Here is a 40,712-nt window from a genome sequence, read left to right as displayed (position 1 = left end):
TAACCGAATAGGGGAGGCGTAGCGAAAGCGAGTCTTAATAGGGCGTCTAGTCGCTGGGAATAGACCCGAAACCGGGCGATCTATCCATGGGCAGGTTGAAGGTTGGGTAACACTAACTGGAGGACCGAACCGACTACCGTTGAAAAGTTAGCGGATGACCTGTGGATCGGAGTGAAAGGCTAATCAAGCTCGGAGATAGCTGGTTCTCCTCGAAAGCTATTTAGGTAGCGCCTCATGTATCACTGTAGGGGGTAGAGCACTGTTTCGGCTAGGGGGTCATCCCGACTTACCAAACCGATGCAAACTCCGAATACCTACAAGTGCCGAGCATGGGAGACACACGGCGGGTGCTAACGTCCGTCGTGAAAAGGGAAACAACCCAGACCGTCAGCTAAGGTCCCAAAGTTATGGTTAAGTGGGAAACGATGTGGGAAGGCTTAGACAGCTAGGAGGTTGGCTTAGAAGCAGCCACCCTTTAAAGAAAGCGTAATAGCTCACTAGTCGAGTCGGCCTGCGCGGAAGATGTAACGGGGCTCAAACCATACACCGAAGCTACGGGTATCATCTTCGGATGATGCGGTAGAGGAGCGTTCTGTAAGCCTGTGAAGGTGAGTTGAGAAGCTTGCTGGAGGTATCAGAAGTGCGAATGCTGACATGAGTAACGACAATGGGTGTGAAAAACACCCACGCCGAAAGACCAAGGTTTCCTGCGCAACGTTAATCGACGCAGGGTTAGTCGGTCCCTAAGGCGAGGCTGAAAAGCGTAGTCGATGGAAAACAGGTTAATATTCCTGTACTTCTGGTTATTGCGATGGAGGGACGGAGAAGGCTAGGCCAGCTTGGCGTTGGTTGTCCAAGTTTAAGGTGGTAGGCTGAGATCTTAGGTAAATCCGGGATCTTAAGGCCGAGAGCTGATGACGAGTGTTCTTTTAGAACACGAAGTGGTTGATGCCATGCTTCCAAGAAAAGCTTCTAAGCTTCAGGTAACCAGGAACCGTACCCCAAACCGACACAGGTGGTTGGGTAGAGAATACCAAGGCGCTTGAGAGAACTCGGGTGAAGGAACTAGGCAAAATGGCACCGTAACTTCGGGAGAAGGTGCGCCGGTGAGGGTGAAGGACTTGCTCCGTAAGCTCATGCCGGTCGAAGATACCAGGCCGCTGCGACTGTTTATTAAAAACACAGCACTCTGCAAACACGAAAGTGGACGTATAGGGTGTGACGCCTGCCCGGTGCCGGAAGGTTAATTGATGGGGTTAGCTAACGCGAAGCTCTTGATCGAAGCCCCGGTAAACGGCGGCCGTAACTATAACGGTCCTAAGGTAGCGAAATTCCTTGTCGGGTAAGTTCCGACCTGCACGAATGGCGTAACGATGGCGGCGCTGTCTCCACCCGAGACTCAGTGAAATTGAAATCGCTGTGAAGATGCAGTGTATCCGCGGCTAGACGGAAAGACCCCGTGAACCTTTACTATAGCTTTGCACTGGACTTTGAATTTGCTTGTGTAGGATAGGTGGGAGGCTTTGAAGCGTGGACGCCAGTTCGCGTGGAGCCATCCTTGAAATACCACCCTGGCAACTTTGAGGTTCTAACTCAGGTCCGTTATCCGGATCGAGGACAGTGTATGGTGGGTAGTTTGACTGGGGCGGTCTCCTCCTAAAGAGTAACGGAGGAGTACGAAGGTGCGCTCAGACCGGTCGGAAATCGGTCGTAGAGTATAAAGGCAAAAGCGCGCTTGACTGCGAGACAGACACGTCGAGCAGGTACGAAAGTAGGTCTTAGTGATCCGGTGGTTCTGTATGGAAGGGCCATCGCTCAACGGATAAAAGGTACTCCGGGGATAACAGGCTGATACCGCCCAAGAGTTCATATCGACGGCGGTGTTTGGCACCTCGATGTCGGCTCATCACATCCTGGGGCTGAAGCCGGTCCCAAGGGTATGGCTGTTCGCCATTTAAAGTGGTACGCGAGCTGGGTTTAGAACGTCGTGAGACAGTTCGGTCCCTATCTGCCGTGGACGTTTGAGATTTGAGAGGGGCTGCTCCTAGTACGAGAGGACCGGAGTGGACGAACCTCTGGTGTTCCGGTTGTCACGCCAGTGGCATTGCCGGGTAGCTATGTTCGGGAAAGATAACCGCTGAAAGCATCTAAGCGGGAAACTTGCCTCAAGATGAGATCTCACTGGAACCTTGAGTTCCCTGAAGGGCCGTCGAAGACTACGACGTTGATAGGTTGGGTGTGTAAGCGCTGTGAGGCGTTGAGCTAACCAATACTAATTGCCCGTGAGGCTTGACCATATAACACCCAAGCAATTTGCGAACTCGAGAGAGACCAGATTGCGGTGTGTGAAGACGAAACGAACCGAAAGTTCGATGTTCACAAAACACCAGCTGTCACATACCCAATTTGCTGAAGCGAGGCCACAAGGCCACGACTCAGTACCCGAATTTCTTGACGACCATAGAGCGTTGGAACCACCTGATCCCATCCCGAACTCAGCAGTGAAACGATGCATCGCCGATGGTAGTGTGGGGTTTCCCCATGTGAGAGTAGGTCATCGTCAAGATTAAATTCCGAAACCCCAATTGCGAAAGCAGTTGGGGTTTTGTTTTGTCCGCAGGAAAGTTCTTACAGCATTCACAGGCGCTGTCCGGCTTTCACAATCTGCCGAGAATGCTAAGGTTCTGCCCTGGCTTTTGTACTTTTCCAAGGAAACCTTTATGCCGGACGCTCAGTCCCTCAACGCTGCATTCATGGTGGTTCAGAGTAATAGCCTGGACGAACTGCGCAGCCTTGTGATCAGCATAATGCGACGTTACCCACTGGCTCCCCTGGAAAACGAAATAGCGCTGGTACAGAGCAATGGTATCGCCCAATGGCTCAAATTGGCCTTGGCTGAAGACCCTGAGGAAGATGATCTCGGCGGTTGCGGTATCGCGGCAGCGATTGATGTGCAACTGCCGGGCAGTTTCATGTGGCAGCTGTACCGCATGGTACTGGGCCGAGATGAAATTCCTCCCAAATCCCTGCTCGATAAAGCCCCGCTGACCTGGCGCCTCATGCGCCTGCTCCCCCAGGTTATTGATCGCCCACATTTCGAGCCGTTGCAACGCTTCCTCACCCATGACACCGACCTGCGCAAGCGTTATCAATTGTCCGAACGCTTGGCGGATCTGTTCGATCAGTATCAGGTTTATCGGGCCGACTGGCTGGAGGACTGGGCCGAAGGTCGGCATCAGTTGCGTAGCGTCAGGGGAGAAGTAAAAGCGCTGACTCCGACCAGTTGCTGGCAGGCAGAGTTGTGGCGTGCGCTGCTGGATGACGTGGGGGAACAGGGTATGGCACAGAGTCGTGCCGGCGTTCACCAACGGTTCATCGAACGCATCAACAATCTTGCCGAAGCTCCCGCGGGATTGCCTTCGCGGGTAATCGTTTTCGGTATTTCTTCGCTGCCAGCCCAGGTGCTTGAAGCACTGGCCGGGCTTGCGCGTTTCAGTCAGGTCCTGCTGTGTGTTCACAACCCGTGCCGACACCACTGGGCCGATATTGTCGCCGACAAGGATCTGCTGCGGCATCAATACAAGCGGCAATCGCGCAAGACTGGAATGCCCACAGTGCTGGACCCTGATGCACTGCATCAACACGCTCATCCGCTATTGGCCGCATGGGGTAAACAAGGCCGGGATTACATCAACCTGCTCGACAGTTATGACGACCCCAACAGCTATCGGGCGGCTTTTCGCGATGGCCGCATAGACCTGTTCAGCGACACTCAGCCGCACAACCTGCTCAATCAATTACAGGACGACATCCTGGAGTTGCGCCCACTCAATGAAACCCGCGAACACTGGCCCGCTGTTGATCTGGTACATGACGAGTCGATCCGTTTTCACATTGCCCACAGCGCTCAGCGTGAAGTCGAAATACTGCACGACCAACTCCTGTCGCGCTTCAGCGCCAATCCAGATCTGCGTCCTCGCGATGTGATCGTGATGGTGCCTGACATTGATAGCTACGCACCGCATATCCGCGCGGTGTTTGGTCAGCTTGATCGCCACGATGCCCGGTTCATTCCATTCACATTGGCGGATCAGGGACAGCGAGGTCGTGATCCACTGCTGATCGCAGTCGAACACCTGCTCAAGCTTCCCGACAGTCGCTTTCCGGTCAGTGAAATCCTCGACCTGCTCGACGTGCCTGCACTTCGCGCGCGCTTTGGTGTTGAGGAGCGCGACTTGCCAACACTGCACCGCTGGATAGAAGGCGCAGGTGTACGCTGGGGCATGAATGCCGAGCAACGCGCGGGCCTGGGTTTACCCGACGAGCTCGAGCAAAACAGCTGGCATTTCGGTCTGCGCCGCATGCTTCTGGGCTACGCCGTAGGCAGCGCCAATGCGTGTGAAGGGATTGAACCTTATGATGAAATTGGTGGACTCGACGCCGCACTGATCGGGCCGTTGGTGGCCCTGCTCGATGCCTTGGAACTTGCCCATCAGCAGCTCACCCAGCCCGCTCAGCCCAAGGAGTGGGGCTATCGATTGCAAGCGCTGATGCAACTGTTCTTCAAAGCCAGCAACGAGCATGACGACTACTTGTTGACCCAGCTGGAAGAGCTTCGCGAAACCTGGCTGGAAACATGTGAGGCTGTAGGTCTGACGGATGAGTTACCACTGACAGTCGTTCGCGAAGCCTGGCTCGCCGGCCTTGATCAGGGGCGTCTGTCTCAGCGCTTCCTGGCCGGTGCCGTGAACTTTTGTACGCTGATGCCCATGCGCGCCATTCCATTCAAACTGGTCTGCCTGCTGGGGATGAATGACGGCGACTATCCCCGTGCACAGCCGCCGCTGGATTTCGATCTCATGGGCAGCGATTACCGTCCGGGAGATCGCTCGCGGCGTGAAGACGACCGTTATCTTTTGCTCGAGGCGCTGTTGTCTGCACGTCATCAGCTCTATATCAGTTGGGTCGGCCGCAGCATCCGCGATAACAGTGAGCGACCGGCCTCCGTGTTGATCGGCCAGTTGCGCGATCACCTCGCCAGCGGTTGGCGATTGCTCGATGAAAACCGCGATCTGCTTAGTGCCATGACGCAAGAGCACCCGCTGCAGCCGTTCAGTGCGCGCTATTTTCATGAAGGCGATCAACTCTTCAGCTATGCCAGCGAATGGCAGGTTCTGCATCAACAGCACGAATCTCAAAACGAAGCACAGTTACTCAGCCCTTATGTGCAAGAGGAACCGTTGAGCCTCGCGTTGTTGCAGGACTTTTTGCGCAACCCGGTTCGGCATTTTTTCACCCAACGCCTCAAAGTGTATTTCGAGGCCGCCGAAGCACCGCTAGCCGATGAGGAACCCTTCGTACTGGACGCATTGCAGCGCTACACACTCAGCGACAGTCTGCTCGAAGCCGCACTCAGGCAGCCGGACAATGTCGATCAGGCGCTGACTGCCCAAGCCCGACGTCTGCAGAATAGCGGTCTGCTACCAATGGCCGGGTTCGGCGAGTGCCTGCAACGTGAGCTGATCGAACCTTTGCCGGATTTGCTACAGCGTTATCAACAACTGCTGACGCTTTGGCCCGTCCCTTTGAGCAGCGCGATGCCGGTCAACCTTGAATTGCAGGGTTTGCGTCTGGAAGGATGGCTTGCGGGTTTGCATCAGCGTGCCGATGGGGGGCTGTTGTCGGTCACCACTATTCCCAACAGCATTGGCTCGATCAAAAGCCGCAAATGGCATCGCCTGACCAAACCGTGGGTCAATCATCTGGTGGCCTGCGCCAGCGGGCTTTCCTTGAGCACTGCGTTGGTAGCCAGCGACGACACGTTGTTGCTTGAACCCATGGCGCGAGAACGAGCGATAGGTTTCCTTGGCGATTTGCTCCTCGCCTGGCAGGCAGGCATGCGACAGCCACTGCCGATCGCAGTAAAAACCGCTTTTTCGTGGCTTTCCCAGACTGACCCGCTGAAGGCCGAAGCGGCAGCGCGTAAAGCCTATGAAGGTGACGGGCAGACCAGCGAAGGTGAGCGCCGCGAGAGCCCTGCGTTGTCCCGGCAATATTCCGACTTCGATGCATTGCTTGAGGACGAAACCTTCTCCGGCTGGTGCAACGCGTTGTATCGCCCTCTGCTTGAAGCACCGTGGCGTTCACTGTCCACTGAAGGGGCTCGAACATGAGTACCAAGACACCCCTTGCCCTGGCCTTTCCGTTACAGGGCAGCCAGTTGATCGAAGCCAGTGCCGGTACCGGTAAAACCTTCACGATTTCTGCGCTCTACCTGCGGCTTATTTTGGGGCATGGTGACGAGGCTAGCGGATTCGGCCGCGAATTGTTGCCGCCGCAGATTCTCGTGGTGACCTTCACCGATGCCGCGACCAAGGAACTGCGTGAGCGCATACGCACGCGCCTGGCTGAAGCCGCTCGATTTTTTCGCGACGAAACGCCTGCACCCGATGGACTGATCGCCGAATTACGTGATCAGTTCGACGCTCAACAGTGGCCCGGTTGTGCCAACCGCCTCGATGTCGCTGCGCAATGGATGGACGAGGCCGCCGTTTCGACCATCCACAGTTGGTGTCAGCGCATGCTGCGTGAGCACGCGTTCGACAGCGGCAGCTTGTTCACTCAATCCCTGGAAACCGATCACAGCGACTTGCTCGGCGAAGTGTTGCGCGATTACTGGCGGCTGTTCTGTTACCCGATGCAGGACGATGCGTTGAATTGGGTTCGCAGCAACTGGGGCGGGCCGGCGGCCTTGTTGCCTCGCGTGCGCGGGCTGTTCGCCAGTGAGCGTGACAGCGACGAAGGAAAGGCTCCCGCAGAGCTGATCGATGAATGCCTGCAAGAACGCCGTGCAGCGCTGATCGAACTGAAAATGCCATGGCGTCAGTGGGCAGACGAATTGCTCGCCATCTGCCATCAAGGTGTTGCGAGCAAATCCGTCGACGGGCGCAAAATGCAGGCGCGTTACTTCGAGCCCTGGTTTGAAAAGCTCAAGGCATGGGCCGAAGACGAGTCCCTGGAGCAACTGGATATCGGCACCGGTTTCACCCGACTGACCCCCGACGGCATGGCCGAAGCGTGGAAAGGTCAGGCCCCGAGCCACCCGGGCCTGGACGCCATGCCGAAACTCAAATCGAGCCTCGATGCATTGCCGACCCCCGATGCCGCTGTACTGCAACATGCCGCCAAATGGGTAGGCGCACGCTTTGAAGAAGAGAAGCGGCGTCGCGCCGAGATGGGCTTCGACGACATGTTGTTGCGCCTTGATGCAGCTTTGCAATCCGACGGGGGCGAGCGTCTTGCGACGTTGATTCGCGAACAGTTCCCGGTCGCGCTGATCGACGAGTTTCAGGACACTGACCCGGTGCAGTACCGAATCTTTGAAAGCATCTATCGCATTGAGGAAAACAGTCCTGACACCGGGCTGTTTCTGATCGGTGATCCGAAGCAGGCGATCTACGCTTTTCGCGGTGCAGACATCTACACCTACCTGCGCGCACGTCAGGCCACTACTGGTCGGCTGCATACGCTGGGCACCAACTTCCGTTCCAGCCACGGCATGGTCAACGCGGTCAATCATGTATTCGCACGTGCCGAGTCCCGAGAGCAGGGACGCGGCGCGTTTTTGTTCCGCGAGAAAAACGGCGAGAACCCGGTGCCGTTCCTGCCCGTGGAATCTCAGGGCCGCAACGAACGGCTGCAGGTTGCCGGTCAGGAAGTCGCGGCGCTGAATGTCTGGCACTTGTCCAGCGATCAGCCACTGTCCGGCGTTGTCTATCGCCAGCAATTGGCAGCCGCGTGCGCCAGCGAAATCACCGCGCTGCTCAATGGCGGGCAAAGCGCTAACGCGGGGTTCGTGCAGGATGGCAAAGACTTCAGAGGTCTGAGGCCGTCCGACATTGCGATTCTCGTGCGCGACGGCAAAGAAGCCCAGGCCGTCCGCAGTGAACTCGCCGCCCGCGGCGTGCGCAGTGTTTATCTGTCGGACAAGGATTCGGTGTTCGCGGCGCAAGAGGCTCACGACCTGTTGTCCTGGCTCAAGGCCTGTGCCGAACCGGATGTCGAACGTTCCCTGAAAGCCGCGCTGGCCTGTATCACCCTGAACCTGCCACTGGCAGAGCTGGAACGTCTGAACCAGGACGAACTGGTATGGGAAACCCGGGTCATGCAGTTCCGTGGCTATCGCGAGCTATGGCGCAAACAAGGTGTACTGCCGATGTTGCGCCGCCTGCTGCATGACTTCCATCTGCCGCAAACCTTGATGACACGCACGGATGGCGAGCGGGTACTGACCAACCTTTTGCACCTGTCGGAATTGATGCAGCAAGCGGCTGCGGAGCTGGACGGTGAACAAGCGCTGATTCGTCATCTGGCTGAACTGCTGGCTGTGTCCGGTCAGGCTGGCGAAGAGCAGATTCTGCGCCTGGAAAGTGACGAGCAACTGGTCAAAGTCGTGACCATCCACAAGTCCAAAGGCCTGGAATATCCCTTGGTGTTCCTGCCGTTCATTTGCTCGGCGAAACCGGTAGATGGCAGTCGCTTGCCACTGCATTACCACGATGCCGAGGGCAAGGCCCAGGTGAGTCTGAAACCAACCGCTGAGCTGATTGCGCAAGCGGACGACGAACGCCTGGCCGAAGACCTGCGCTTGCTCTACGTTGCCCTCACCCGCGCGCAGCACGCCTGCTGGTTGGGCGTGACGGACCTCAAGCGAGGCAATAACAACAGTTCGGTGCTGCACCTTTCGGCACTGGGTTATCTGCTCGGCGGTGGCACATCGCTGGGCGAGTCCAGCGAACTGAAACGCTGGCTGCAAGACCTGCAACAAGACTGCCCGTCCATCCACATCGATGAAATGCCACAACCCACCGACGAGCATTACCAGCCGCCACGCAATGACGCCGTGCTGAGTGCCACGCTGTTGCCCAAGCGCAAGGCCAGTGAAAACTGGTGGATCGCTTCCTACAGCGCATTGCGCATCAGCGACGTATTGAGTGTCGGCAGCGATGAAGCGCCGGACAGCCCGCAAGCGCAAAAGCTGTTTGATGACGAACGCCTGGACCCCGACGCCCCGCGAGAAATCATTGCCGGCGGCGCCGATATCCACCGCTTTCCTCGTGGCCCAAATCCAGGAACGTTTCTTCACGGTTTGCTGGAGTGGGCCGGTGATGACGGCTTTGCGGTTACCCGCGAGGCGCTGGAAGATGCGATTGCCCGTCGCTGTAACTTGCGTGGCTGGGAAGGCTGGATCACCACCCTGAGTGACTGGCTGCAGCATCTGCTCAAGTCGCCACTGCCAGTTGCAGGTGGTCAGCCGCCTGTTGTTCTAGAACAACTGAAGCAATATCGGGTCGAGATGGAGTTCTGGTTCGCCAGCCATAAAGTCGATGTCCTCAAACTCGACGAACTGGTGCGTCAGCACACTCACAGGGGCGTGGCCCGCGTGGCGGCAGAACCGGTGCAACTCAACGGCATGTTCAAAGGCTTTATCGACCTGACCTTTGAACACAATGGCCGTTACTACGTGGCCGACTACAAATCCAACTGGCTCGGCGTGGATGATCTGGCCTACACCGAGCAGGCCATGGAACTGTCGATCCTCGACAACCGTTATGACCTGCAATACGTGTTGTACCTGCTGGCGTTGCACCGCCAACTCAAGGCCCGGCTGCCTGATTACGATTACGACCGGCATGTCGGCGGGGCGTTGTATCTGTTTCTGCGCGGTACTCGCGCCGACAGTCGCGGTGTCTATTTTGTACGTCCGCCCCGTGAGCTTATCGAGCGCCTCGACCGGATGTTCCAAGGCAAACCCGAACCCAAGACCGAACCCGCCTGGGAACAGGGAGTCCTGCTATGAGCCGCACCTTTGCCGATCTGCTCCCTACACCGCTGGCTGCTGACAGTCTGTCGAAGTTATCGCCCCTTACCAGTGCCGATGACCTGTTGATCTTGTTGACCCGGTGGGTCGAGCGCGGCTGGCTGCGTGCGCTGGACAAAGCATTCGTCGCGTTCCTTCACGAACTTGATCGCGATACGGATCCGCTGGTGCTGCTCGCTGCTGCTCTGACCAGTCATCAACTTGGCCACGGTCATGTCTGTCTTGATCTTTATGAAACCCTGAAAGCGCCCGACTTCGCGCTGTCGCTACCCCCCGAAGGAGACGTGCAAGGTGGTGTCTTGTTGCTGCCTTCGCAATTGCTCGAGGCGCTCGATGGTGCTCACTGGTGCAAGGTTCTAGCGGGCAGCTCTCTGGTCGCACTGGCCGCGGATAGCAGCGATTCAGCACAACAACGTCCGTTGGTAATCTCGGGAAAACGCCTGTATCTGCGACGCTACTGGGCTTACGAACGGCGCATCGATACCGCGTTGCGTCAGCGTCTGCAGCAAGTGGAGCCGACGCCGGACGATCTGCCGCAGCGCTTGAACGAGCTGTTCGGATCAGCGAAAACGGGTGAAGTGATCGACTGGCAGAAACTCGCCTGCGCCCTTGCTACTCGTGGTGCCTTCAGCATCGTCACCGGCGGTCCGGGCACCGGCAAAACCACCACCGTGGTGCGTTTGCTGGCCTTGCTTCAAGCGCCCGCAGTCGCCGCAGACCAACCGCTGCGGATTCGCCTGGCGGCACCGACGGGCAAGGCTGCGGCGCGGTTGACCGAGTCCATCAGTCAGCAAGTGCAGTCGCTGAAAGTCACCGAAGAGGTGCGGGCGAAGATTCCTTGCGACGTCACCACCGTGCACCGTCTGCTGGGCAGTCGTCCTGGCACCCGGCACTTCCGTCACCATGCCGGCAACCGCCTGCCCCTGGATGTGCTGGTGGTCGACGAGGCCTCGATGATCGACCTGGAAATGATGGCCAACCTGCTGGATGCCTTGCCCACGCATGCTCGACTGGTATTGCTCGGCGACAAGGATCAATTGGCCTCTGTGGAGGCCGGCGCGGTGCTGGGGGATTTGTGCCGAGACGCCGAGAGTGGCTGGTACAACCCGCAGACCCGACAGTGGCTGGAGTCGGTCAGCGGTGAGTCGCTGCAGGACAGTGGCTTGCATGAAGATGTCGATGGCACCCACCCGCTGGCCCAGCAAGTGGTGATGCTGCGCCACTCCCGGCGCTTCGGTGAGGGCAGTGGGATTGGTCAGCTCGCGCGTCGGGTCAACCAACAGTTGCCGGATGAAGCGCGCCAGTTGCTCACGGCCGGGCACTATGACGATGTGTATTCGCTGCCGCTCAAGGGCGAACACGATCACAAGCTCGAGCGCCTGTTGCTTGAGGGACATGGCGACGGCCCACAAGGCTATCGCCATTATCTGAGCGTGCTGCGTGATCAGCGTCCACCCTTGGGTCGGCCACTCGAACATCCGGACTGGGTCATTTGGGCCCGCGAAGTCTTGCAGGCGTTCGACACCTTCCAGTTGCTGTGTGCCGTGCGCAAAGGGCCGTGGGGCGTCGAAGGTCTGAATCAACGGATCACCGCCGCGCTGCTCAAAGCACGTCTGATCGAAAACGATCAGCAATGGTACGAAGGACGGCCAGTGCTGATGACTCGCAATGATTATGGTCTGGGCTTGATGAACGGCGACATCGGCATCGCCCTCAAACTGCCCGAGCGCGAAGGACCCGACGCCGGCAAACCGGTGTTGCGCGTGGCGTTCCCGCGTAACGATGGTCAGGGCGGCGTGCGCTTCGTATTGCCGAGCCGGCTCAATGACGTCGAAACCGTCTACGCGATGACGGTGCACAAATCCCAAGGCTCGGAGTTTGCCCATACGGCGCTGATTCTGCCCGATGCCTTGAATCCGGTGCTGACCAAAGAATTGATCTACACCGGTATCACCCGGGCCAAGCATTGGTTCACCTTGATCGAATCCCGAGCGGGCGTGTTTGAAGAAGCGGTGCAGCGCAAGGTCAAGCGCCTGAGCGGGTTGATGCTGGAACTGGAAGAGGGGACCGTGCCTGTGAGGTGAAAATCCCGACGATTGACGGCGTTTACTGACCGACCGGTCAGAGGTCGCTGTCTCGCTGACGTTTCAGCGCTGTGCTATCGTTGCGGCATCATTTCGCTACGATCCAAGAGAATCCCTGCATGAAGGTGTCTGTCTGGGCGACAGGGCGCGTAGTTGTCTGCAAGCACGCGTTGCTTGTTGCTCTGCTCTGGATGTTGACGGGCGCGGCTGTCGCGCAGCCGCAGGCGCCGACGGGCATGGCCGAGCAACGGGCCAAATCTGTCACGCAGGTTGTTCTTGGCATTCTCAGTTACGCGCGCTGGCCGGTGGAACCGGCGCAATTGCGCCTGTGCATCGTTGGTCCGACCGAATACACCGACGATCTGGTCAAAGGCACCACGCAAGCCACCGGCCGGCCTGTCACCGTACGTCGCCTGCTGGCCGACAACCCGGCGATCGTCAGCGAATGCGATGCGGTGTACATCGGCAAACTCACCGCGGATGAACGCACTCGCTTGTTCGCTTCGCTGATCGGTCACCCGGTGCTGAGCATCAGCGAAGGTGGCGATCAATGCACCGTCGGCAGCCTGTTCTGTCTGCGCGTTGGCGATGATCAGGTGTCCTTCGAGGTCAATCTCGACTCCGTTGCCCGCAGTGGCGTGCGCATTCACCCCAGCGTGCTGCAATTGTCGCGTCGTAAACCGGCGGCGCCATGAACCTGTTCAGATCGAATAGCCGCCCAACGCTGGGCTCGGTCATTGGCCGAGGGCATTTGACGGTCGCGCTGGTGGGCGTGGCGATGGCCAGCGTTTCGCTGACGTTGCTCGGCGTACTGGCTTTACGGGTGTACGCCGATCACAACCTGCACTTGATCGCCCGTTCGATCAGCTACACCGTGGAAGCCGCGGTGGTGTTCAACGACAAGACCGCCGCCAACGAATCGCTGGCGCTGATTGCTTCCACCGAAGAGGTCGCTGAAGCCCAGGTGCTGGACATTCAGGGACAACTGCTCGCGCATTGGCAACGTCCGGAAAACGGTTTGTTCTCTGAGCTGGAAATGCAGATCACCCGCGCCATCCTGGAAAAACCCATCAGCCTGCCGATTGAGCATCAGGACCGTGAAATCGGTCGTGTACTGCTCACCGGACATGGTGGCAGCCTGATGCGCTTTCTGCTCAGCGGTCTGGCGGGGATCATCCTCTGTACCGCGATCAGCGCCTGGGTTGCGCTTCATCTGGCGCGCCGCCAGTTACGCGCGATCACCGGTCCTCTGCGCAGTCTGGCCAATGTGGCTCACGCCGCACGCAGCGAACGAGCGCTGGACCGCCGCGTGCCGCCGGCACAGATCGCCGAACTCGACAATCTCGGCAATGACTTCAACGCCTTGCTCGATGAGCTGGAGTCCTGGCAAACCCATCTACAGAACGAAAACGAAACCCTCGCTCACCAGGCCAGCCACGACAGCCTTACCGGTCTGCCGAATCGTGCTTTTTTCGAAGGACGCTTGATCCGCGCGTTGCGTAATGCCGGCAAACACGATGAGCGCGTTGCCGTGTTGTTTCTCGACAGCGACCGCTTCAAAGGCATCAACGACAACTTCGGCCACGCTGCGGGTGATGCGGTGCTGGTGGCGGTGGCCAATCGCGTTCGTGCGCAGTTGCGTGAAGAGGATCTGGTGGCGCGGCTGGGCGGTGACGAGTTCGCCGTTCTGCTCACGCCGCTGCACAAGGTCGAAGATGCCGAGACCATTGCCGACAAGATCCTCGCCAGCATGGACATGCCCATCGCGCTGCCGGGCGACACCAGTGTGGTGACCTCGCTCAGTATTGGCATTGCGGTTTTCCCTGATCATGGTGCCACGCCCGGGGCCTTGCTCGACGCCGCCGATGCGGCGATGTATCAAGCCAAGCGTCTGTCGCGCGGCGCCCAATTCACGGCCGGGGCGGAACACCCGGTCGATTCCGTTCAAACCAGGAGCTGACTGTCGTGTTCACACTGTCCATTCGATCTTTTTACGCGGCGCTGTTGATGGCCGTACTGGCTCTGACCGGTTGCCAGACCGCACCGCAAAAAGGCCTGACCCCGGCGCAAGTCGCGGTACTCAAACAACAGGGTTTTGAACTGACCGACGAGGGTTGGGAGTTTGGCCTGTCTGGCAAAGTACTGTTCGGTAGCGACGTGGAAAGCCTGAACCCGCAAAGCACCGAGATCGTCGAACGCATCGGCAAGGCCCTGCTGGCTGTTGGCATCGAGCGCGTGCGGGTCGATGGTCATACCGACGCATCGGGCAAGGAAACCTACAATCAGCAACTATCGCTGCGTCGTGCGAAAAGTGTCGCCAACGTGCTGGGCACAGTCGGCATGAAGCAAGAGAACATCCAGCTGCAGGGCCTGGGCAGCAAAGAGCCGGTGGCGTCCAACGATACGACGGCCGGTCGCACGGAAAACCGCCGTGTCGCGATTGTGGTCAGCGCCGATTAGTCGGCGAATTGCATGTCGCGGGTCTTGCCCATCAACAGATCCTGATTACGCTCAGTCACCTCACGGATGTAATCCCACAACAAGGTGATCCGCTTCAATTTGCGCAGATCCTCCCGGCAGTACATCCAGAACTGCCGGGTAATATCGATTTCCTCCGGTAACACCGGCAGCAGGCGCGGGTCCTGTGCGGCGAGGAAGCACGGCAGAATCGCCAGCGAGCGCCCTTGCTGCGCTGCAACGAACTGCGCGATCACGCTGGTGCTGCGCAAGTTGGCGCTGGCGCCGGGCAACACGTTCGCCAGGTACAGCAGCTCCGAGCTGAACGCCAGATCATCCACATAACTGATGAATTGATGCTTGCTCAAGTCTGCCGGGCGGCGGATCGGTGGGTGTTGGTCCAGATAGTCCTGGGTCGCGTAGAGCTGCAAGCGGTAGTCGCAGAGTTTGCAGCACACGTACGGCCCATGCTCCGGGCGTTCCAGCGCAATGACGATGTCGGCCTCGCGCTTGGACAGGCTGATGAAGTGTGGCAGCGGCAGGATGTCCACCGAGATGGCCGGGTAGGCGTCGACGAAATGGCTCAGCTGCGGCGTGATGAAAAAACTGCCGAAGCCTTCCGTGCAACCCATGCGCACATGCCCGGACAACGCCACGCCGGAGCCTGACACCTGCTCGCAAGCCATGTGCAATGTGCTCTCAATCGACTCGGCATAACCGAGCAAACGCTGACCTTCGGTGGTCAGGACGAAGCCGCTGGTCCGCGACTTCTCGAACAGCAAAGTCCCCAATGCCGCCTCCAACGAACTGATCCGCCGCGACACCGTGGTGTAGTCGACAGCCAGCCGTTTGGCAGCAGTGCTGGCCTTGCGGGTGCGGGCGACTTCGAGGAAAAACTTGAGGTCGTCCCAGTTCAGCGAGCCTAGAGAGGTGATGTTTTTTTGCATGATGGACGGGCTTATATGTGCGTTCTTATTAGAAGTTTGCACATCTATACTCCAAAAACAGTCCGACAACCAATTCGTGACACACGCCTCATCTCAAGGCGAACCTTTCGCCTTGGCTCCTACGATAAAAACAAGTTTCGGAGACCAGCATGAACGCATCGCTTACGCCCAACGAAACCACCGTCCAGAAGGTCAAACTGCTGATCAATGGCGAATGGGTCGAGTCGCAGACCACCGAATGGCACGACATCGTCAACCCGGCGACCCAGCAAGTGCTGGCCAAAGTGCCGTTTGCCACCGCAGCTGAAGTCGATGCCGCCGTAAGCGCCGCTCAGCGCGCCTTCCAGACCTGGAAACTGACCCCGATCGGCGCGCGCATGCGCATCATGCTCAAGCTGCAAGCGCTGATTCGCGAACACTCCAAACGCATCGCTGTCGTCCTGAGCGCCGAGCAAGGCAAAACCATTGCCGACGCCGAGGGCGATATTTTCCGTGGCCTGGAAGTGGTCGAGCACGCCTGCTCCATCGGCAGCCTGCAAATGGGCGAGTTCGCCGAGAACGTCGCCGGCGGTGTTGATACTTACACGCTGCGTCAGCCGATCGGCGTGTGCGCTGGCATCACGCCGTTCAACTTCCCGGCGATGATTCCGCTGTGGATGTTCCCGATGGCCATCGCCTGCGGCAACACCTTCGTCTTGAAGCCTTCGGAACAGGATCCGCTGTCGACCATGTTGCTGGTCGAGTTGGCAATCGAGGCCGGCGTTCCGTCCGGTGTGTTGAACGTGGTCCACGGCGGTAAAGACGTGGTCGATGGCCTGTGCACGCACAAAGACATCAAAGCCGTGTCCTTCGTCGGTTCGACCGCTGTCGGCACTCACGTTTACGACCTGGCGGGCAAGCACGGCAAGCGCGTGCAATCGATGATGGGCGCGAAGAACCACGCCGTGGTGCTGGCCGATGCCAACCGCGAGCAAGCGCTGAATGCCTTGGTCGGCGCCGGTTTCGGTGCGGCCGGGCAACGTTGCATGGCCACCTCCGTGGTAGTGCTGGTCGGCGCGGCGAAGCAATGGCTGCCGGATCTGAAAGCGCTGGCGCAGAAACTCACCGTCAACGCCGGCAATGAGCCGGGCACCGATGTCGGCCCGGTGATCTCGAAGAAAGCCAAAGCACGAATTCTCGATCTGATCGAAAGCGGTATCAAGGAAGGCGCCAAGCTGGAACTGGACGGTCGCGACATCAAGGTGCCGGGTTACGAGCAAGGCAACTTTGTCGGCCCGACCCTGTTCTCGGGCGTGACCACCGACATGCAGATCTACACCCAGGAAATCTTCGGCCCGGTGCTGGTGGTGCTGGAAGTCGACACCCTTGATCAGGCGATTGCGCTGGTCAACGCCAACCCGTTCGGCAACGGCACGGGCCTGTTCACCCAGAGCGGTGCGGCGGCGCGTAAATTCCAGACTGAAATCGACGTCGGCCAGGTCGGCATCAACATCCCGATTCCAGTGCCGGTACCGTTCTTCAGTTTCACCGGTTCGCGCGGTTCGAAACTCGGCGACCTCGGCCCGTACGGCAAGCAAGTGGTGCAGTTCTACACGCAGACCAAAACGGTCACCGCGCGCTGGTTCGATGACGACAGCGTCAACGACGGCGTGAACACCACCATCAACCTGCGCTGAGGAATCGACCATGAAAATCGCATTTATCGGTCTTGGCAACATGGGCGCACCAATGGCGCGTAACCTGATCAAGGCCGGCCACTCGCTGAGTCTGGTCGACCTGAACAAAACCGTGCTGGCGGAACTGGAGCAACTGGGCGGCAGCATTCGTGCCTCGGCCCGCGAAGCCGCTGAGGACGCTGAACTGGTCATCACCATGCTACCGGCGGCGGTGCATGTGCGCAGTGTCTGGCTCGGTGATGACGGTGTGCTGGCTGGCATTCGCCAAAGTGTGCCAGCGGTGGATTGCAGCACCATCGATCCGCAGACTGCCCGTGACGTAGCGGCCGCTGCGGCAAAACAGGGTGTGGCCATGGCCGACGCGCCAGTGTCCGGTGGCACCGGCGGTGCGACCGCCGGCACGTTGACCTTCATGGTTGGCGCCACGCCAGAACTGTTCGCCACGCTGCAACCGGTGCTGGCACAGATGGGCCGCAACATCGTGCATTGCGGTGAAGTTGGCACCGGGCAGATCGCCAAGATCTGCAACAACCTGCTGCTGGCGATTTCGATGGTCGGCGTCAGCGAGGCGATGGCGCTGGGCGATGCGCTGGGCATCGACACCTCGGTGCTGGCCGGGATCATCAACAGTTCGACCGGGCGTTGCTGGAGTTCGGAGATGTACAACCCGTGGCCGGGAATTGTTGAAACCGCGCCGGCCTCGCGTGGATATACCGGTGGATTCGGTGCGGAACTGATGCTCAAGGATTTGGGGCTGGCGACCGAAGCGGCGCGTCAGGCGCATCAGCCGGTGGTTCTGGGCGCAGTGGCGCAGCAGTTGTATCAGGCGATGAGTCAGCGTGGGGATGGCGGGAAAGACTTCTCGGCGATCATCAACAGCTATCGCAAGCCTGCAATAGACGGGCAGCGCTGAACAAACTGTGGGAGCGAGCCTGCTCGCGATGACGGCGGTCGCTTCAACGCGGAGGTGACTGACCGTCCGCTTTCGCGAACAGGCTAGCTGCCACAGGGGACTTTTGTGTAACAGACATTGTTTGCCGGGACATCACGTCGGGTGATCTCCCGGTTTTTTTGCATCAGGCAAACACGAAATATTTGCGCACGGTCTCAACCACTTCCCACGTGCCTTTCATGCCCGGCTCAACCACGAAGATGTCGCCGGCACGCAGGTGAATCGGCTCCATGCCGTCCGGGGTGATCACGCAGTAGCCTTCCTGGAAATGGCAGTACTCCCACTTCACATAATCGACGCGCCACTTGCCCGGTGTGCAGATCCATGTGCCCATGATCTTGCTGCCGTCTTCGCTGGTGTAGGCGTTGAGGTTGACGGTGTGCGGGTCGCCTTCGAGTTTTTCCCATTTGCAGGCGTCGAGTACCGGCAGCGGATGGGTGTCGCGTAGAACGGTGATAGGGGCAGTCATGTGTCGGCTCCAGACAAGGCGATCAAACGGAAGCTGCACCCTATAGCGCCGTGCTTTTGCCCAGATGTCTGTGCTCGACATGCAGATATCCAGAAACGCTGCCAGCGTCTACGGATGGAGACGTAAACCTTCCAGCAAAATCAATTAACGGCAGTACTGATCTAAAACAAAGGTTATGAAGTTATAACTATTTTACTTGTCTGGTTTTTACTTTTAGTACGTCTGTTCCGTTGCGTCCTTAGTTGCTTTCGATAGTCGGCCTGCCTGATACCGCGGGCGCCCCACCTTACCCCGTCTTTGTTAAGTAAATAAGTCGTTCATCGCACCAAGGAGGTGCGGTGTCAGTAGGGTTATGCAGACTTTTTTCGAGTTGTAAAAAAACCTTGAATAGTTCGTTGACTCTCCCCTTAAGGGCAGAGTTTAGATTTCCGCCGCGTGAGAAGTTGCTGTGGGAAAAGTTACTTTTCATAAGTCGAATTCATGAAGTAGTCACGACATATAGGGAGATAGAAATGAATAATCCATTGGACTTGGAACATGTCGTTGCCAGCACTCGCGAAATCCTCGCACAGCTGTTGGTGATGGATGCGAATGACATCGAAGAAAACAGCAGCATTGTCGAAGACCTCGGTGCCGATTCCCTGGACATCGTCGACCTGAGCTTCCAGCTGGGCCGTCAATATGGCTGCACACTGCCGAAAACCAGCGTGCTGGATCATGCGGTGGCGGTTTGCGGTGATGCCAGCGAGTTTCTCGCCAGCGGTCGCATTACCGAAAGCGGCAAAGCCCTGCTTGAGCAAAGCCTGAGCGCCTACACCCCGGATCAACTGAAGGCGGGCATGCAACCGGCTCAAGTGTTCGCCGCGACCACCGTGCGCAACTGGGCCAACCAGTGCCGCAATCTTTTCAACTACCTGCCGGCGACCTGCCCGGATTGCAACGCTCACCAGGCGGTTCTGAACGAGCGCCAACAAGTGGTCTGCGGCGCGTGCAGTGCGCGTCTGGTGCCGGCGGATGGCGATGAAGTGTCCCGTCAATTGGTTGAGCAGTTTGTTACCACTCACGCCAAAGAAGCGGTGTAGGAGTTCTCATGCGGGCACGAGAAGTCTATGTGAGCGGGTTCGGTTTGGTGGCGCCGATGGCGCTGGACGCTGCCACGTTGTTCGAGCGGATTTGCCGGAAGCAATCCTGTGTCCGCGAACATCCTCGGTTCAAGGCGCTGGGATTCAACAACAGCGCCGCCGGATTTATCGACGATACGCAGTGGCAGCGCATCGCGGCCGGTTTCGGCGGCAACGCGGCGCTGCACCCACGGCAAAGTGTGCTGGCCGAGTACGTCGCCCGGCAGGCGCTGGAGCACGCCGGCCTGACGCCGGCAGACTTTGCCCACAGTCGCAGCGGTCTGTTTCTGGGCGCCAACAAGTACTGTGCCGACAGCCACGATCTGCAGCGGCTCAGCCGTTGCATGGATGAGGCCGGACGGGTCGACCTCGACCGTCTGCTGGACAGTCCGGCAGCGTCCAGTGCGACCTTCATCCGGCGGGTCGATCAACAGACGCAGCATCTGGCTGATCGGCTCGGCATCCGCGATCACATCTCGACCCATTCCGATGCCTGTGCCGCCGGCACCATGGCCATCGGCAGTGCTTACCGGGCCATCGAGCGCGGTGAGATCGATTTGGCCATTTGTGGTGCCGTCGAGTTGATGGCCAACGAATTGCCCTACTACATGTTCAACAGCCTCGGCGCGCTCTGTCAGGCCGACTTGCCGGCGAGCGAACAAAGCCGCCCGTTCATGCCCGACCGTAGCGGTTTTGTCCTCAGCGAGGGCTCGGCGATGGTCGTTCTCGAATCCGCGGAACACGCCAAACGACGCAAGGCTGCGCCACTGGGCCAGGTGCTCGGTTATGCGAATGTCTGCGAGGCGCAGAAAATGACCTCCAGCAGCCGCGATGGCAGCAAATACGAGGAATGCATGGAAGCCGCAATCGAAGACGCCGGGCTGCTGCGCAGTGCCGTGCAACACGTCAACACCCACGGCACCTCCACCCAGGCCAATGACAGTTGTGAAGCGCTGGCCTTGCAGCGGTTGTTTGGCGGCTGCCAGGACTTCATGACCTTCACCGCCAACAAGTCCGCCATCGGTCATTCACTGGCAGGCAGTGGCGCGATCGAAGCGGTGCTGTCGCTGATGAGCCTGCGTGACGGTGTGCTGTTGCCCACCCTGAATTACGACCCCGAGCTTGCCGAATACCCTTCGCTGAAGTTCTTGAGTGAGCCGGTGCGACAGCCGATCAGCGTGGTGATGTCCAACTCGTTCGGCTTCGGCGGCATCAACAGCTCGCTGGTTCTGGGGAGGGCATGACATGAACCGAGCTATCTATCTCAATGCTGCTGCGGTGCTGAATGTGGCGGGCAGTGAATGCGCTGACTTGCTCGGCACGCCCTGCGCGGCGCAACCGCTGGCATTTGATGCTCAGCGTCAGGCATTTGCATTGCCGACACCGCGACTGGCCAGTGACCTGTTTGATCGCAAGATCCAGCGCAGCGTCGAACCGCAGGGCTTGCGCCTGTTGCATTGCGCCGCACGGTTGGCGCCAGCACTGGCGGCGCTGCAATTGCCCGCGCCACGCATTGCCCTGACAGCGGCCATTCCCGAAGTCGATGCGCCGAGTCCTTGCTGGGATGCGGTGCAGGCGATCATCGAACAGCCGCACAAACAACTCAGCCAATTGTTGGCCAACACACCGCCCCTGCATGCGCTGACCCTGCTCAACAGCAGCGTGATGGCGTATGTGGCTGAAGCGCTCAATTGTCACGGGCCGATGGGCGGATTTTGTTCCCAGGACAACGCCGGGCTGGATGCGCTGATCGAAGCTTGCCAGCAGATTGGCGAGCGACATGCCGACGCCGCGTTGGTGGTCAGCAGCAGCCCGAACCTGACCCCGGCCCTGTACCTGCGCGAGCCCGATCAGACGAGCGAAGCGATTTTCGGTGAGGGCGCCGCCGCGCTGTTGCTGGCGTCGACACCACCGCCGGGTGCGGCACACGTCGTGCGCATTGCCGGGTTTGCCCGTGGTTACAGCACCGATCCACAGCGGTCTGTGGCGGTGGGGCGGCGCGTCATCGACCAGGTCCTGAGCGTCGAGAAACTGCGGGTCGGCGACGTCGAGCATATCGTCGGCAATTGCGCTGACGGGCAAGTGATGAAGTTGCTCGAAGCTTTCCCGCGCGAGATTCGCAGCACTCGCGCCATGACCGGTGAACTGGGCGCCAGCGGTTTGCTGACAGAGATCGCACTGACCTTGCACCTCAGTCGTGAAGTCGCGGCGACGCCGGGCTACACGTTGCTTGTCAGCCACACTCGCGCCGGTCACTGGGGCGCATTGCTGTTGGCCAGTGAAACCATGGAGAAGCACGCATGAGTGCGACACGGATTGTGATCACCGGCATGGGCGCCGTCACCGGTTTCGGTTTCGAATGGCAGACCCTCTGGGAAAAAATGCTCGGCGCCGAACATTGCGTGCGGCCATGGCAGCCGGACGACTTGCAAGAGGCGTCGTTCGCGGTGCGTTATGCCGCGCCTGTCGACATGCGCCTGTTGCCGGAAAAACTGCAAAGCCATCCGGCCTGGACGATGCCGCTGGAAAAGCGCAGCCGGTTTGGCTGGGTGGCTGCCACGCAGGCCGTCGGTGACAGCGGCTTGCAGCCAGAACAGTTGCGTGGCGCGGCGGTGCTGTGTGCCTCGGGAGCACCGCAGCATATGCTCGCCGACATGCTGCTGAGCGAAGCCCCGAATGGCGGCACCCCGAGCTGGTCATACCTGATGCCGCGGGCCGGGCAAGTGAATGCCGACGGCTCGCTGCGTCAGAGCAACGATCGTCTGGCGCGGGTAATCGCCGACGACCTGGGCTGTGAAGGGCCGGTGATCAACATCAGCAGTGCCTGTGCCGGCGCTTCGCAAGCCATTGGCAATGCCTTTCAGATGATTCGTCGCGGCGAAGTCAGCGTAGCGCTGGCGGGGGGCGCCGACTCGGTGCTCAATCTCGACACCATGGCTGCGTTGTATCTACTCGGTGCTGCGTCCGGCGAGCAGCGCTGGGGCGCGGATCTGTGTCGCCCGTTCGATCGTGATCGCAGCGGTCTGATTGCCGGCGAGGGCGGTGGTTTCGTCGTGCTGGAAAGCCTCGAACATGCCTTGGCTCGTGGCGCGACACCCTATGCCGAAGTGCTCGGTTTCGGCAGCAGCCTGGACGCTTATAAAGTCACTGCACCGCAACCCGAGGGACGTGGCGCGGCACTGGCGATGCAGGCCGCGCTCGACGACGCCGGGCTACGCCCGCAGCAGATCGATCTGATCAACGCCCACGGCACCTCGACACCGCTCAACGACGTTGCTGAAACCCTCGCGATCAAAAGTGTGTTCGCCGAACACAAGCATTATCAAGCCTTGGCTGTCAGCGCCAACAAATCACAGTTCGGTCACCTGATCGCAGCGGCCGGCGCACCCGAATGCATCGTCACCGCATTGGCCTGCCTGAACGATCTGGTCACACCCACGGTGAACCTGCACGACGCCGACGAACAGTGTGATCTGGATTACTGCGCCGGTCAGGCCGTCAGTCGTCGAGTGGATTACGCACTGAGCAATTCCTTCGGTTTTGGCGGCCTCAACACCTCGCTGGCCCTTGGCAAATATCGGGAGCACGGACAATGAGCAATGCCTCTGCACGTATCGCCATCACCGGCAGCGGTTGTGTGTTGCCCACCGGCTGGGGCGTTGAGGGTTTCTGCTCGGCGGCCCGCGAAGGGCGTAGCGCGATCTCGCCCCTGAACTCGTCGTTGTTCCACAGCGAGCGGGTCACTGCATTCGGACACATCGCTGATCGAGATCATCAACGTAGCCGTCAGGACATTGCGCAAAACCTCCAGCGTTACTGCCCGCCGGCGGTGATCTGGGGCGTCAGTGCGGTGCGCCAGGCGCTGGCCGAGGCCGGGCTTGAACCGGGCCGCGACAACGTGCGTTTTGGTCTCTATTGCTGCCAGGGCGGTTACACCCATCCGTCGCTCGCGTCTTACGGCGAACTGTTGCACGAGTGTCAGACCGAGACCGGTGCCGACATGCAGCGTCTGGCCAAACGCGTGTTGCAGGAGCGCGCGCTCGATCCGTTTCTAGTCCTCAAAAGCCTCAGCAACGGTTTGCTCGGCGTCGTCAGTCTGGCCTTGAAGCTTGAGTGCGAATGCAACGCCTACATGCAAGGCGTGGCCGGCAATCTGGCGGCGCTACGCGAAGCCTGCGCCGCGCTGCAAAGCGGTCGAGTGGATGCGGCGATTGTGGTTGGCGCCGGCAGTGAACTGGATCCGCTGGCGCTGGCCGCACTGGCCGAGGCTGGCGTAATCAGCACCGATGCTTCGCAAAGCCTGCGCGCCTTCGATCGCCAGGGCAGTGGTGGTATTGCCGGCGAAGGTGCGGCGGCACTGGTGTTGCGCCGCGCCGATGATCTGCCGGCCGGGCCGCAAACCTGTCTGACCGCTCTGTTCGCACACCCGCGTCTGGATTCGCTGAACCTGCCGGACAAACAGGTGGATCTGCTGATCAGCAGCGCCACGGGCGATCCGCACAAGGATGCCGATCTGGCCCGCACGCTGGCGCGAACCGGCGCGGCGCACATCACCAGCAGCACACCGCTGACCGGCATTCTGAGTGGTGCACCGAGTCTGGTTGACCTGATCTTTGCCCGGCAGGCGTTGCAGGCGCAAAGCATCCCGCCGGTCAGCGGTCTGCAGCAACCGCTGGATGCGCATCTGCCGTTTGTGATCGGTGGGCCGCGCGATGCCGTGCTGCACGATTGCCTGGTGATCAACCGCGACGACAACGGTTTCAGTGCCGGTTACCAACTCGAATTTCACGCGGCCGACTGACCGTCGGCACGCAACGAAACGCAGCTGATTTTTTACTTAAGGGATAGAACTGTCATGGATTACCGCGATTACGTACGGCCGAAATTCGTAGAATTGATGCAGGCCCTGGGCCTCGAATGCCAATTCCACAGAGCGCTGGGCAGCAAACTGTTTTACCGCGACCGCCAGGGCGAAGAGGTGACCGTCACTGACTTCCTCGGCGGTTACGGCGCCGCGCTGTATGGCCACAACGATCCGCAATTTGTCGATCAACTCGTCGACCTGCTGCGTGCCGATGTGCCGTTCAACGCGCAGATGTCGGTGCGCGGTGCGGCGGGGCAGTTGGGGCGTGAACTCAGTGAAGCGTTCAATCGTGAACTGAACAACAGCGAACGCTACATCTCGACCTTCTCCAACAGTGGCGCCGAGTCGGTGGAAATCGCCGTCAAGCACGCCGAATACCGTCGTCAGAAAAACCTGCAGAAGCAATTCGACGAGCGTGATTTCGCCCTCGCCAGTCTGGTTGCCAGCGACAAGGCTTACGTCGAACTGGACATCGACGATCTCGATTTGCCCGCCGGTCTGCTACCGCAGAATCTGTCCTGCGTCACCGTGCGCCAAGTGGCCGAAGCGGTGCGTCAGCACAACCTGGCGCAACTGCATGTCGAGCCGGTGTTCCTCGCTGTGCGCGGCAGCTTCCACGGCAAACTGGTGAACACCGTTCAGTTGACCTATGGCAAGCAATACCGCAAACCGTTCGCCCGTTTCGGCCTCAACGTCGAGTTCATCGACCCGCAACAGCCACAGCAATTGCAGGAGCTGCCGGCCCGTCATATTCGTCACTGGCTGAGCCTGGAATGGAGCGGCGAAACCCTGCACGTGCGCCGTGAGGCGTTCAGCGCGATCACGGCGGTATTGCTCGAGCCGATTCAGGGCGAGGGCGGCATCAACGAGTTCGCCAATGAGTTTTATCTGGGCCTGCGGCGTCTGTGCAACGAGCAGCAATGCCCGCTGATCATCGATGAAGTGCAATCGGGTTTCGGCCGCACCGGCACCTTGCTCGGCGCCAGCCATTTCAACTTGCAGGGTGATTACTACTGCCTGTCGAAAGCCTTGGGCGGTGGCCTGATGAAAATCGCCGCGACGGTGATCCGCGCCAGCCACTACGAAAACGATTTCAGCTACATCCACAGTTCGACCTTTGCCGAAGATGACGCGTCCTGCCATATCGCCCTGTCGGCCCTGCGCCGTCTGTTCGAGAACGACAGCGCGATGCTCAAGGACGTGAACAAGAAGGGCGAATACCTCAAGGCTTCGCTGCTGGAACTCAAAGCGGCCTACCCGGACGTGATCGCCGACGTGCGTGGGCGCGGCTTGCTGCTGGGCTTCGAACTGCACGATCTGACCGGCACCAGCTCACTGGTTCAGGCTTCGGCGCAGTACAACGATGCGTTGGGCTACATCATTGCCGGCTACCTGCTGCAATTCGAATCCCTGCGCGTGGCGCCGTCGGGCAGCAACGCCAATGTGATCCGTCTGGAACCGCCGGTGTGCATCACCTTCGAAGAAATCGATGGCTTGATCGGCTCCCTGCAGAAAGTCTGCGACACGCTGCGCCGCCGTGATGCCTTCCCGCTGGCGGCCGGTGTGTGCGCCGACAGCATCGCTGACGTGCCAGCGCGCGAGGTCAGCTTCAAGGAGACTGAAACCCGCCCAAAGTCTGACGAGAACGTGCGCGTGGTGGCGCGCGTCGCGTTCATCAACCATCTGATTGATTCGGACATGCTCAGCGACGTCGATCCTTCACTGTCGACCCTGAGCGCTGAACAGAAACGCGAGTTCATCAAACGCATGGCCCCCGAGCGCCGTGCCGCGCCAATCGGCCCGGTACAGATTCGCTCGAAACTCGGCACCGCCGTGGAATTCACCCTGTACCCGCTGTGCATGGATTCCGATGCCATGGCGGCGTACATCGCCAGCGGCGATCTGCAAACCATCCGCGAAGAAGTTGGCAACCGCATCAAGGATGCCCGCGCAGATGGCTACACTGTCGCCGGGCTGGGCATGTACACCTCGATCGTCACCAACAACTGCCAAGCGCTGCAGATCCCCGACATGGCGCTGACTTCCGGCAATGCGCTGACCATCGGCATGGGCCTGGAAGCCATCGAACAGGGCTGCAAGCAGCAAGGCCTTGAGCTGGGCGAGCAGACCGCTGCAGTGGTCGGTGCCGCCGGCAATATTGCCTCGACCTACGCCTCGCTGCTGTCGACCAGTGTCGAGCACCTGATCCTCATCGGTAGCGGCCGCGACGGTTCCCTGCGTCGTCTGGAAAAAACCGCGCAACAGATTTACGCCGAAGCCGCCCGCGCGATTCTCAAGGGTGTCGCCGAACACGATCGCCTCGCCCGTCGCCTGCAGCAAATTGATGGAATCGATGGACTCTTGCAGGCCCACGGCAGCAGTGCCGATCTGGGGCTGCGCGTAGCGAAACTGGTCGAAGAACGCTTGGGCGCGAACGCCTTCATCACCGTCAGCAACGATCTTGATGTGCTGAAACAGGCACGCATCGTGCTCTGTGCGGCGAACGCACCGCAGCCGTTTCTCGGTGCCGAGCACTTCGCCGAAAACAGCGTGATCTGCGACATCGCCGTGCCGCTGAACGTTGACCAGAACCTCGCTAGCCAACGCTCCGACGTGCTCTACATGCACGGTGGCATCGTACAGACGCCGCTGGGCGATGGCCTGGTGAAAAACGTTCGCGCCTATCTCAAGCAAGGTCAGTTGTACGCGTGCATGGCCGAGTCGGTGCTGATGGGCCTGTCCGGGATGAAACAGCATTACTCCTACGGCGACATCAGCCGCGAGCAAGTGCAGCAGATTCGTGCACTGGCGGCGACTCATGGCTTCAGCCTCGCGCAGTTCAAAACCGACAACTCGCTCTAAGGAACGGTCATGCCGAATAAAGTAGCAGTGGTGACCGGTGGCAGTCGTGGCATCGGTCGGGCGATTGTCCTGGCTCTGGCCGGGGCGGGTTATCAGATCGCGTTCAGTTACGTGCGCGATGAAGTCGCGGCAATGACCTTGCGCGATGAGGTTCAGGCGTCGGGGATCGATTGCCTGGCGTTGCAGTGCGATGTCAGCAGCGGCGACAGCATCAAGGCGTTTTTTGAGCGGGTCGATCAGCATTTTCAGCGTATCGATCTGTTGGTCAACAACGCCGGCATCACCCGCGATGGTTTGCTCGCGACGATGTCGGCGCGCGACCTGGTCGAGGTGATCCAGACCAACCTGATCGGCACGATGCTGTGCTGCCAGCAGGTGGTGCCGGGCATGTTGCGCCAGCGCAGCGGTTGCATCGTCAACATCAGTTCGGTGGCGGCGCAGAAGCCCGGTAAAGGGCAGAGCAACTATGCGGCCGCCAAGGGCGGGGTCGAATCGTTGACCCGTGCCTTGGCGGTGGAGCTGGCGCCGCGCAACATTCGCGTCAACGCGGTCGCACCGGGCATCGTCAAGACCGAGATGAGTACGGCGCTGATCGGCAGTCAGGAGGAGGAAATTCAGTCGCGTCTGCTGATCAAGCGCTACGCGGAACCGGAAGAAATTGCCGAAGCGGTGCTGTACCTCGCCGATCGCGGTTTGTACCTGACCGGGGAGGTCCTGTCGGTTAACGGCGGGTTGAAAATGCCATGAGCCGGACCATTCTGATCACCGGTGCGGCGAAAGGCATCGGCCGTGCAGTCGCCGAGAATTTTGCCGCCGAGGCTGGCAATCGGCTGATTCTGCTGGATCTCGATCTGGCCGAACTGCAGCGCTGGGTCGACGAGCAGCAGGAGCAGATCAAGGCGCGAGTCGAAACCCATGCAGCAAACATTGCCGACCTGCCGGCCATGGAGGCGTTGTTCAAAACCCTTGGTTCGCAAGTCGAATACGTCGATGTGCTGGTCAACAGTGCAGGTATCTGCAACGAGAACGAACCGGAGGATCTGCACAACTGGCACAAGGTGATTTCGGTCAACCTCAATGGCACGTTCTACGTGACCTCGTTGTGTCTGGCGCTGATGCCCGACCGTGGGCGGATCATCAATATGTCGTCGATCCTCGGCCGTGCCGGCAAGGTGCGCAACACCGCGTACTGCGCCTCCAAGCACGGCATCGTTGGCATGACCAAGGCGCTGGCGCTGGATCTCGCTTCGCGGCAGATCACCGTCAACGCGATTCTGCCTGCTTGGATCGATACGCCGATGTTGCAGGGTGAACTGGCGACGCAAGCGGCGATTGCCGGGCTGACCCAGGAACAGATCGTGCGCAACGCGAAGAAGAAACTGCCGATGCGCCGTTTCATCCAGAGCGAAGAAGTGGCGGCGATGGTGCGTTACCTCGCCAGCGCCGAGGCTGGCGGGGTGACCGCGCAGAGTCTGGTGATCGATGGCGGTGTCGGGTTGGGAATGTAGCGATGCCTCGATTTCACAACAGTCACATCGTGGGTGCGGTGTGGGCGTGCATGGCTGCGCCCGCCGCGATGGCCGAATTTACTGTCGATGATCTCAAGCCCGATTACGCCGACGGTGAAGTCGGCGTGGCCACGGCCATGCGTCTGCATGGCGACGATCAGGTCACGCAAAAAGCCGTGTATTTCAAGGCCAACCTGGAAGACAACTGGGAGGGCGGTTACTACAAGGCCAAGGGCCGCGTGCGTTATGACGCGCGCTATGACGGCAACAATCCGTACAGCGAGCGGGCGCGGGACAAGTACCGTTTCGACGCCGATTGGCGGCACCTCTACGTCGGCCATTCGTTGGGTGACGGCGAAGTGACGGTGGGCTGGCAGCAGGTGGTCTGGGGTCGCGCGGATGAATTGCGCGTGCTCGATCAGATCAACCCGCTGGACTATCGCGATGGTCTGACGCCGCTGCTCGAAGACAGCCGCATCGCCGTGCCCATGGTGCGTTTTGCGCAACCGGTGGGCGAGTGGGAACTGGAGGCGTTGTGGATCACTGACTTTGTGAAAAACCGGGCGCCGGTTGAGGGCAGTGAATTTGCCGCGCCACTGTTTGCTACGCCGGACCCGCAGTATTTCCTGCTCGACTCCAAGCCCGGCTATGACGGCGACAAAGGCTATTCCTATGGCCTGAGCGCCAACGGCCGGATCGGCGCGGTGGACACCAGTTTTGTTGCCTTGAGCGCCCGTCAGCAAGACCCGGTGTACGCCGTCGAAGGCCTCGCCGATGACGGTCGCACGCGGCTGGAGCGGCAATTTCCCCGTTACACCATGGGCGGTGCCGGGCTGGCGATCGACGCCGGGCACAGCATCGTGGTGCGCAGCGAGGTGGCGTATTTCGACAACTGGCGCGTGACCAATCCGACCCGCGCCTACGGTGCCGACAGTACGCCGATGGTCAAGTCGCTGCTGGGTGTCGACTACCTGTTGCGCGACTGGCTGATCTCCGCGCAGTGGCAGGAGCAGGTGTTACTCGACTGGCAGGACGGCATGTTGCAGGACAAATACGAACCGCTGTTCACCCTGTCGGCCGAAGGCACCCATTGGCAGGACCGCCTCAAGAGTCGTCTGGTGGTCGCTGGATCACCGCCGTTTCAGGACGACGCCTTGCTGCAAGGCATCTTCACCTACAAACCGGTCGACTACATCAAGCTCGGGCTGGAAGTGGATGTGTTCTTCGGCAAGCCCGAGAAGACTTTCGGCGAGTACAGCAAGCGCGATCAAGTGCGGCTGTCGGCCGGTTATCTGTTCTGACCCATCACGCCTGCCGCTCTCGCGCGCAGGTGCATTCATCCAACGAAAAGGAAGTTGTTATGTTGCCGTTTTTGAAAAGTCTGACAGCCGCCGCACTGATCCTCGGCAGCGCCTGCGCCAGTGCCGCCGAGGCCGGCAATGCCGATGAGATCATCCGTCAGGTGCGCGATCGCAATGACGGGAACAGCTTCATGTCCCAGGTTTCGCTGATCCTGCATGACAAGAAAGGCAATACCCGCGTTCGCGAGTTCACCTACCTGCAAAAGGATTACCCGGACAGCGACAAATTCAGCATGTACTTTTCCGCGCCGACTGACGTGCGTGACGTGGCCTTCCACATCGAAAACCCGCACGAACCCCTCGGCCTGGAAGACAGCCAGTGGATGTACCTGCCAGTCAGCCGTCAGACCCGCCGCATCTCCACCACCGACAAGCGTGGCTCGTTCATGGGCAGTGAGTACTCGTACGCCGATCTGGACAAGATCCGCGTCAAGGACTACTCGCAGAAACTCGTCGGCGAAGAACAGATCAAGGGCCGCGACTGCTACGTGATCGAGCGCGAACCGGCGTCCCCCGAAGTGCTGGCGAAGACCGGTTACAACAAGCTGAAGGTGTGGATCGACAAGCAGAATTTCCTGGTCATGCGTCAGGATTTCTTCGACGTCAAAGGTGTGCTGATCAAGCAGATGCGCACGCAGAAAGTCGCGACCATCGACTCGATCGACAGCATTGTGCTCAGCGAAACCGAGCACTTCATCGACGGCACGCGTTCGGAAATGCGCTTCAACCAGTTGCAGTACAACGTCTCGCTGGAAGATCGCCTGTTCACCCAGACCGCCATCAAGCGCGGGCTGAAAACCGGTGACCTGCCGGAATTTGCCGTGTCTGCCCGCTAAGCGCCGACCCCGACGACCTGGAAACGCATGATCATGGAAAGATATCTGAATTTCGTTGAGCGCTATGCGCGGGCGATTGTTTTCCTGCTGGTGGCGATTACCGCGTATTTCACTTATACGCTGGGCGCGCTGGTGTCCGACACCAACCCTTATCTGCTCAAGGAAAGCCACCCGGCGCGCAAGACCATCATCGATTTGCAGGGTGAATTCACCGGCACGTTCGACTCGGTCATGGTGGCGCTGAACAACCCGCAAACGGTGTTCAACAAAAACACGCTCAACGCGCTGTTTTCGATGTCGCAGTCGGTGCGCAAGATGATTCTGGCCAACGATGCCGACAAGGATCAGTTGGCGCAAATCGTCGCCCGGCACCCGGACGACAGCCGTGCGCAGTTGTTGACCCGGGACATTCTCGAGGGTGGTTTTTCGCAGAACGATTACGCCAACGCCAAGGCCTTGCGTGATCATGCCCAGAGTCAAAACTGGGATTCCCATGATCAGCTGTTCCTGACCTTTCTCGCCGAGCGGATCAACCCGATCCGCGAAATGGCCTCGATGGGCGACCTGGAAAACATCGTCCTGACCGACGACGGCGAGCTGTTGATCCACAAAACCCTGAATGCCTATGACATGGACCCGGCGCTGGTCGAGTCGCAGATCATGGGCAACGAGTTGATGGTCGACGGGGTGGTGTCCAAGGACAAAAAGGTCGCGATGCTGGTGGCTGAGCTCGGCACCAAGCAGGACGACGCTCAGGCGCAACTGCGGGCTTATCAGATCGTGCGCGGCATCGTCGCGCAATATCAGGCCGAGCACCCGGAGTACAAGGACGAAATCTTCATTGCCGGCATGCCGATCTTCATCGCCGCGCAACAGGAGATCATCGATCACGACCTGGCCGTGCTGTTTCCGATCGTGTTTCTGTTGATTACCTTGCTGCTGATCTTCTTCTTCCGCAAACCGCTGGGCGTGCTGCTGCCGCTGTTCAATATTCTGTTCTGCACCATCTGGACCTTGGGCCTGATGGCGCTTTTGCGGGTGCCGTTTGACCTGTTGACCAGTGTGCTGCCGGTGTTCCTGTTCACCATCTGCTGCTCGGATGCGATCCACGTGATGGCTGAATATTACGAGCAGAAAAACGCTGGCAAGAGCAATCGCGAGGCCAACCGCGAAACCCAGCGCTTGATGGTGGTGCCGGTGGTGTTGACGACCGTGACGACCATCGCCACGTTCATGATTTCCACCACCAACAACATTGTCAGCATCCGTAATTTCGGTGTGTTCATGTCGATCGGCCTGACCGCGGCGCTGATCATTTCGCTGTTGCTGATTCCGGCGTGGATTTCCATCTGGGGCAAGGATCAGCCGCAGCAGGCCAAGGCAGTGGTGCACCAGGACTCGATCATCTCGCGGTATCTGGTGGCGTTCTGTGCCTGGATGATCCGCTTTCGCAAACCGATCCTGATGGTCATTCTGCCGCTGTTGGCGCTGGCCACCGTGTTCACCTTCCGCGTCGATATCGAAGACTCCGGCATCGCTTACTTCAAGCCGGAAAGCCACATCCGCGTGTCCGATCAGTTCATCAACCACGCCAAAGTAGCGGGCACGGCGCCGGGCTGGATCGCGATCGACAGCAAAGAACCACGCGGCGTGCTGACCACCGAAGTGGTGCAGTTCATCGACAAGCTCGACCACTTCATCAAACAGCAACCGAACGTCAGTTACGGCTACTCGCTGGCCACTTACGTCAAGCGCATGAACCTGGTGCTCAACGACATGAACCCGGAGTATCTGCGGGTGCCGAATGCCGTTGAGAAGGTCTCGTCGGTCAATGACGACGGGCAGGTCGAGCAGTTTGAAGTGCCGGGCAATTCGCTGATCGAGCAACACGTGATGCTGTTCGAAAACGGTGGCGGTTCGGACCTGAACAACGTGCTCAACGCCGATTTCTCCAAGGCCTTGACCCTGTACACCATGACCTCGTCGGTCGCCAGCGACTATCAGGGCATGCTCGACCGCCTCGATGCCTGGTTGCTGGTCAACAAACCGGCCAACCTGGAGGTGACCCACGCGGGCACGCCGTTGATCTGGACCGGGGTGTTGCAGGAAATCACTCAAGGCCAGGTGCTGAGTTTTTCCCTGGCCTTGCTGGTCGTCACGCTGATGATGATGTACTGGCTCAAATCGGTGCGCCTCGGTGTGCTCGGCATGCTGACCTTGCTGACCACGTCGGTGACGGTCTATGGCTTCATGTTCCTGTTCGGCATTGAGCTGAACATCGGCACGACGCTGGTGACGTTCCTCGTGGTCGGGGTGGTCGATTACGCGGTGCACCTGCTGTCGCGGATCAAGTTGCTGGTGCAGCAGGGCATTGAGATCGACGCGGCTATTTTGCAGGCGATGCACAGCGTCGGCCGCTCGACGGTGATCAACGTGGTGATCTTCTCCGTAGGCTTCATGGCATTGCTGTTTTCCGACTTCAAGCCGATTGTCGATCTCGGCGCACTGGTGGCGATGGCGCTGTTTTCCAGCGGGGTCATGACCATTGTCCTGGTGACGCTGGTATCGCCGTGGTTCTTTGCGGCGATTGTGCCGGTGCATGCGCCGGTTCAAGCACTGCGCACAGAAGGGGAGGCGGTACCGGGCTGATTCGCCAACGACCGGGCACGCCTGCCCTGAGACGACAGGCGAGCCCGGTCATGCGGCGCAGCAGGGCTTTCAGTTCAGGGTAGTGCCCGGGTTTTTTTCGCCATAACGGGCAATGCGCTCGAACTGACATTCCTGTCGCGCATCGTTGAGGTTGTTTTCGAACGCTTCGAGGCCGTCGTGCAACTGCTGCAAATCGCCGATCTGGGTTACCAGTTCGGCTTTTTTTTCGGCGATGGCTCGTTGCGCCATGTCCCACGGGAATTCGTCGCCGCGGTAGTTGTTGAGGATCACCTGCAGCTCTTTGAGCTTGAAGCCCAATTGCTGGGCGCACTTGATGAACGTCAACACTTCGACACTTTGCTGGCTGTAGATGCGGTATTTGCCTTCACGCTTGGGCTCGGGCAACAGGCCGATTTCTTCGTAATGGCGAATGCTTTTGACTGTGGTGCCCGACAGCTGGGCGGCTTTGCCGATATACATAAGGTCCGTCTCGATGATCAAACATAGCGTAGCGCGATCAGGCGTCATGCCGGATCGGCGGCGATTATATGTCCAATACCATCGGAAAATTGCAACTGCGCGTAAATGACGTACACAGGCGACGGACGGGCTCATGAAGGGAACCCGAAGAGGCACTGACGGCGGCGGGTGCGCCGTCAGTTGAGGCGGCTGGAAAACCTTAGACGGCGGCGGTCACGCGCGCCTTTTCCAGCCACGCATCGCGCTGGTTTGGCTTGGAGCCAAGGATTGGCCCGAAGGTCAGCGTCTTCAGTGGCTTGATGCCGCAAAATTCCAGGGTGGTCTTGCGCATCTGATTCAGCCCCGGCATCCCATAGATCCATTTGTAGTACCAGTACGGCGTATCCATGGTCACCAGCAAATGCGCGGTGCGGCCCTTGAGCAGCTTGTCGGGGAAGGCTTTGCCTTCGCGGTATTTGAAGGCGAAACCCGGCAGGAAAATCCGGTCGACGAAGCCTTTCAACAGCGCCGGAATCCCGCCCCACCAGATCGGATAGACGAATGTCAGGTGCTCGGCCCAGGTGATATCGGCCTGGGCTTGCAGCAGATCGGGCTCCAGTGGCTGCACCTTGTTGTAGCCTTCGTGCAGGACCGGGTCGAACTCCAGCGCATCCAGACGCAACAGCCGCACCTCATGCCCGGCGTCCTTGGCGGCCTGAACGTAAGTCTCACTCAATGCCCCGCAAAAGCTGTCGGTGGAGGGGTGACCCAGTATCACGAGCATTCGTTTGCTCATTGTGTGTACTCCTGAAATGAAGCGCACAGGATAGAGTCTGCCCCTAGCGGTAGAGTCAAGGCACCAGCGCATCAAACAAGGCCCGGGCGTAACCGGGCAGGTGGTCGAAGTCCCGCGCGCACAGTTGCAGAGTGCGATGGGCCCAGACTTCGTCCAGCGGCCGGCACGTTATCGAGTGCACCGCCGCCCAGCGCTCGATGGCCACCTTGGGCACGATGGCCAGCCCCGCACCTCGCGCCACCATGCGCATGACGCCCTCGAAGCCATCGGCACGGATCCGGATCGACATGCGCTGGCCGATGTGCAGCGCTTGTTCCTCCAAGTGAATCGCCAGCGCGCTGTGATTGCCTAGCGCTACATAGTCGTGCGCCAGGGTTTCACCAAACGTCAGCGACGCCTGACTCGCCAAAACATGCTCAGGGGGCAGGATCAGCACCAATGGATCGTCGCGAAAAGGCCGGGTCTGCAGGCCGTGGGTGTCGACCGCATCGGAGACGATCCCGAGGTCCGCCGCGCCTTGGCGCAAGGCATGGGTGATGCGCGCGCTGGGCAACTCCTGCAAGTCGATGTCGAGATTGGGATGATCGCGCAGGAAGTCCGCGAGCACTTCCGGCAGGTATTCGGTGATCGCCGTGGTGTTGCACAGCAAACGCACCTGACCTTTGACGCCTTGGGCATAGTCGGCCAGATCCTGCTGCAGGCGTTCGGCCTGTTGCAGGAGGATGCGCGCGTGCTGGGCCAACGCTTTACCGGCCGGCGTCGGGGTGACGCCACGACGGCCGCGTTCGAGGAAATCGATGCCGAGCGAGGCTTCCATTGCGCGGATTCTGGCGCTGGCGGCGGCCAGGGATAAATGGCTGCGGGCAGCGCCGGCGGTGATGTTGCCGGTGTCGAGGATGTGCAGATAGAGGCGCAGGTCGGTGAGGTCGAAGTGCATGGGCAGCCTCTGAAAGTTCTGGTGTCTGGGCTGGCCTCATCGCGAGCAGGCTCACTCCTACATGGGATCTGTGGCGAACGCAAAACCTGTAGGAGTGAGCCTGCTCGCGATGAGGCCAGAAGCCTCAAAAATATATCAGCCTCTTGTTAGGGCGGAGGCACCCTCAGTATATGGCAGATTTTCAGCCAACCCCGACTGGCGCAAAGTAGCGCCATGCACACACTCACAGATTTCTACCAACACCTCGGTCTGGCCCTGTCTTTGTTGGTTATCGCGACCTTCATCCTCGCCGGCATGATCAAAGGCGTGATCGGCCTCGGCCTGCCCACCGTCGCCATGGGCTTGCTCGGTCTGGCTATGGCGCCGTCGCAGGCAGCCGCGTTGCTGATCATCCCGGCAACCCTGACCAATGTCTGGCAACTGGCATTCGGCGGGCACTTGAAAGGACTGGTTAAACGCCTCTGGCCAATGCTGCTGATGATCTTCCTCGGCACCGGAATCGGCACGTTGTCGATCGGCATGGCAGGCGGGCATTGGGTGGTGCGCGGGTTGGGCGCGGCGCTGTTGCTTTATGCGTTGAGCGGTTTGTTTCTGCCAACGCTGAGCGTCAATCCCCGCCATGAAGGCTGGCTGGGTCCGGCGTGCGGTTTGATCACCGGTGTCATCACCTCGGCCACCGGCGTCTTCGTGATTCCGGCGGTGCCGTACCTGCAAGCGCTGGGCTTGAATCGCGATCAACTGGTGCAGGCACTGGGCCTGTCATTCACCGTTTCGACGCTGGCATTGGCCGCAGGATTGCTCTGGCGTGGCGCCCTCGGTGGCGGCGAACTGAGTGCTTCGCTGCTGGCGCTGATCCCGGCCATTCTCGGTATGTTGCTGGGCCAATGGCTGCGCGAACGGATCAGCGCCGTGTTGTTCAAACGGGTGTTCTTTGTCGGTATGGGCGCGCTCGGCGCCCACTTGTTGATCAGCGGTTAGCCGAGGCTTCGCTGAGCATTTCGATCTGGCGGATATCGAAATCACGTTCCAGATAATCCATGCGCCGCTCAAAGAATGCCTTCATGTGCGGCAGGTTCGAGTGCACATCCAGGTGCGCTTGCGATGCCCAGATCTCGTAGAAGATAAACAGCGTCGGATCTTCCTTGTCGCGCAGCATGTGGTACTCGATACAACCCGGCTCAGCGCGACTCGGCTCGACATAGGCGCGAAACAGCGCTTCGAAAGCCTCGGCTTGTTCCGGGCTGGTCTTGGCGTGCAGGATAAACCCCAAGCGTTCACTCATCACAACGACTCCTCAAATTCAGAACGCCGCGGATGTTATTGCAACAATCTGCTTTAGATTCGTGCCTTTTGATCAAATGTATTTTGCGCAACCACGGCTTATTCCGCGCGAGGCGGATCGTTAATCTGCCGCCATTCCAGTTTCCCTTCTCCATCCAGCCCAATGGCTGCACCGAGGCTTTCTCATGAAAAAAGTGCTGTTGCTCAATGGCGGTAAAAAATTCGCCCACTCTGACGGTCGCTACAACGCCACCCTGCATGAAGCCGCGTTGAGCGTGCTGGATCGCGGCGGCTTCGATGTGAAAACCACCTTCATCGACGAGGGCTACGACGTCGCCGAAGAAGTGGCCAAATTCCTCTGGGCCGACGTGATCATTTATCAGATGCCGGGCTGGTGGATGGGCGCGCCATGGACGGTGAAAAAGTACCTCGACGAAGTTTTTACCGAAGGCCACGGCAGCCTCTACGCCAGCGACGGCCGCACCCGTTCCGATGCATCGCAGAAGTACGGCAGCGGTGGCCTGATTCAGGGCAAGCAGTACATGCTGTCGCTGACCTGGAACGCACCGCAGCAGGCCTTCGATGATCCGACTGATTTCTTCGAAGCCAAAGGCGTCGACGCGGTGTACTTCCCGTTTCACAAGGCCAACGAGTTTCTGGGCATGACCGGGTTGCCGACGTTCCTTTGTGTGGACGTGATGAAGCGGCCGAATATCGAGGCTGATGTGGCGCGTTACGAGCGGCATCTGACCGAGGTGTTTGGTCTCAAGGCCTGAATGGTTTCGGGCTACTATCGGTGGTAACAGCAAAAGATCGCAGCCTGCGGCAGCTCCTACAGGGAGCTGCAGTCATCTGCGATCTTGGCGATCTCAAAGAGGACACCCGTGAAAGCCAGATCCGATGAGTTGCAGATTTTCGTCTGCGTAATCGAATGCGGTTCGATTTCTGCCGCCGCTGAGCAGGTCGGGCAAACGCCGTCGGCGGTCAGCCGCACGTTGTCGCGGCTGGAAGCCAAGCTCGACACCACGCTGATCAATCGCACCACGCGGCGCATGGACCTGACCGAAGAGGGCAAGTATTTCTTCGAGCAGGCCAAGCTGATTCTCGATCAGATGGAGCAACTCGAAGAGCGTCTGTCTTCACGTCAGCAAACCCCGTCCGGGCGCTTGCGCATTAATGCCGCGTCACCGTTCATGCTCCACGCGGTCGTCCCGTACATCGACGAATTCCGCCGCCTCTATCCGGACATCCAGCTCGAACTCAACAGCAATGACCTGATCATTGACCTGCTGGAACAAAGCACCGACATCGCCATCCGTATCGGCACCCTGGCTGACTCGACGCTGCACGCGCGCTCGCTCGGTTGCAGTCCGCTGCTGATCGTCGCCAGCCCTGCCTACCTGGAAAAACATGGCGCGCCGCAGCAAGTCGCCGATCTGAGCGAACACAACTTGCTCGGCTTCACCCAGAACGAAGGCCTCAACCAATGGCCGCTGCGCTATGTGCACGGCGACCGCTGGCCAATCACCCCGGCGATCAGCGCCTCCAGCGGCGAGACCGTGCGCCACCTGGCGCTGGAAGGGCAGGGCATCGCCTGTCTGTCGCACTTCATGACCATCGATGACATCCGTGCCGGGCGCCTGAAAGTCCTGCTCGGCGAATTCAACAGCGGTTATCGCCAGCCGATCAACGCCGTGTACTACCGTAACTCGCAACTGGCGCTGCGCATTCAGTGCTTCCTCGACTTTATCCAGAGCAAACTCGCCGCTTACGCCAGCGCCGACTTTAAGGGCTGATTCGTGACCTCTGCGCAAGAGTGAATTGGGCGGCGGCGGGTTTTTCCCTGCGGCTCACGGGCCGATACTCGTCTCATCACTTACTCACGCAGGGAGTTTCTCCATGAACGTATTTGTCACCGGCGCTGCCGGATTTATCGGCGGCTCGATTGCTACCGGTCTGGCTCAGGCCGGTCATAAAGTCACCGGTTTGGTGCGCAGCGCCGAACAGGCTGAAGAGCTGAAAGCCATCGGGATCATCCCGGTCATCGGCACTCTCGACGACAAAACACTGCTCGCCGAACAGGCCCGCGCTGCCGACGCGGTGATCAACGCCGCCAGCAGCGACCATCGCGGTGCAGTTGAAGCGTTGCTCGATGCCTTGCGCGGTTCCAACAAAGTGTTCCTGCACACCAGCGGTTCGAGCATCGTCGGTGATGCCTCGGGCGGTAAATCCAGCGACGTCATCTACTACGAGGACAACCTGCCGGAGCCGACCGTCGACAAGGCCGCCCGCGTGGCCATCGACAACCTGATCCTCGCGGCGGCGAAGGACGGCGTGAATTCGGCAGTGATCTGCAACACGCTGATCTATGGCCACAGCCTGGGCGTCAACCGCGACAGTGTGCAATTGCCGCGACTGCTCAAACAAGCACGCAAAAGCGGGGTAGTGCGCCACGTCGGCACTGGCCAGAACATCTGGTCCAACGTGCATATCGAAGACGTCGTTGCCCTGTATCTGCTGGCGCTGACCAAAAACGTACCGGGTACTTTCTACTTCGTCGAAAGCGGCGAAGCGTCGTTCATCGACATGACCACCGCCATGGCTGAAGCGCTGAACCTGGGCCAACCGCAAGACTGGCCGTTGAAAGACGCTGAAGCCGAGTGGGGCTACGAAATGGCCAACTACGGCCTCGGCTCCAACAGCCGAGTGCGCGGCAAACACGCCCGCGAACTGCTGGGCTGGGCACCGAAGCGCACGTCGGTGGTTGAATGGATTCGTAACGAAATGGTGTGATTGCTGTTTGAGCCCCGCCGGGCTTTGTTATCACCCTTTAGAACGGCTGCCATTGGGCAGCCGTTTTCGTTTCGGGCTTTGCGCTTGTGTCACGCCAGACCTATGGTGCTCTGAACATTGCCAGTTCAGCAGGTACAAGGATGATTAACCGTTATGACGCAGAAGGTGCACAGAGCCGCTTTCAGCCTGGCTCTAAGGATCAAGTGCTGAGCAATAAACTGGGAATTATCGAACCCGAAGACATGGATGATGCAGAGCTGGTTTTGTTGGAAAAGCTCTACCAATCTGTACTCATCGAGCATTTGCCTGATCGGTCACTCACTGTTCAGGATCTGAAGGATTGGCATCGACACTGGCTCGGGAACATCTATCCATGGGCGGGCGATGTCCGTGCGGTAAATTTGGGCAAGGATGGATTTTTCTTCGCCGCTGCGCCGCAGATTCCTCGGTTGCTCGACGTATTTGAAAGGGACTGTCTTGCCAAATACACGCCATGCCGGCCCGATCTGGACGAGAACCTGATTCGCGCCATTGCTGTAACGCACGTCGAGTTCATCCTTATTCATCCCTTTCGCGAAGGTAACGGACGCTTGTCGCGATTACTGGCGGATGTCATGGCCGTGCAGGCGGGCTACGTGCCGCTGGACTACAGCAGTTGGGAGCGAAACAAAGAGGCTTATTTTGCAGCCATCAACCAAGGGCTGAACTGCAACTACGAACCCATGGAGTATTGGGTCCGACAAGCATTATGGACTTGAGGCGGGACTACTTGGCCAGGGA

General features: G+C 59.5%; 31 protein-coding genes and 2 rRNA genes (2 of these 33 cut by a window edge). 26 read left to right on the top strand and 7 right to left on the bottom strand.

Going from position 1 to position 40,712, the window contains the following annotated elements; translation table 11 throughout:
• From ACOYXE_RS18990 to ACOYXE_RS18955, 8 genes are all read left to right on the top strand, one after another.
• Window positions 1–2,297: ribosomal RNA gene (locus ACOYXE_RS18990) — 23S ribosomal RNA — on the top strand; it begins 597 nt to the left of the window's first position.
• 153 nt (window positions 2,298–2,450) lie between these two features.
• Window positions 2,451–2,566: ribosomal RNA gene (gene rrf / locus ACOYXE_RS18985) — 5S ribosomal RNA — on the top strand.
• A 154-nt stretch (window positions 2,567–2,720) separates the two neighbouring features.
• Window positions 2,721–6,173, top strand: coding sequence for an exodeoxyribonuclease V subunit gamma (gene recC, locus ACOYXE_RS18980; protein ID WP_460926431.1), 3,453 nt, complete (start codon window positions 2,721–2,723; stop codon window positions 6,171–6,173).
• Complete coding sequence (gene recB, locus ACOYXE_RS18975) at window positions 6,170–9,859, top strand: exodeoxyribonuclease V subunit beta (RefSeq protein WP_460926430.1); 3,690 nt, start codon at window positions 6,170–6,172, stop codon at window positions 9,857–9,859. Before recC ends, recB begins: the two co-directional genes overlap by 4 nt.
• Window positions 9,856–11,964, top strand: coding sequence for an exodeoxyribonuclease V subunit alpha (gene recD, locus ACOYXE_RS18970; RefSeq protein ID WP_460926428.1), 2,109 nt, complete (start codon window positions 9,856–9,858; stop codon window positions 11,962–11,964). Before recB ends, recD begins: the two co-directional genes overlap by 4 nt.
• A 119-nt stretch (window positions 11,965–12,083) precedes the next feature.
• On the top strand, window positions 12,084–12,659 hold the full coding sequence (locus ACOYXE_RS18965; RefSeq protein WP_160055578.1) for a YfiR family protein: 576 nt from the start codon (window positions 12,084–12,086) through the stop codon (window positions 12,657–12,659).
• Window positions 12,656–13,924 (top strand): diguanylate cyclase domain-containing protein, encoded by a 1,269-nt coding sequence (locus ACOYXE_RS18960; RefSeq protein ID WP_460926427.1) that lies wholly within the window; start codon window positions 12,656–12,658, stop codon window positions 13,922–13,924. The genes ACOYXE_RS18965 and ACOYXE_RS18960 overlap by 4 nt, the downstream gene beginning before the upstream one ends.
• Before the next feature lie 47 nt (window positions 13,925–13,971).
• The gene (locus tag ACOYXE_RS18955; protein WP_460929852.1) at window positions 13,972–14,424 is read left to right on the top strand and encodes an OmpA family protein; all 453 of its coding nucleotides are present in this window, start codon (window positions 13,972–13,974) and stop codon (window positions 14,422–14,424) included.
• Here ACOYXE_RS18955 and ACOYXE_RS18950 read toward each other — a convergent pair.
• Window positions 14,421–15,368: a LysR family transcriptional regulator gene (locus tag ACOYXE_RS18950; RefSeq protein ID WP_160055589.1), complete on the bottom strand. Its 948-nt coding sequence runs from the start codon at window positions 15,366–15,368 to the stop codon at window positions 14,421–14,423. The genes ACOYXE_RS18955 and ACOYXE_RS18950 overlap by 4 nt on opposite strands.
• 149 nt (window positions 15,369–15,517) lie before the next feature.
• Here ACOYXE_RS18950 and ACOYXE_RS18945 point away from each other — a divergent pair, with 149 nt between their 5' ends.
• Both ACOYXE_RS18945 and mmsB read left to right on the top strand, forming a co-directional pair.
• Entirely contained in the window at window positions 15,518–17,044 is a 1,527-nt protein-coding gene (locus ACOYXE_RS18945; RefSeq protein WP_160055590.1) for a CoA-acylating methylmalonate-semialdehyde dehydrogenase, read from the top strand.
• Between the two features lie 10 nt (window positions 17,045–17,054).
• Window positions 17,055–17,957 (top strand): 3-hydroxyisobutyrate dehydrogenase, encoded by a 903-nt coding sequence (gene mmsB, locus ACOYXE_RS18940; protein ID WP_460926425.1) that lies wholly within the window; start codon window positions 17,055–17,057, stop codon window positions 17,955–17,957.
• Window positions 17,958–18,120: 163 nt separating this feature from the next.
• Here the strand turns inward: mmsB and ACOYXE_RS18935 are convergent, their stop codons facing one another.
• Window positions 18,121–18,465: a cupin domain-containing protein gene (locus ACOYXE_RS18935; RefSeq protein ID WP_039592382.1), complete on the bottom strand. Its 345-nt coding sequence runs from the start codon at window positions 18,463–18,465 to the stop codon at window positions 18,121–18,123.
• Window positions 18,466–18,977: 512 nt separating this feature from the next.
• On the opposite strand from ACOYXE_RS18935, the gene ACOYXE_RS18930 reads away from it, so the two are divergent.
• The 11 genes from ACOYXE_RS18930 to ACOYXE_RS18880 are packed head-to-tail and all read left to right on the top strand — an operon-like array spanning window position 18,978 to window position 33,666.
• Window positions 18,978–19,547 carry an acyl carrier protein gene (locus ACOYXE_RS18930; protein ID WP_160055593.1) on the top strand — a complete coding sequence of 190 codons (570 nt, stop codon included), beginning with the start codon at window positions 18,978–18,980 and terminating at the stop codon, window positions 19,545–19,547.
• 8 nt (window positions 19,548–19,555) lie between these two features.
• Complete coding sequence (locus ACOYXE_RS18925) at window positions 19,556–20,830, top strand: beta-ketoacyl-[acyl-carrier-protein] synthase family protein (RefSeq protein WP_460926424.1); 1,275 nt, start codon at window positions 19,556–19,558, stop codon at window positions 20,828–20,830.
• 1 nt (window position 20,831) lies between these two features.
• A complete protein-coding gene (locus ACOYXE_RS18920; protein ID WP_160055597.1) occupies window positions 20,832–21,890 on the top strand; it encodes a beta-ketoacyl-[acyl-carrier-protein] synthase family protein in 1,059 nt (352 codons plus the stop codon).
• On the top strand, window positions 21,887–23,182 hold the full coding sequence (locus ACOYXE_RS18915) for a beta-ketoacyl-[acyl-carrier-protein] synthase family protein (protein WP_160055599.1): 1,296 nt from the start codon (window positions 21,887–21,889) through the stop codon (window positions 23,180–23,182). Before ACOYXE_RS18920 ends, ACOYXE_RS18915 begins: the two co-directional genes overlap by 4 nt.
• A complete protein-coding gene (locus tag ACOYXE_RS18910) occupies window positions 23,179–24,387 on the top strand; it encodes a beta-ketoacyl synthase N-terminal-like domain-containing protein (RefSeq protein ID WP_460926423.1) in 1,209 nt (402 codons plus the stop codon). Before ACOYXE_RS18915 ends, ACOYXE_RS18910 begins: the two co-directional genes overlap by 4 nt.
• Before the next feature lie 54 nt (window positions 24,388–24,441).
• Window positions 24,442–27,312, top strand: coding sequence for an aminotransferase class III-fold pyridoxal phosphate-dependent enzyme (locus ACOYXE_RS18905; protein ID WP_460926422.1), 2,871 nt, complete (start codon window positions 24,442–24,444; stop codon window positions 27,310–27,312).
• Between the two features lie 9 nt (window positions 27,313–27,321).
• Window positions 27,322–28,059 (top strand): 3-oxoacyl-ACP reductase family protein, encoded by a 738-nt coding sequence (locus ACOYXE_RS18900; RefSeq protein WP_150749631.1) that lies wholly within the window; start codon window positions 27,322–27,324, stop codon window positions 28,057–28,059.
• Window positions 28,056–28,820: an SDR family NAD(P)-dependent oxidoreductase gene (locus ACOYXE_RS18895; protein ID WP_460926421.1), complete on the top strand. Its 765-nt coding sequence runs from the start codon at window positions 28,056–28,058 to the stop codon at window positions 28,818–28,820. Before ACOYXE_RS18900 ends, ACOYXE_RS18895 begins: the two co-directional genes overlap by 4 nt.
• Window positions 28,821–28,822: 2 nt before the next feature.
• A complete protein-coding gene (locus tag ACOYXE_RS18890; RefSeq protein ID WP_460926420.1) occupies window positions 28,823–30,121 on the top strand; it encodes a DUF1302 family protein in 1,299 nt (432 codons plus the stop codon).
• A gap of 59 nt (window positions 30,122–30,180) precedes the next feature.
• Window positions 30,181–31,017 (top strand): outer membrane lipoprotein-sorting protein, encoded by an 837-nt coding sequence (locus ACOYXE_RS18885; protein ID WP_160055609.1) that lies wholly within the window; start codon window positions 30,181–30,183, stop codon window positions 31,015–31,017.
• 33 nt (window positions 31,018–31,050) lie between these two features.
• Window positions 31,051–33,666 carry an efflux RND transporter permease subunit gene (locus ACOYXE_RS18880; protein ID WP_160055611.1) on the top strand — a complete coding sequence of 872 codons (2,616 nt, stop codon included), beginning with the start codon at window positions 31,051–31,053 and terminating at the stop codon, window positions 33,664–33,666.
• A gap of 69 nt (window positions 33,667–33,735) precedes the next feature.
• Here ACOYXE_RS18880 and ACOYXE_RS18875 read toward each other — a convergent pair whose 3' ends face one another.
• From ACOYXE_RS18875 to ACOYXE_RS18865, 3 genes are all read right to left on the bottom strand, one after another.
• Window positions 33,736–34,146 carry a MerR family transcriptional regulator gene (locus tag ACOYXE_RS18875; protein ID WP_100846316.1) on the bottom strand — a complete coding sequence of 137 codons (411 nt, stop codon included), beginning with the start codon at window positions 34,144–34,146 and terminating at the stop codon, window positions 33,736–33,738.
• 199 nt (window positions 34,147–34,345) lie between these two features.
• On the bottom strand, window positions 34,346–34,921 hold the full coding sequence (locus tag ACOYXE_RS18870) for an NAD(P)H-dependent oxidoreductase (RefSeq protein WP_034154374.1): 576 nt from the start codon (window positions 34,919–34,921) through the stop codon (window positions 34,346–34,348).
• A 55-nt stretch (window positions 34,922–34,976) separates the two neighbouring features.
• Window positions 34,977–35,858 (bottom strand): LysR substrate-binding domain-containing protein, encoded by an 882-nt coding sequence (locus ACOYXE_RS18865; protein WP_160055613.1) that lies wholly within the window; start codon window positions 35,856–35,858, stop codon window positions 34,977–34,979.
• A 213-nt stretch (window positions 35,859–36,071) separates the two neighbouring features.
• Between ACOYXE_RS18865 and ACOYXE_RS18860 the strand changes: the two genes are divergently transcribed.
• Window positions 36,072–36,836 carry a sulfite exporter TauE/SafE family protein gene (locus tag ACOYXE_RS18860; RefSeq protein ID WP_160055615.1) on the top strand — a complete coding sequence of 255 codons (765 nt, stop codon included), beginning with the start codon at window positions 36,072–36,074 and terminating at the stop codon, window positions 36,834–36,836.
• Here the strand turns inward: ACOYXE_RS18860 and ACOYXE_RS18855 are convergent.
• A complete protein-coding gene (locus tag ACOYXE_RS18855; protein ID WP_160055617.1) occupies window positions 36,826–37,140 on the bottom strand; it encodes a putative quinol monooxygenase in 315 nt (104 codons plus the stop codon). The genes ACOYXE_RS18860 and ACOYXE_RS18855 overlap by 11 nt on opposite strands.
• Before the next feature lie 184 nt (window positions 37,141–37,324).
• On the opposite strand from ACOYXE_RS18855, the gene ACOYXE_RS18850 reads away from it, so the two are divergent.
• The 4 genes from ACOYXE_RS18850 to ACOYXE_RS18835 all read left to right on the top strand — a co-directional run bounded on the left by ACOYXE_RS18850 (window position 37,325) and on the right by ACOYXE_RS18835 (window position 40,690).
• Entirely contained in the window at window positions 37,325–37,915 is a 591-nt protein-coding gene (locus ACOYXE_RS18850; protein WP_160055619.1) for an NADPH:quinone oxidoreductase MdaB, read from the top strand.
• Between the two features lie 108 nt (window positions 37,916–38,023).
• Window positions 38,024–38,935 (top strand): LysR family transcriptional regulator, encoded by a 912-nt coding sequence (locus ACOYXE_RS18845; protein ID WP_160055621.1) that lies wholly within the window; start codon window positions 38,024–38,026, stop codon window positions 38,933–38,935.
• Between the two features lie 103 nt (window positions 38,936–39,038).
• Window positions 39,039–39,932: an NAD-dependent epimerase/dehydratase family protein gene (locus ACOYXE_RS18840; RefSeq protein WP_160055623.1), complete on the top strand. Its 894-nt coding sequence runs from the start codon at window positions 39,039–39,041 to the stop codon at window positions 39,930–39,932.
• A gap of 140 nt (window positions 39,933–40,072) precedes the next feature.
• On the top strand, window positions 40,073–40,690 hold the full coding sequence (locus ACOYXE_RS18835; protein ID WP_460926419.1) for a Fic/DOC family protein: 618 nt from the start codon (window positions 40,073–40,075) through the stop codon (window positions 40,688–40,690).
• 7 nt (window positions 40,691–40,697) lie between these two features.
• Here the strand turns inward: ACOYXE_RS18835 and ACOYXE_RS18830 are convergent, their stop codons facing one another.
• A protein-coding gene (locus ACOYXE_RS18830) for a hypothetical protein (protein ID WP_454565781.1) crosses the window boundary here: on the bottom strand, window positions 40,698–40,712 show its end. Its footprint extends 147 nt past the window's final position; 15 of the gene's 162 nt are visible here — the last part of the coding sequence; the start codon falls outside the window, past its right edge — the gene reads right to left on this strand; it ends in the stop codon at window positions 40,698–40,700.

The organism is Pseudomonas sp. MC6 (genome assembly GCF_054790575.1).
The sequence above is the reverse complement of the archived record's forward strand: the minus strand, read 5'-3'. Positions and strand labels throughout refer to the sequence as shown.

What these genes read in the sequence shown, in the direction of transcription:
- recD (WP_460926428.1), top strand. Translation starts at nt 9,856, where the DNA reads ATGAGCCGCACCTTTGCCGATCTGCTCCCTACACCGCTGGCTGCTGAC.
- ACOYXE_RS18875 (WP_100846316.1), bottom strand. Translation starts at nt 34,146, where the DNA reads ATGTATATCGGCAAAGCCGCCCAGCTGTCGGGCACCACAGTCAAAAGC.
- ACOYXE_RS18935 (WP_039592382.1), bottom strand. Translation starts at nt 18,465, where the DNA reads ATGACTGCCCCTATCACCGTTCTACGCGACACCCATCCGCTGCCGGTA.
- mmsB (WP_460926425.1), top strand. Translation starts at nt 17,055, where the DNA reads ATGAAAATCGCATTTATCGGTCTTGGCAACATGGGCGCACCAATGGCG.
- ACOYXE_RS18870 (WP_034154374.1), bottom strand. Translation starts at nt 34,921, where the DNA reads ATGAGCAAACGAATGCTCGTGATACTGGGTCACCCCTCCACCGACAGC.
- ACOYXE_RS18950 (WP_160055589.1), bottom strand. Translation starts at nt 15,368, where the DNA reads ATGCAAAAAAACATCACCTCTCTAGGCTCGCTGAACTGGGACGACCTC.
- ACOYXE_RS18930 (WP_160055593.1), top strand. Translation starts at nt 18,978, where the DNA reads ATGAATAATCCATTGGACTTGGAACATGTCGTTGCCAGCACTCGCGAA.
- ACOYXE_RS18835 (WP_460926419.1), top strand. Translation starts at nt 40,073, where the DNA reads ATGATTAACCGTTATGACGCAGAAGGTGCACAGAGCCGCTTTCAGCCT.
- ACOYXE_RS18895 (WP_460926421.1), top strand. Translation starts at nt 28,056, where the DNA reads ATGAGCCGGACCATTCTGATCACCGGTGCGGCGAAAGGCATCGGCCGT.
- ACOYXE_RS18850 (WP_160055619.1), top strand. Translation starts at nt 37,325, where the DNA reads ATGAAAAAAGTGCTGTTGCTCAATGGCGGTAAAAAATTCGCCCACTCT.
- ACOYXE_RS18905 (WP_460926422.1), top strand. Translation starts at nt 24,442, where the DNA reads ATGGATTACCGCGATTACGTACGGCCGAAATTCGTAGAATTGATGCAG.
- recC (WP_460926431.1), top strand. Translation starts at nt 2,721, where the DNA reads ATGCCGGACGCTCAGTCCCTCAACGCTGCATTCATGGTGGTTCAGAGT.
- ACOYXE_RS18860 (WP_160055615.1), top strand. Translation starts at nt 36,072, where the DNA reads ATGCACACACTCACAGATTTCTACCAACACCTCGGTCTGGCCCTGTCT.
- recB (WP_460926430.1), top strand. Translation starts at nt 6,170, where the DNA reads ATGAGTACCAAGACACCCCTTGCCCTGGCCTTTCCGTTACAGGGCAGC.
- ACOYXE_RS18890 (WP_460926420.1), top strand. Translation starts at nt 28,823, where the DNA reads ATGCCTCGATTTCACAACAGTCACATCGTGGGTGCGGTGTGGGCGTGC.
- ACOYXE_RS18865 (WP_160055613.1), bottom strand. Translation starts at nt 35,858, where the DNA reads ATGCACTTCGACCTCACCGACCTGCGCCTCTATCTGCACATCCTCGAC.
- ACOYXE_RS18900 (WP_150749631.1), top strand. Translation starts at nt 27,322, where the DNA reads ATGCCGAATAAAGTAGCAGTGGTGACCGGTGGCAGTCGTGGCATCGGT.
- ACOYXE_RS18920 (WP_160055597.1), top strand. Translation starts at nt 20,832, where the DNA reads ATGAACCGAGCTATCTATCTCAATGCTGCTGCGGTGCTGAATGTGGCG.
- ACOYXE_RS18915 (WP_160055599.1), top strand. Translation starts at nt 21,887, where the DNA reads ATGAGTGCGACACGGATTGTGATCACCGGCATGGGCGCCGTCACCGGT.
- ACOYXE_RS18885 (WP_160055609.1), top strand. Translation starts at nt 30,181, where the DNA reads ATGTTGCCGTTTTTGAAAAGTCTGACAGCCGCCGCACTGATCCTCGGC.
- ACOYXE_RS18925 (WP_460926424.1), top strand. Translation starts at nt 19,556, where the DNA reads ATGCGGGCACGAGAAGTCTATGTGAGCGGGTTCGGTTTGGTGGCGCCG.
- ACOYXE_RS18910 (WP_460926423.1), top strand. Translation starts at nt 23,179, where the DNA reads ATGAGCAATGCCTCTGCACGTATCGCCATCACCGGCAGCGGTTGTGTG.
- ACOYXE_RS18855 (WP_160055617.1), bottom strand. Translation starts at nt 37,140, where the DNA reads ATGAGTGAACGCTTGGGGTTTATCCTGCACGCCAAGACCAGCCCGGAA.
- ACOYXE_RS18960 (WP_460926427.1), top strand. Translation starts at nt 12,656, where the DNA reads ATGAACCTGTTCAGATCGAATAGCCGCCCAACGCTGGGCTCGGTCATT.
- ACOYXE_RS18840 (WP_160055623.1), top strand. Translation starts at nt 39,039, where the DNA reads ATGAACGTATTTGTCACCGGCGCTGCCGGATTTATCGGCGGCTCGATT.
- ACOYXE_RS18880 (WP_160055611.1), top strand. Translation starts at nt 31,051, where the DNA reads ATGGAAAGATATCTGAATTTCGTTGAGCGCTATGCGCGGGCGATTGTT.
- ACOYXE_RS18965 (WP_160055578.1), top strand. Translation starts at nt 12,084, where the DNA reads ATGAAGGTGTCTGTCTGGGCGACAGGGCGCGTAGTTGTCTGCAAGCAC.
- ACOYXE_RS18945 (WP_160055590.1), top strand. Translation starts at nt 15,518, where the DNA reads ATGAACGCATCGCTTACGCCCAACGAAACCACCGTCCAGAAGGTCAAA.
- ACOYXE_RS18955 (WP_460929852.1), top strand. Translation starts at nt 13,972, where the DNA reads ATGGCCGTACTGGCTCTGACCGGTTGCCAGACCGCACCGCAAAAAGGC.